This is a genomic window from Arthrobacter zhangbolii (genome assembly GCF_022869865.1).
Taxonomy (GTDB): Bacteria; Actinomycetota; Actinomycetes; order Actinomycetales; family Micrococcaceae; genus Arthrobacter_B; species Arthrobacter_B zhangbolii.
On record NZ_CP094984.1, the window covers coordinates 2,811,901 to 2,867,625 of the forward strand.

The window sequence follows — 55,725 nt, forward strand, 5'->3', positions numbered from 1 at the left end:
ATCCCGGCTCCGGCAATCCGATCGGCGGGCAGGCCGTGGCCCTGCATACGCACGGCCGCTATCTGGAGGAAATGGTTCTGCGGGCACCCAGCGGACTGAAATCCGCTCTGGGCGAGAACCCCAAACGCATCTACAGCGAAAAGAAGCAGACACCGTCCACCCGGCTGGGTACTGCTCTGGTGATCCGACAGGCGTTTATGGATGCGCAGAATTATGTTGCCAAGGCGGACCCGGACACCCGGGACCCGCATTTGGAAGCGCTGGCCATGGTGCTCCGACGCGAAATCCCGTGGCGGCAGCACGCCCACCGTGCCGATGACATCGCTACGGCGCTGCGGCTCGCGGACGAGTTCGGTTATGACCTGGTGCTGGACCACGGAACCGAGGCGCATCTGCTCGCTGACGTCCTGGCCGCGCGCGGCATTCCGGTGCTGATCGGTCCGCTGTTCACCACCCGCTCCAAGGTGGAGCTGCGCGGCCGCAGCATGGCCAATCCCGGCAGGCTGGCAGCTGCGGGGGTGGAGATTTCCATCATTACCGACCATCCGGTGGTACCGATCAACTTCCTGATCTATCAGGCAGCCCTGGCAGTGAAGGAAGGCCTGGACCGGGATGAGGCGTTGCGGGCGGTCACCATTAATCCGGCCCGGGTACTCGGCCTCGCGGACCGTCTCGGTTCACTGGAACAGGGCAAGGATGCCGATCTGGTGCTGTGGAGTGGAGATCCCCTCGACGTCATGCAGCGCGCCTTGAAGGTATGGATCGGCGGCCGGGAGGTCTACCGCTATGACGAGGACGCCCGCGAGCAGATGGTGGCGCCCCGCTGATGCGTACAGGCAACACCTCTCCGGCCTCCGGGACCCCCGTGCGCACTCCCCCGCCCCCGATCCTGCGGATCGCTGCCGCTACGTGGCTGGTTGCCGCCGCCCTGCTGGGCACTGCCGGCGTCTCGTTTATCGTGTCCGCCCGTACCCAGCACCAGGACAGTACCGCGCTGATCCTGCTCGGCGCGCTGGTCCTGGTCCTGTCCGCAGTCAGCGTGTACAGCGTTTTGCGGCTGCGGGCGGGTAAGCGGAGTGCACGGGAAACACTGACGTCCATCGCCCTGATCGCGGGGTTCCCGCTGCTGTTCCGCGGACCTACGCTGATTGCCGTGGGAGTGATACTCCTGGCTTCCGCGGCGCTGCTGTGGATGCCGGCGAGCAACCGCTTCTTTCAGCAGCGTGATCCCAGGAAGCGTCCGGCCGGGACGCGCATTCCGCGCCGGGCCCTTCCCCCCGGCGGGGGCAAGCGCTAGAGCTGCCCCAGCGCGGAGTCCAGGTCCGCGATGAGGTCTTCGATGTCCTCAATGCCCACGGAAAGGCGCAGCAGGTTCTCCGGAACGGCCAGGTCCGTGCCCTTGACCGAGGCATGCGTCATTTCCGAGGGGTAGTTCATCAGCGACTCCACGCCGCCCAGGGATTCAGCCAGCAGGAACAGCCGCGTGGACTCTGCCACCTTGCGCGCCGCGGCTTCGCCACCCTTGAAGGACACGGACACCATGCCGCCGAAATCCTTCATCTGTGCCTTGGCCAGTTCGTGTCCCGGGTGATCCTCCAGCCCCGGATACAGCACGTTCTCCACCGCCGGCTGGTCGCGCAGCCAGCGGGCCACGGCCATGGCGTTGGAAGAGTGCCGGTCCATCCGCACCGCAAGGGTCTTCAGCCCGCGTGTGGTCAGCCAGGCCTCCATCGGGGCGGACACCGCGCCGACGGCGAACTGGATGAAGCCGATCTTTTCCGCCATGGCATCGTCGTTCAGGATCACCGCGCCGCCCACGGCATCAGAGTGCCCGCCGATGTATTTGGTGGTGGAGTGCACCACAATGTCCGCGCCGAGCGACAGCGGCTGCTGCAGGTAGGGGGACGCGAAGGTGTTGTCGACGACGAGCAGCGCGCCGGCATCATGCGCCGCCCGGGCAGTGGCGGCAATGTCGGAGATTTTCATCATCGGGTTCGATGGTGTTTCCAGCCAGACCAGCTTGGTGTTCGATGCCGCGATGGCCGAGGCCACGGCCTGCGCATCCGACATGTCCACGGCGGCATTGGTGATCCCCCACGCGCCCAGCACCTTGTTGATCAGGCGGTAGGTACCGCCATAGGCGTCATTGCCCAGCACAATGTGGTCCCCCGGTGCCAGCAGGCCCCGGATCAGGGCGTCCTCCGCAGCGAGCCCGGAGCTGAACGAGAACGCATGCCTGCCGCCCTCCAGGGCAGCGAGCTGCTCCTGCAGGGAGTCACGGGTGGGGTTGGTGCCGCGGCCGTATTCATAGCCGTTGCGCAGTCCGCCGATTCCGTCCTGGGCATAGGTGGTGCTCTGGTAGAGCGGCGGAATCACTGCGCCGGTGGTGGGATCGGGTGCCTGCCCCGCATGGATGGCGCGGGTGCTGAAGCTCGTCATGGTTACTCCTTGGAGCCGGCGGCGCGGCCGGCGGTCGGTGCGTAGGCGCAGCCTTCCGGCACGCCGGAACGTAGCGGCTGTGCCCGGTTAAAGGCTTAGGTACGAAAGTAGGTCGTGCCGGGTGAGCATGCCAACGGCAGCGCCATCGGACGTAACCATCACGGCGTCGTCGTCCTGCAGTTTCGCCCGGGCTGCCTCCACGGAGTCACCGGCGCCTATGAGGGCGGGCCGGGGACCCATATGTTCGGTGATCCGGTCAGTGGGCTTGGCCTCGCCGCGGAAGAGCTTCTCCGTCAGCGAGCGCTCATCCACCGAGCCCAGGACTTCGCCGAGGACGACGGGCGGCTCCTGGGAAAGGACGGGCAGATAGGAGACGCCGTATTCATTAAGGATGGCAATGACATCCCGCACCGTTTCATTGGGGTGGGTGTGCACCAGGTCAGGCAGCGAACCATCCTTGGTGGCCAGGACGTCCCGGACGCAGGCCTGTCCGTCACCGTCCTGCAGGAACCCGTAGGAGCGCATCCAGTCGTCATTGAAGATCTTGCCCATGTAGCCCCGGCCGCTGTCCGGCAGCAGGACCACCACGACGTCGTCCGGCCCCAGGCCGCGGGCCACCTCCAGCGCGGCCACCACAGCCATGCCGGAGGAACCGCCTACCAGGAGACCTTCCTCCCGTGCCAGGCGCCTGGTCATGGTGAAGGAGTCCGCGTCCTTCACGGCAACCACCTGATCGGGGACGGACGGATCATAGTTGTCCGGCCACATGTCCTCGCCGACGCCCTCCACAAAGTAGGGGCGTCCGGTGCCGCCGGAATAGACGGAGCCGTCCGGATCAGCGGCAATCACGCGCACCGGCCCGGAGGCACGGTCCGCAGAGATTTCCTTAAGGTAGCGCCCGGTGCCCGTGACTGTGCCACCGGTACCTGCACCGGCCACAAAGTGCGTGACCCGGCCTTCCGTATCCGCCCAGATCTCGGGCCCGGTGGATTCGTAGTGGCTTGCGGGCGCGGACGGGTTGGAGAACTGGTCCGGTTTATAGGCACCGTCAATCTCCCGTACCAGCCGGTCCGAAACACCGTAGTAGGAATCCGGGCTGTCCGGAGCAACCGCGGTGGGGGTGACCACTACTTCGGCGCCGTAGGCCCGCAGCACGTCACGCTTTTCCACGCCCACCTTGTCCGGGGTGACGAAGATGCATTTGTAGCCCTTCTGCTGGGCCACCAGGGCCAGGCCGACGCCGGTGTTGCCGCTGGTGGGCTCCACTACCGTGCCGCCGGGCTTCAGCTTGCCTTCGCGTTCCGCCGTATCAATCATCTTTACGGCAATGCGGTCCTTCACGGAGCCGCCCGGGTTCAGGTACTCGAGTTTCACCAGGACCGTGGCGCTGATTCCCTCGGTTACGTTGTGCAGCTTCACCAGGGGCGTGTTGCCGATCAGGTCCAGGACGGTGTTCGCATACTTCATGTGCCCCACGTTACTTCTTATCCCGAATCAGGACAGCCGGGGCGGAACGCAGCGTAGCAAATCCCACACCCGGTCCGGCCCTCCGGGAGGCCCGGACCGGGGGCCGCGCGTGCAACCATAGGTGCATGTCCTTCACCGCAGCTGTTCCCGTGGTGCCGGCTGCACTCCGGCCGCTGCCTTCGGGCCCGTCCGGCGCCGCGGCTGCTTATTGGGAGTCACCGGCACCGTACTGCCTGCAGACCTCGCTGCGCATCCTGGTCCGCGGCAAACAGGATCCCACCATCCGGCTCGGTGACGGCGTTGCGTGGCTGGCCTTCCTTACTCCCGAGGGCCCGGCAACTCTGAATCTGCGGGAAGAACCCGTGCCCGCTCCCGGTGCCCGGATACAGGCCCGGGCATGGGGTCCCGGCGCACGCTGCGCGCTCGCGTCGGTGCCTGACCTGCTGGGTGAAAAGGATGACTGGTCCGGCTTCGACGACGAGGATTTCCGTGCCGGCCTGCCGCGCATGGTGCGCGAAACCCGCCGGCGGAACCTCTCGCTCCGCCTGCCCAGCACGGGCCGCATCATGGATTCCCTGATTCCCGTGGTCCTGGAGCAGAAGGTCACGGTGCTGGAGGCGTACTACGCGTGGCGCTATCTGGTGACCCGTTACGGAACGGACGCCCCGGGACCGGCGCCCGCCGGCATGAAGGCGGCACCGGCGCCGCAGACGTGGCGGCGGATCCCGAGCTGGGACTGGCACAAGGCCCGCGTTGACCATTCCCGTTCCACCACCATCCTCCGGGCCTGCTCACTGGCATCCGGTCTGGAGCGCCTGGCGGGTGTCCCGCTTGGGGAGAACCTGACCTCGAAACTCTGCTCGGTCCCCGGCATCGGAGCCTGGAGTGCTGCGGAAATCACCCAGCGCACGCACGGCGCACCGGACTCGGTATCCGTGGGCGATTATCATCTCGCCGCCTACGTGGGAGCCGCCCTGACCGGCCGCCGAACCGATGACGCAGGCATGCTGAAACTGCTTGAACCCTGGCGCGGGCACCGTCAGCGGGTAGTACGGATGATCATGCTCAGCGGGTACCGCAAGCCCGTTTACGGGCCGAAGCTGGCGCCGATGGACCACCGCCGCCGCTAAGTCCGGTTCGTGCACCCACCCCGGCCGGGACACTGCCGGGTGCGACAGGAGAGCCCGCTCGCTAGGGCATTGCCGGCCCGGTGCCGGCCAGCCTGCCGACGGCTTCCTCCCGCATGGCGACCTTCCGGATTTTCCCTGACACCGTCATTGGGAAACTGCCCCGGATCTGCACGTATTTGGGAATCTTGTAGTGCGCCAGCGCTCCGCTGCAGAACTCCGCAATAGAGGCGGTGTCCGGTGCCGGTGCGCCCGGAACGGGGATGATGCAGGCCATGAGTTCCTCGCCGTAGCGCTCATCCGGAATGCCGATGACCTGCACGTCCTGGATGTCCGGATGGGTATAGAGGAACTCCTCGATCTCGCGCGGATAGATGTTTTCTCCACCGCGGATCACCATGTCCTTGATCCGGCCCTCGATGCTGACATAGCCTTCCTCATCCATCCGGGCCAGATCGCCCGTGTGCATCCAGCCGTCGGCGTCAATGGCCTCAGCCGTGGCGTCGGGCTGGTTCCAGTACCCGGTCATCACGCTGTAGCCGCGGGTGCACAGTTCACCGATCGCTCCGAACGGAACCTGTTCCCCGGTCCCCGGGTCCACCACCTGGCTTTCCAGATGCGGCATGGTACGCCCCACTGTCCGGGTGCGGCGGGCCAGTGAATCCCCGCCCCGTGTCATCGTCGAAACCGGGGAGGTTTCAGTCATCCCGTAGCAAATGGCCACTTCGTTCATGTTCATTTCCGCAATGACGCGCTTCATGATCTCCTCCGGGCAGGGCGAGCCCGCCATCACGCCGGTGCGCAGCGTGGAGAGGTCATACCGGTCGAAGTCCGGCAGGCCCAGCTCGGCAATGAACATCGTCGGCACCCCGTACAGGGAGGTGCCTCCGTGCGCCTGGACCGCGGCAAGGGCAGCGCCGGCGTCGAACGTGCGGGAGGGAATCACGGTGGCCGCTCCGTGCGAGAGGGCTGCCAGATTCCCGATCACCATGCCGAAACAGTGATAGAAGGGCACCGGCAGGACCACCCGGTCCGCTTCCGTGTAGTCCAATAGTTCGCCGATGAAGTATCCGTTGTTCAGGATGTTTGCGTGCGTCAGGGTGGCACCTTTGGGGAAGCCAGTGGTCCCGGAGGTGTACTGGATGTTGATGGGGTCCCCGGGCCGGAGCCCGGCCATCCGTTCGGCCACGGCGGCCTCCCCTGCCGCTCCGGCGGCCCTCCCCGCGCGCGCCAGGGCGTTGAAGCTCCCGGCCCCATCACCGGCCAGGTGCACAAGTGCGGTCAGGGACCCGCCGCTTTCAAGCGCGGTCTGCGCCATGGCCGCATAGTCGCTGCGCTTCTCGCTCGGGGCGGTGAGCAGCATACGCATCCCGCTCTGCCGCACCACAAAGTCCAGCTCGCTTTGCCGGTATGCCGGATCCACGTTCACCAGGATTGCCCCGGCCTTGGCGGTGGCGTATTGCGCCACGGTCCATTCGGCACAGTTCGGTGACCAGATGCCCACCCGGTCCCCCGCCCCGATCCCCCGCGCCAGCAGCCCCGCGGCTACTGCATTGACCTCCGCGTTGAATTCGGCATACGTCCACGTCCGGCCGGTGGGGACGTCGATCACGGCAGTGGCCTGCGGAAAGCGCTGCGCGGTGCGTTCCAGGTTGGCACCGATGGTCTCGTCCAACAGCGGGGTATCGGAAGCGGAAGCGGCATATGAGGGCAAGGCAGACTCCTTCGGCTGCGGAACGTAGTGCCGTCACGCTACCAAGAGTTCCGCTTCCTGCGAAGAGACGGCGTGGGGGCAGCCGCACGGCAGCAGGCGGGGTCCTAAGGTAGGGACATGACTGATGCCACCAACCCCATTGAACTCCGTGCCACCCTGGTCCCGAACCCCGGCGAGCGCACCCGGGTCCGGCTTGCCCTGGACATTGCCGTGGAACAGGTGCTCGCCGAGCCCGGCTGCCTGCGCTACGAAGTTGTCGAGGATTCAGAGCAGGAGATAGTCCTTGCCGAACGGTGGGCCTCCAAAGAGGACCTGGACCGCCATGCCCGCGGTCCTGCCTTCCAGGACCTGCAGGAATCGCTGAGCGCCCTGCTCGCCGAACCGTTGAAGGTGGAGCAGGTCCGCTGACTCAGTACGGCGTGATGGCCACGCGGTAGATCGAGTCGGGTTCTGCGCCGAAGCGCTTGAGCACCGCGACGACGGCCTCCTCGTGGTCGTCATCCACGGCTACCTGCACGCGCAGCCAGTCATCGAAGTCCATCCGCCGCTTTTCGCTGCGGAAGGCTTCGGTGCGGATTTTGCCGGTGTATACGGACGCCTCCGCCAGCTCCAGGGAACGCGCTCCTGCCATCAGCAGTGCGTCACGGAGCCCGTCGAGGCGTTCGGTATTAACCACGGCACTGACCAAATGGTTGGGCCGGGGATGCTTCCGCGCCTCGTCGGAGCTACCTCCGCTTGCTGCCCTGCCCGCCGCGGTGGGCCGTGAGGTGATGCCGTTGAGCGAGTAGGCCGAGGCGCCCTGCTGGACGTGGTCCAGGTCCTCCTGCTCCGGCCCCGGCTCGCGCAGCCCCATAGTGCGGGAGATGATGGCCGCGATGATCCAGCTCAGCACGAACGAGAACAGCACAACGCAGACAATGGCAACCACCTGGTGCCACAGCAGCGATCCGCCGCCGCCGGAGAATACGCCGTCAGCGCTGACCGGGTTCACCGTGCTGTCCGCGAAAAACCCCAGAAGGAACGAGCCGAGGACGCCGCCCACAAAGTGCACGGCAATCACGTCCAGGGCGTCGTCGTAACGGAAAACCTGCTTGAGCCGTACGGCCAGCACGCACACACACCCGGCGATCAGCCCGATCAGCAGGGCCGCCCCGGTGCCGACAAAACCGGCGCAGGGGGTGATTGTTGCCAGCCCGGCCACTGCCCCGGAAACAGCGCCCACGAGGGTGCTGTGACCGCTGGTGAGGCGTTCCACCAGCAGCCAGGTCAGCATGGCCGCGGCGCCGGCTATATGGGTGTTGATCAGTGCCTGGGCGGCAATCCCGTCCGCCTGCAGGCCGTCCCCCGCGTTGAATCCGAACCAGCCGAACCACAGAATGCCGCCGCCCACCAGCATCAGCGGGAGGTTGTTCGGCGAGGTTTTCAGGTTGGGCCAGCCCCGGCGGCGGCCCACCACCAGCAGCACCGCAACCGTGGCGGCACCGGCTGAGGCGTGGACCACCATGCCGCCTGCCCAGTCCTGGGCACCGAGTTGGCCCAGCCAGCCCTTCGGATGCCACAGCCAGCGGGCCACCTGGGGATAGACCAAGATGGACCAGGCCGCCAGGAACACCACCCAGCCGGCGAATCGCAGCCGTCCCGCCGTGGCGCCGGTGATCAATGCAGGGGTGATGATGGCGAACATCATCTGGTACGCCACGAAGGCGAGCGCCGGAATGGTCACGCCGGTGGCCACGGTATGGAACTGCGGCGTATCGACGCCGATGAGGGCGAACGCGTCAAACTCGCCGAGCACGGAGTTGCCCTCGTTGCTGAAGGCAAGCGTGTACCCCACCAGGACCCAGGTAACCGAGATGACCCCTAGCGGAATGATGTTCTGCATCATCATGGTCAGCACGTTGCGCACAGGCACCATGCCGCCGTAGAAAAGTGCCAGTCCCGGTGTCATAAAAAGAACGAGTCCGGCACAGACCAGCACCCAGGCGGTATCCGCTCCGTTCATGAGGAGCCTCCCGCCATAATCCGGTTCTTTCCGCTGCTACGGCACATGCTGTCCCCGCTTCCGACTCGTTCATCAGCTGTGAGTATTCAGGTGGCCGGGGCCGCGGAATCCGGCTCCGATGGCCAGATGAGCGTACCGCCGGGCAGATGGGCATCAGAAGAGTGCAGGCGCAGACAACGGCCGGAAGGACCGATTTAGTGTGGTCCCGCCGGCCGTTGCAGGTCGGTCAGCGTCCGCCAGCGGCCGCCCCTCAGCGTCCGTCAGCGGCCGTCCGTCAGTGTCCGGAGAGCATGCCGTTCGGATCAATCACATACTTTCGGGCCACTCCCGAGTCGAACTCGCGGTAGGACTCCGGTGCCTGGTCCAGGCTGATGGGGGTTGCGTTCACTGCCTTGGCTATCTGGACGCGGTCATGCAGGATCGCCATCATCAGTTCCCGGTTGTATTTCATCACCGGACACTGCCCGGTGGTGAAGGACAGGGACTTTGCCCAGCCCGTCCCCAGGTCCAGGCTCAGTGATCCCTTGCGGGCCGCCTCGTCGATTCCGCCCGGATCCCCTGTCACATAGAGGCCCGGAATCCCCAGCGCGCCGCCGGCCGCCGTGACGTCCATCAGCGCATTCAGGACCGTGGCCGGCGCCTCGGTGCTGGAACCGGAACCGTGCCCGCGGGCTTCGAAGCCCACGGCGTCCACTGCGCAATCCACTTCCGGAACGCCCAGGATCGATTCGATCTGGTCCTTCGGGTCCCCCAGTGACACATCCACCGTTTCGCAGCCGAAGCTGCGGGCCTGCTCCAGCCGCTCCTGGTTCAGGTCACCAACGATCACGGCTGCGGCGCCCAGCAGCTGGGCCGAAGCCGCGGCCGCGAGCCCCACCGGGCCGGCGCCGGCAATGTAGACGGTGGAACCGACGCCCACTCCTGCCGTGACCGCTCCGTGGTAACCGGTGGGGAAAATGTCCGAGAGCATGGTCAGGTCCAGGATCTTTTCCATGGCCTGGTCCTTGTCCGGAAAACGCAGCAGATTCCAGTCCGCATAGGGAACCAGGGCGTACTCCGCCTGCCCGCCTACCCAGCCGCCCATATCCACGTATCCGTAGGCGCTGCCGGGCCGGTCCGGGTTCACGTTCAGGCAGATGCCGGTTTTGCGTTCCTTGCAGTTGCGGCACCGGCCGCAGGAAATGTTGAACGGGACCGAAACCAGGTCCCCCACGTTGATGAATTCCACATCCGGTCCGGTTTCCACCACTTCACCGGTGATTTCGTGCCCCAGGATCAGGTTCGGCGGCGCCGTCGTCCGGCCGCGCACCATGTGCTGGTCCGATCCGCAGATGTTGGTGGTGACCACCTTCAGGATCGCTGCGTGGGGAAGCTTCCGTCCGATGTTGGCGGGATTCACTCCCGGCCCGTCCCGTAGTTCGAAGGTGGGGTAGTCGATGTCCTGCACTTCCACTACACCGGGTTCGATGTAGGCAACTCCTCGATTGGAACTCATGGCGGCCTCGCTGTCTCTTGTCGTCGTTGACTGCATGCAGGCGTTCCTCCCCCGGGCAGATCGCCCTTGCGAGTGAGGTTACAACCGGCACGGCGGCGGCGGTAGACAGTAGCGGAAGGCAGCGGCCCTCTCAGCCCGCGGCTACCTGATTAAACGACGGAAGGCAGGCACCCTGTGCGGTGCCTGCCTTCCGGGGAAAACTGCGGGAGCTAGCTCTGGGTGGGCTGTCCGTTGGAGCCTGCGGCACCCTCGCGTTCCTGCGCTGCGATCTGCTCGTGCACGGCCTTCATGTCCAGGCCCTTCACTGCGTCCACCAGTTCACTGAACTGGCTGGCATTGAGGGCGCCGGGCTGGGAGAAGACAAGTACCTTTTCGCGGAACGCCATCAGCGTGGGGATGGAGGTGATGCCTGCGGCGGCTGCGAGCCCCTGCTCGGCCTCGGTGTCCACCTTGGCGAAGGTGATGTCCTCGTGCTGCTGCGAAACGGAGTCGTAGACCGGCGCGAACTGTTTGCAGGGTCCGCACCAATCCGCCCAGAAGTCCACGAAGACGATGTCGTTTTCCTCGATGGTTTCGGGGAAGGTTGCTTCGGTGATGTCGATAGTAGCCATCCTCCAACGCTAACGGGGCTGAAGGGCAATGTCTCTAGCTGTTCGCTGACCGGTGAAGCGGGCCCTGGGCCGGAGGCAGCTCCGTCAGACGGCGGATCACCGGCAATGCAGCCGCCAGCGCGGTCCGGTCCTCCGGACTCAGCTGCCGAAGCAGGTCTGCCATCAGGGCGGTCCGGTTACGGTCTCCTTCTGCCAGCGCCTTGGCGCCTTCGGGGGTCAGGGTGACCCGGACGCCGCGGGAATCAGCGGGATCGGGACTGCGCAGCAGCAGTCCGGCGGCTTCGAGCCGGATGATCTGCTCGGTGGCACTGGGCACCTTCACCCCGAGGTTCCGGGCTATTCCGGTAACCCGCATGCCGTCACCGGCGGCCATTCTCAGGACGCTGATCTGACTGGAGCTCAGGTCTGTATCCGCATCCATGTTGCGGGCAATGTACAGTGCCAGCCGGAGCGATTCGCGAAACCCCTCCGCGAGTTCATCCAGTGCGGGATCGGTCTTCATATTTAGGGACCCTAATGTCTTCGGGGTGGCGGGCGCAAGCACCCGGGATACGGAAAAACCCGCCCTCACCGGTTAGGCGAGGACGGGTTAGCCGGTGGCAGATGAGGGATTCGAACCCCCGTAGGCGTTGCCAGCTGATTTACAGTCAGCCCCCTTTGGCCGCTCGGGTAATCTGCCGAACGTCTTCAAGTGAAGACTTTGTCCGCAGTAACTGCGGGCAAGACAACTTTACCGAAGATTCTCCGAAGTTACGAATCGGGGATTCCACACCGCCTGCAGACCCGCAAAACTGCCTACAGCCCGCGCTCAATCCGGGCCTGGACCTGGGCATAAAAGCGGTCCGCCTGCAGTTGCGTCACGGATCCCCATTCCACCGCGTTCGCCAGATCCGTGCGGACACCTCCGAGCCGTTCGGCAGCGCTCTCGGCGCGTTCGACGTCGGGCTCCGGCAGGGCCGAGGGGCACGGCGCAGGGGCGGACACGGGGCTGCTTTCGGCCGCCCGAGCCGGTGCGGCAGCCGCGGCCCCCAGTCCGGCCGCAGAGGCTGCCGCAAGGAATGACCCGGCGGCGGCTGTGCGGAACCGCAGCGCGGCGGGACGGCGGGGTGAAGGGCGGGGAGTTGGTAACTGCTGGTTTTCCACCCCCTCAGCCTGTCCCATGTCCATGTGACATCACCGGGCGTTTACTGGATACAGGCTGGGAACCGGGCACATCCAGGCGGAGAACCTACTACGCTAAGTACCAGGAAAAGCCACCAACCCGAGGAGTCCAGAGATGGCCAGCGAGTCCACGTTCGACGTAGTCAGCAAGATCGACAAACAGGAAGTAGCCAACGCCCTGAACCAGGCGCAGAAGGAAATTGCCCAGCGGTATGACTTCAAGGGCGTTGGAGCCGAGGTGGACTTCAGCGGCGAGAAGATCCTGATGAAGGCCAACTCCGAGGACCGGGTCAAGGCGGTCCTGGACGTGCTGCAGTCCAAGCTGGTCAAGCGCGGAATCTCGCTGAAGTCCCTGGATGCGGGCGAGCCTTTCGCTTCCGGCAAGGAATACCGGATCGAAGCCTCCATGAAGGAGGGCATCGCGCAGGACCAGGCGAAGAAGATCAACAAGCTGATCCGCGACGAAGGCCCCAAGGGCGTCAAGTCCCAGATCCAGGGCGATGAGCTGCGCGTCAGCTCCAAGTCCCGCGATGATCTGCAGGCCACCATGGCACTGCTGAAGGGTGCAGACCTGGAAGTGGACCTGCAGTTCATCAACTTCCGCTAAAGCGGGTTTTCCGGGGCGTTCCCACTCCCGGGTCAACGACGACGGCGCCGCCTCCGGTTCACTGGAGACGGCGCCGTTCGAGTGTGAAGACCTGTGGTTTTACAGGGCGACGTTGTCCGCCGCCGGGCCGTCCTCACCGAAGTCCTGCAGTGCCTCCCCGCCCACGGGCTCGCCCATCCAGGTAAGCAGCTGCCACGGGCCCAGTCCCCCGCCGGGCAGCTCCGGAGCCTCCATGACAGCCACCCCGGTGTTGCTCAGTGCGTTCTGCACAATAAAGTCCGCCCCCACGTTCTCCGCACGGGCGGTGGCCCAGGCCCGGATGATGGCGCCGTGGCTGAAGATCGCCGGCGTCTTCAGGCCGGCTCCGGCCAGTTCCCGGACCACCGCGTCGAAGCGGGCCAGCGTGGCAGCCCCGTCGGGACCGCCGGGCATCCTCGCGCCGGTATCGCCCTGCACCCACCGGTACACCGTTTTCAGGTAGGTGATGATCGAGTCGCGGTCATTGCGCATTTCCAGCGTCCCGGCCGAGACTTCGCGCAGGCCGTCCCGGATCTGCACCGGCAGGCCCAGGGCAGCCGCCAGGGGCGCGGCGGTCAGCTGCGTGCGGGTCAGGTTGGAGGCGAAGATCCCGTCGATGGGTTCGGCGCCCAGGGCGTCAGGCAGGGCGGCTGCCTGCTCCAGTCCCAGTTCGGTCAGCCCGGGTCCCGGGACACCGGTGTCCAGGAAGTGCCCGATGTTTGACGGGGTCTGGCCGTGCCGGATGAGTAAAAGGCGCATTCCCGAAGCCTACTTCCTCCCCTGCATTCCGGCAGGCCGGCCTAGGAGCCCAGCGCCCGGCCGGCCATCCGCTCCAGCCGCTGGATGCGGTCAGCCATCGGCGGGTGGGTGGCCAGGAGGCCGCGCACGCCGGAGCGGAACGGGTTGGCAATCATCAGGTGGGCGGCATTGGCAAGCTTCTGGTCAGTGTCCGGCAGCGGTGCACGCTGGGTTCCGCTTTCCAGCTTCCGCAGGGCAGAAGCCAGCGCCAGCGGATCGTCGGTGAGCCTGGCACCGTCTTCATCGGCGTCGTACTCACGCGTGCGGCCGATGGCCATCTGGATCAGCGACGCTGCCAGCGGGGCCAGGAGGGCCATGGCGATAGTGGCCAGCGGGTTGGAGTTCCGCCGGTCACCGCCGCCGAAGAACAGCAGGAACTGGCCCAGCGAGGTGATGACGCCGGCAATAGCAGCAGCCACCGACGAGGTCAGGATGTCACGGTTGTACACGTGCATCAGCTCATGGCCGAGCACGCCGCGCAGTTCCCGCTCATTGAGCAGGGCAAGGATTCCCTGGGTGCAGCACACCGCTGCATGCTGCGGGTTGCGCCCGGTGGCGAAGGCATTGGGAGCCATGGTGGGAGAGACATACAGCCGCGGCATGGGCTGGCCGGCCTTGGCAGAGAGTTCCCGGACAATCCGGTACATTTCCGGAGCCTGCGCTTCCGTGACAGGCACCGCACGCATGGCGCGGATGGCGAGCTTGTCGCTGTTCCAGTAGCTGTACGCCGTGGTGGCCAGGCCGATGAGCAGGAAAATCCAGATATATGCGGGGCTGCCCGTTCCGCTGGAAAGGAGGGCGCCAATACCCAGCAGCACGGCGAAGAGCACACCGAACAGCGCCGCAGTCTTGAGGCCGTTGTAATGGTGATGCACGAGGGTCCTTTCAGGCAGGCCACACTGGGCCTGCATCAGTATGGTGAGTCCATACACTTCAACGTTCAACCCGGCCGGGGTGTTCCTGATGCGCCCGGGCCTCATTCCCTCAAGGTTCGGGACCTCTCAGGGCTCGGGATGCAGTGCGTCGTAGCGGGCGAACCGCGGCTGGGTGCGGGCCAGCACGGCCACAAGTGCCAGGCAGATCAGCCCGCCGAGGATTGCGGCCCATCCCTCGCCCGCGAAGGAGGCATTCACGCCGGCAACCAAGTCTCCCAGCCGCGGTCCCCCTGCAACCACCACCACAAAAACGCCCTGCAGCCTGCCGCGCATGGCGTCCGGCGTAGCCGACTGCAAAATAGTGGAGCGGAACACCCCGCTGATCGAATCGGCAATCCCCGCGCATGCCATCGCCACCGCCGCCGGAACCAGCCAGACCGAGGGGACCTCGCCGTCGTTGTGCCCGGCCAGCACCACAACCACACCGAACGCCGTGACGGAAAGCGCCCAGGCCGCCACGGACCAGAGCACCGCCAGCCCCTGCCGGCGGACCAGGCCAAGGGGGCCGGAAAAGAGGCCCGCGAGGAACGCCCCCACAGCGGTGGCTGCCAGCAGCACCCCTACCGTGGTGGCGCCGCCTCCCAGCATCAACGCACCGATGGCCGGCAGCAGTGCCCGCGGCTGGGAAAACACCATGGCGCACAGGTCCACCACAAACGTCATGCGGATATTCGGCCGGGTGCCCAGGAAGCGGAACCCCTCCAGCACCGAGCCCAGCCCCGCCTTCTGCACCTGGCCCACCGGGGGCATCGGGGGAAGCCGGTACAGCGCCCACATAGCGGCCGTGAACGTGACGACGTCGATCGTGTAGGTCCAGCCGTACCCCACGCGGGCCACCAGCACGCCTGCCAGCAGCGGGCCCGCGGTCATGGCCAGCCCGAAGGTCATCATGTTCAGCGCATTGGCGGCGGGCAGGAGCTCCGGGCGGACCAGCCGCGGAATGATGGCGCTGCGGGCCGGCTGGTTGAGGCCGCCCGCACCGGCATTCACCGCTACCAGCACGTAGAGCAGCCAGACGTTGCCCACGCCCGCCCACGCCTGCGCGGCAATACCAATGGTGCTGGCCCACAGCAGCACGGAGGACAGCAGTGCCACCTTGCGCCGGTCATAGGCATCCACAACGGAACCGCCATAGAGCCCTGCGAGCACCAGCGGCACCAGGCCCACCAGTCCGAGCAGCCCCACATAGAGGCTGGACTGCGTCAGTTCGTAAACCTCCAGGCTCACAGCCACGAGGGTGAGCTGGGTGCCGACTGCAGAGAGTGCCGTTCCCGTCCATAACCGGCGATAGTCCGGGCTTTCGCGCAGCGGCGTGAGGTCGGCGAGCAGTCTTGGCACCCGAGCAGTCTAGGGCCGCGGACTGCCGGATTCGGGGCACCACGCGCGCAACGCAATTGGAAGCATGCTTAGGATGGGATGAACGGCCGGCTCTTCGCTGCCGTCCCGATCCGCACGCCGTTCCGCCTCAAGGAGTGATCACCGTGTTTACCCGCAACGTAGCCGATGGAATCCACCGCATTGAGCACGCCTACGTCAACGTCTATCTGGTGGAGGACGGCGACGGCGTGGCGGTGATCGATGCCGGCCTCCCCGGCATGTGGCCGCATTTGACCGGCGCCCTGGATGAACTGGGGTATGGCCCCGGGGATATCCGGGCGCTTGTGCTCACTCATGCCCACTTTGACCATGTGGGCACTGCTGCCCGGCTGCGCCATGAGTACCGCACGCCCATCCTCGTCCACGATGCGGACCGCTACATTGCCGCGCATCCCTACCGCTACGAGCATGAGAACAACCGCTTCCTGTATCCGCTGCGGTACCCCAAGTCGATTCCGGTCCTGGGCACCATGACCGGGGCCGGGGCCCTGAACGTCCGCGGCGTGACGGACGTCCACAGCCTGACCACTGATTCCGGGGACGCCCTTCCCGGCAGGCCCCGGATCCTGCACACCCCCGGACACACTGCCGGGCATGTGGCCCTGCACTTCCCGGACCGGGGAGTGCTGATCTGCGGCGATTCACTGGTGACACTGAACCCCTACACCGGCACCACCGGGCCCCAGATCGTCTCCGGGGCAGCAACGGCCAACAGCCCCGAGGCGCTCGACTCGCTCTCTCTGTTGGCTGAAACAGCCGCGCCGCTGGTCCTCACCGGGCACGGCGAGCCGTGGCGGGACGGCGCAGCCGCCGCCGTGGAACAGGCACTGGCACGCGGAGCCTCCTGACCAGGCCCTCCCGACAAAAGCCTCCTCTGATGCCGGACAGCTACCCGTCGGCGTCCAGCAGCTCCTGTTCGAGTACCGCCAGCAGCCGGGAGTCGCCGATGGGCCGGAAGTGTCCCATGGTTTCCAACTGGATGTTCCGTGCGCCGGCAAGGTGGCTGCCGGCGGGAATATGCGGATCAAAACTGCTGTAGACCGAGGTGATCCGGGCGTTGACGCCCTCATTGCGCAACAGCTGCTGCAGGAACACATTCCGGGGCGAGAACGCCCGGATGCTGGCCAGCGGAAACAGGTTGGCGTAGACGGAACCGGAAAACGGGGTGTTGACGGCGATCATCCGATCCACCCGGCTGCCGCCATCCGGCAGGGTCATCAGCTGCTTGCCAATCAGCCCTCCCTTGCTGTGCGCCACCACCACTACTCCGTGGAGATCCTTCTCCACCAGGTAGCGCTCCACCAGCACGGCTGCGTCGCCGATGCCGCCGCGGTTGTAGCCCAGCGGGGCCACGGTGTGGACCGGATGCCCGCGTTCAAACAGATAATCGGCCAGCGGGCGCAGGAACTGCCAGTTCTCATAAACACCGGGGATCAGTACCACCGGGGCCCGCTCCGGTTCCCCGGGATGCAGATAGACAGACGGGTCGCGGCGGAGGAAAAAGTTGCGCAGCTGCCAGTAGGCCACGTAGGCATAGTCCGAGGCCCAGGCGCCGGCTTCCCGGGCCCATCGGGACATCCGGCCGCTCCGCCGCGGGCGGACACCGGGCGGCGTTTCACGGACCCGGCTCTCCGGTTTCCGCGTCACCGTGCCGGAACCGCCGAGCGCAGCACGGCGGCGGTTTCCACGGGACGGGTATACATCATGACGTGCGGCTGGCCGGGCAGCTCCACCGTTTGGGTGCCCGGCCGGGCCGCTGCCAGACGGGTTACCCAGTCTGCACGGACCACCGGATCCCTGCCGCCGCGCACCAGCAGCACCGGGGCCTGCACGTCCCGGATTCGCTCCTCGATCGGGTGCCGGATCATGGTCGGAAGGGTGGAGAGATACCAGCGCGGCCCGGCCCGCAGGTAGTCCCTGACCAGCATGGCGTTAACCGCGGCCGGCTCGCCCAGGGAGTCCTGCAGCAGCCGCAAAGCCTGCAGCGGTGCTGAGCGTTCGGCATTGTTGATGGTGGGGGCCAGCAGCACCACGGAGGACACTGCCCCGGGAGCGGCGAGCGCCATTTCCACCACCACCTGGCAGCCCATGGAATGCCCTACCCATTGGGCGCCCTGGATGCCGGCCGACTCCAGGGCGCGCACGGCGATCCGTCCGAAATCCTGCATCTGCAGCTGCCTTGCCGGTTTCGGGGCGCTGCCGAAACCGGGCAGCTCAAGGGTGTGGACTGTGGAAGTGTGCACCAGTTCGCGGATCAGCCGGCCAAAGTACCGCTCCGATGCCCCGATTCCGTGCACCAGAACCACCTCTGATCCCGCATCGGGCCGCTCCGGCGTCCCGGCGTCGTCGTAGGTGCGCAGGTCCACCTGTGTATCCCCCACCGCCACGCGCTGGAATTGAGTTTGTGTAACTGCCGGCACTGCTTCCCTGCCTTCCCTGTGTTGCTTCATCGCTGTGCTGCTTCAACACCGTGCTGCCCTGCTGTCTCCCCGCGGCGGATCTTTCCCGGGACCAACGCCCAGCGTACCGGCACGGCAGGTAAGGCGAGACTTATTATGAGTAACTCAGATTAAGCATGTATGGTGGATGCCATGACCGGGACAACAGCAGCAACTGAGGAAACCACCGCCAGGTGGTCCGCTGAGCTGCGCACGCACGGCCGCCGGGTCACCAAGCAGCGCCTGGCCGTGCTTCGCGCCGTCGATACCGCACCGCACACGGTGGCGGACGACGTCGTGGCGGCCGTCCGGACGGACCTGCCGGACATCACCCTGCAGTCTGTCTACGTCATCCTCGCGGACCTGGTGGAAACCGGATTGGTGCGGAAGATTGAACCGCCCAACTCCCCTGCCCGGTATGAAACCCGCGTGAATGACAATCACCACCACGCGGTGTGCACCGGCTGCGGGCGGATCGAGGACGTGGACTGCGCCGTCGGCCACGCCCCGTGCCTCACCCCGGGCAACACCCACGGCATGACAATCCAGATTGCCGATGTGCTCTACCGCGGGCTCTGCACCGACTGCGCCGAAGCAGCAGCCTCCTAGCCCGCCCGAAGACTTTCCTCCACCCTTTTGTCAGCACCAGAGAAAGAACAAGTATGTCCAACTTCACCACCACGCAGACCGGCACCCCGGTTGCCAGCGACGCACACTCGCTGAGCGCCGGCGCCGACGGCGCCATTGCCCTTCACGACCGTTACCTGGTCGAGAAGCTGGCCCAGTTCAACCGGGAGCGGATTCCGGAGCGCATCGTGCACGCCAAGGGCGGCGGCGCATTCGGTGAGTTCGTAGTCACCGAGGATGTCTCCAAGTACACCCGTGCAGCCGTCTTCCAGCCCGGCGCCGTCACCGAGACCGTCCAGCGGTTCTCCTCCGTGGCCGGTGAAATGGGTTCCCCCGACACCTGGCGCGATGTCCGCGGTTTCGCTCTGCGTTTCTACACCACCGAGGGCAACTACGACATCGTCGGCAACAACACCCCGGTGTTCTTCATCCGCGACGGCATCAAGTTCCCGGACTTCATCCACTCGCAGAAGCGCCTGCCGGGCTCCGGCCTGCGCGATGCGGACATGCAGTGGGACTTCTGGACCAACTCCCCCGAGTCCGCCCACCAGGTCACCTACCTCATGGGCGACCGCGGCATCCCGCGCTCCTGGCGTGAAATGCCCGGCTTCGGCTCGCACACCTACCAGTGGATCAACGCCGCGGGCGAGCGCTTCTGGGTGAAGTACCACTTCACGTCCAACCAGGGCAACCACGAAATCACCGGTGCCGAGGCCGAACGCATTGCCGGTGCGGATGCGGACTACTACCGCCGCGACCTGTACGAGAACATTGCCGAGGGCAACTTCCCGTCCTGGGACCTGCACGTTCAGGTCATGCCGTACGAAGATGCCAAGACCTACCGGTTCAACCCGTTTGACCTGACCAAGGTCTGGCCGCACGCGGACTACCCGCTGATCAAGGTGGGTACCCACACCCTGAACCGCAACCCGGAGAACTTCTTCGCGCAGATCGAGCAGGTTGCCCTCTCCCCCGCGAACCTGGTTCCCGGCATTGATGCCAGCCCGGACAAGATGCTGATGGCCCGTATCTTCTCCTACCCGGACGCCCAGCGTTACCGCGTAGGCGCCAACTACAACCAGCTGCCGGTCAACGCACCGAAGGCTCCGGTGAACAACTACTCCCAGGACGGCGCCATGCGCTTCTCCTACAACTCCCCGGAGACCCCGGTCTACGCTCCGAACACGCTCGGCGGCCCGGTGGCCGACGCCGCGCTGGCCGGCGCAGGCAGCTGGGAGAGCGACGGCGCCCTGGTGCGTTCCGCGCAGACCCTGCACTCCGAGGACAGCGACTTCGTCCAGGCCGGTACCCTGTACCGCGAGGTCTACGACGACGCCGCCAAGGAGCGTTTCCTGGAGACCATCACCGGTGCCATCTCCGGTGTGCAGCGCCCGCACATCCGCGAAGCGGCGATCCAGTACTGGACCAACGTTGACGCGACCCTCGGCGAGAAGCTGCGCCTCTCCCTGGCCCAGGGCGAGACCACGGCCAACGAAAAGGCCGAGTTCGTGGGCGTTGTGGAGTAATTTCTCCGTTTACGCTGACGCCGGTTTCCGGTAGTTCCGTATGAAACAGCAGCGGCCGGCCCCTTCGGGGGTCGGCCGCTGCTGTTTTATTCACGCTGCTGTTTATGCACGCTGGCGTTTATGCTCGCTGCTGTTTATTCTCCCGCGGCCCGCTGCGGCTATCGGTTGGGCCAGTAGGCAATGATCAGCAGCGTCACCAGGAAACCGGTGAGGAAGTTCAGTTTCAGGAAGCGTTTCCAGCCGGCATTCGCAGCTCCCGACCCCGCGTCGGTAATCCGAAGGAACGGTACGAGGTTGAGGATGTAGGGCAGGGCCAGCAGCCCGCCCAGTGTTGCCGGCCACGGGGTCAGCAGCATCAGCAGGCCGCCGGCCAGGTACGCGGCTGCGGCCACCCACACCACCGTCCGGGCGCCGAGCACCGTAGCGATGGACCCGATGCCGCCCTCCCGGTCCGGCACCACGTCCTGCACCGCGCCGAAGGCCTGGCTTGCCATGCCCCACAGGAAGAACGCCCCCAGCACGGCCCACAGGCCCGGGGTGAACTCCGCGCCGGCGAGAACCAGCCCGTAAACGGCGGGACTGACAAAGTGCGTGCTGGACGTCATCGAATCCAGGAACGGACGCTCCTTGAACCGCAGTTTGGGTGCACTGTAGGCAATCACCGCAAAAACGCTCACGGCCAGCACCAGCACGGACAGAGCATTGCCCAGCGCCACTAGGACCACCAGGAAGGGAACGTTTGTCGCCAGCGCTGCCCACAGCGTGGTGCGGTGGAAGCTGCGGTCCAGGACGGCACCTTCCACACCACCCTTGCGCGGGTTGTGCAGGTCCGACTCATAGTCGAAGACGTCGTTGATGCCGTACATCGCCAGGTTGTAGGGAATCAGGAAGAACAGCGTTCCGATGACCCATGCGGCGTCGATCCGGCCGGCGGTCAGCAGGTACGCCGCTGCGAAGGGATAGGCGGTGTTGACCCAGGACAACGGACGGGATGAAACCAGCAGCATCCGCAGGGTGGTGCCGGCCGTACGGGTGGCGGTGCCGCTCACTGGTTCTCCTTGGTATTCGGTGTACTTTGTGCAGCCCGCCTGGCAGCAGCTGGTTCAGGCGCCCGACCGGGCAACAGCACCCAGAGCGCCGGCAGCAGCAGCACGGCGGCGACGGGATAGGCGAAATCCTCCAGCGGAGCCGTTCCGATGAAGGCTCCCGAAATGCGGTCCTCGTTGTACCAGAACAGGCCAACCCGGATCATCAGGTTGTCAAAAACGGCGGTGAGTCCGAGCAGGACCGCCGCGGTGACGGCGGCTGCGGATCGGAAGAACACGGGCGTGCGGCGCCGGGCCAGCAGCGCCGCTCCAAACACCAGCGCGGCCGGGACCAGGAAAAAGGCGTTGAGGGTCCAATAGGTCACTGCTTCACCCTGTCCCTTGCTGCAGCTTTCCCGGCCGCCAGGCGCACTAGCCCGAAGACCACCATCGTCAGATAGCAGAGGAAAGCAAGGAAGAAGATTTCCTCCACGGGCAGGTGCGGAGCCAGGGTCAGGCCGAGCATAAACGGGGTCTCACCTCGGTAGAAGATGTCCGCGCCGATCCCGCCGAGGTCCCAGCCGGTGAAGAACAGCACGCCGATCAGCAACACCAGGGCAGCCCGGCGGGCATCTGCGAAAAAGAACAGCCGAAACCTGTGGTCCAACAGGGCCATGCACCCCAGCGAGAGCAGCAGGAAAAGCAGATACAGCACGCCCATCAGGCGCCGTCCCCGGAGGAAGGCTCTGCGGGCAGGGGCTTCGCATCCCCGCCCGCGGCGCGGCCGGCACTTTCCGGCCGACTGTCCGCCGTGGCGGACCACGGGGCGGGTTCTGGCAGCGCCTCGGTGCCGGTGTCACCGCGCAGCCGCTTGAGTATCAGTTCGGCACTGATCAGGCACATGGGCAGGCCGATGCCAGGCAGCGTGGACCCGCCGGCGTACAGCAGGCCGTCCACCTTGCGGCTGGCGTTCGAGCCGCGGAAGAAGGCGCTCTGCTTCAGGATATGTGCCGGGCCCAGCAGGGTACCGCGCCACGAATTGAGGTCGGTGACAAAATCCTGCGGACCGACAGTGCGGCGGATAATGATGCGCTCGGCCAGATCCGGGATACCGGCCCAGGACGAGATCTGGGCGATCACTGCATCCGCCATCTTCTCGATGCGCGGATCCCCGGCGCCGTCGATCCCGCCTGCGCCCAGGGACGGATCTGAGGGCACGGGAACCAGCACAAAAAGGTTTTCATGGCCCTCCGGTGCAGCGTCCGGGTCCGTGGCGCTGGGCCGGCAGACATACAGCGACGCGGGATCCGGCACCGAAGTGTCCTTGCCGAAAATCTTCTCGAAGTTCGCTTTCCAGTCTTCGGTAAAGAGCAGGGTGTGGTGCTGCAGCTGCGGCAACGTCCCCTGTACGCCCAAGTGGAGCAACAGCCCGCCCGGACCCGGAACCCGTCGCTGCCAGTACTTTTCCGGATAGGTCTGCAGTTCCAGTGGCAGGAGCTCGGTTTCAGTGTGGTGCAGGTCCGCGGCGGAGACCACCAGGTCCGCGTCCAGTGACTCCAGGGTGCCGTCCGGGCTGCGGTACTGCACACCGGTGGCCCGGGTTTTGCGGCCGGAGACCTCCGTACGGATCGAGGTGACTTCCGCGCCGGTAATCACCCGGGCGCCCTCGGCCTGCGCCAGGTCCCCGATCACGGAAACGATCCGATGGAAACCGCCCATGGGGTACAGCACACCGTCGGCGAGGTCCAGCCGGCTCATCAGGTGGTACATGCTGGGCGTAGTGAACGGCGAGGAGCCAAGGAATACCGCCGGATATCCCAGGATCTGCCGGATCCTTGGGTCAGTGAAGCGCTTGGCCACGAAGCTGCTCAGCGGTTCCAGCAGCAGGCGGGCCAGACGGGGTCCGCGCCGCAGCACGTCCGGACGCAGCAGCGGCAGGAAGGACGCGAAGGTCGAGTACAGGAACCGCTTCTTCGCCATGGCGTAGACCTCTTCTGAGGACTCCAGGTACTCCTCCAGGCGTTGCCCGGCACCGGGTTCCAGGGAGTCGAAGAGGGCTATGTTTTCCTCCCGGGTCGCGGCGATGTCCACGGGACCGGTCTGCCCTTCGAACAGCACCCGGTACCCCGGATCGAGTTTGACCAGCTGCAGCTGCTCAGCCGCGGAGGTCCCCAGCAGACGGAAGAAGTGGTCAAATACCTCGGGCATCAGGTACCAGGACGGACCGGTGTCAAAGCGGAACCCGCCGGTTTCCCAGCTGCCGGCGCGGCCGCCTGTTTCCGGCTGCTTCTCCAGCACCGTGACTTCCAGGCCTTCGCGGGCCAGCAGGGCCGCGGTGGCCAGTCCGGTAATCCCGCCCCCGATAACGACGGCGGTACGCGGCTGGGTGCTCATGGATGCGGTCCGTTCGGTTCGGTGTTGATGGGGGCTGCGGCCGGGACGGTGGCCCGCCTCGTCAAGACCGCGCGGGCAGCGATGCGGGCCTTGACTGGATTCGGGACACGGACGCGGGTGGTGCGCAGCCGGGCGGCAGGAGTAGCGCGCAGCCGGCGGGCCAGTTCGGTAAAGAGCTCCTGGGCCAGGACGACGGCGGCACGGCAGCCGGCCGGAAGCTCGGCGGCAGCAGCCCCCGAGACCAGCAGATCCGCGTCAATGCTGTCCAGGATCCTGTTTTTGTCCGTCTCCGTGAAGGCATCGACCGTGACGCCGGGGAAGTAGCTGCGGCCGAGGGTCTCAAAGTCCTGGGCAAGATCGCGCAGGAAATTGACCTTCTGGAACGCTGACCCCAGCCGCTGGGCGCCCTCGCGCAGCCGCTTGGACTGGTCTTCCGGGATGGCGAGATCCTGCAGGAAACACTGCAGGCACATCAGCCCCACCACTTCGGCTGATCCGTAGACGTACTCATTGAAACTGGCTTCGGTGTGTTCGGCCTGTTCCAGGTCCGCGCGCATGGATGCGAAGAAGGGCCGGGTCAGTTCAGGCCCGATGCCGGTGGCCCTGGCGGTCAGCGCAAACGCGTGCACCACGAGGTTCACGCTGTACCCGGTGCGCAGCGCCCGCTCCGTGTCCGCTTCCAGTTCGTCCAGGAGCGCGCCGATGTCCCCGCGCGGTATCTTTGCCGCAAGGGCCACGCCGTCCACGATCTCGTCGGCCAGCCGCACCAGTGCGTAGATGGTTTCGATTTGCCTGCGGGTCCGCGCCGGGAGCAGGCGTGAGGCCAGGCCGAAGGATGTGGAATAGGACCGGATCAGCACCGCTGAGGTCTCTCCGGCCACGGTGTTGTAGAGGGCGAGACCCTGTTCTGCCGCCATGTCTTAGCGTCCCCTGTTCACGGCGTCGTCGACCACCGCGGACAAGGCTGCCCGCAGGCCCGGCGTCACGGCAGGGCAGTCCAGGCGCTGGCGGGCACGGTCAGCATATTCGCGCACCAGTTCCCGGGCGTGGTCCCGCGCTCCGGAGGAAACCAGCAACTCCCGTGCCCGGGCCGCCCCACGGGCGGTGAGCGAGGGGCTGCCGATCAAATCCGAAAGTTCAGCCCACTCGGGTTTGTCCGAGGCATAGGAAATCAGGACGGTGCGCTTGCCTTCGCGCAGGTCCGAGAACGTGGACTTGCCGGTGGCGGTTTCCGATCCGAAAACACCCAGCAGGTCATCAACCACCTGGTAGGCAATGCCGATATCCCGCCCGTAGAGGCCCAGGGTCGACACAACCTCGTCAGGCGCCCCGGCCAGCACGGCGCCTGCCTGCAACGGGGCCTCAAAGGAGTAGACGGCTGTCTTCAGCCGTTCCATGTGCAGTATTTCGTCGATGGGCGGTGCCCCGGGGTGGAACGAGAAATCGACGTCAATCAGTTCCCCGCCGGCGGACGCAAAGACTGCGTCGTCCAGGATTTCGGCAAGTCGCAACCGTGTCTCCGGGGATACGGGAGAGCGGTCAAGCAGGCGGAAAGCACCGGTGAGCGCCAGGTCGCCGGCGATAACGCCTGCTGAGAGTCCGCGGTGCCGGGCGGCACCGGTTTCGGCCCCGGCGGAGGAGGCCAGGTCACGGTATACGCCCGAGACGTTCTCCTGGCCGCGCCGGGTGAAATCCAGGTCGATCACGTCGTCATGGACAATCAGCGCCGTGTGCAGAAGTTCAAACGCGGCGCCGACGCCGGCCGCTGCAGCGGTGTCGGTGCCCCCGAGATTCAAATAGGCGGTCAGCAGGATCCGCGGCCGCACCCTTTTGCCTCCGGCGGTGGAATCCTCGAGGGTCTGCCACAGGGACAGGTAGCTGGGTCCGAGCTTCGCGGCCCGGGCCTTGGCCCGTTCAAAGAACCGGTCGAGGACATCCTCAACCATGCCTTGGCCGGCAGATAGATCGAGCGGGGGGTGCGTCTCCATAGGTAAAGTAAACACGTATGCGACAAAGGGAAGAAATGACAGGCCGCCCGGAGCAGGTTGTTCTGGTTGACATCGATGGCAGCCCGCTGGGTACCCATGACAAAGCCACCGTGCACACCACCGACACGCCGCTGCATCTGGCGTTCTCCACGCACGTGTACAACCCCGACGGCCGCCTGCTGGTGACCCGACGGGCGCTGTCCAAACTGACCTGGCCTGGCGTCTGGACGAATTCCTTCTGCGGGCACCCCGGGCCCGGCGAGGCAACAGAGGACGCCGTCCGCCGCCGCGCACAGCGCGAGCTTGGGTTGGAGATCCGGGATCTGACGCTGCATCTTCCCGATTTCCGCTACCGCGCAGTAGATGCGTCCGGGATTGTCGAACACGAGATCTGCCCGGTCTATACGGCTGTAGCGGACGCCGACCCGGTGCCCGCCGCGGACGAGGTTATGGACTGGGAGTGGGCTGATCCGGCGCAACTGGTCCCCGCTGTGCGGCTGACGCCCTGGGCATTCAGCCCGTGGCTGGTCCTTCAACTGCCGCTGCTCTACCCCTGACCATCACCGACCGGGCGAAACCGCTGCTCCCATCGCCGCCACGGGTACTCCTGCGGCCAATGGCCGGCGAGGGTGTGGAAGGCCCGGCGGAAGCGCAGGCTTAGGCTGGCCCCGGTCTGCACCGCCCTCGGTGCCATTCCCACCACCAGCTCCCGGTCCAGCCGGCAGCGCCGCCGGGGACCGAGGTGAAAGCTTAGGCAAACGTCGTCGTGCATCTGCGCATCATCCCGGTGCACCTCGTTGCTGATGTCCTGCCAGGTGCCTGCCCGCATGGCCATATTCGAGCCGAAAACCGGCCAACGGGCCAGCGCGGAACCCATCGCCAGAAAGTAGGCGCCCAGGTACAGGCCTGCGAGAAGCCTGCCGGCCCATGGCGGCATCCCGTAGAACACTCCCGGACCGCTGAGGACCTCCAGCTGAGGATTCGCCGTGAAGTTTTCAGCTATGCGCGCAATCCAATCCGGCGGCAGGACACAGTCCGCGTCGCATCGGGCAATGATGAGATCCGCTGCGTCCGCGCCAAAGGCAACGGCATCGTAACCCGCGCCGGCCGCGGCGGGGATCCCGGGGACGGGTTCAAACACCACACGGGCACCGTAGCGGCGGGCAACGTCCGCGCTGGCATCGGCGCTGTTGTTGTCCACCACCACGATTTCCGCGGGCGGGACGCTCTGCTGCGCCAGGGACTGCAGGCAGGCCTCAAGCAGGTCGGCGTCGTCGCGGCACGGAATGACTACGGACACCGAAGGAAGCGCTGCGGTACGCGGTGATGGCATGGGCTGAGTTTAGCGTGGGAGGGCCGAAGGAGCCCCCGGGGTTTCCGCCGCCTCTCCTGCCCGCCGCCTTCCCGGGCTACCGTATGAGGATGATCGATGCACTGCTCCGCGCCCCGGAGAGCCGGAAGGAACTGCTCGCAGACGTCGTACGGGTGCTGGGCCTGCTGAGTATCCTGGCGGCGGTGGTACTGCTCGGGCCGGTGGAAACCTCGCTGTTCCTGCTGGTGATGCTGGGCATGCTGGTGGCCCGGGCCCTGACCGTGCTGCCGGGCTTTGACGCCGTCTACGGGCTGGTGCTGCTGCTGGCGGCCTGGAGCAGCGTTGCGGACCTGTACGCCCGTATCTCCTGGTGGGACCTGGTGATCCACTGCGCCGCAACCGGAGTCCTGGCCGTGATGACCTATTTCCTTCTGGTGCAATTCGGTGCGGTCCCCGGGGTCCGGCGCCCGCACCGCTCCTCCCGGTCCCTGCCGCTGGTGGTTCCGGTGTTGGTTCTGGCACTTGGCCTGGGCCTGAGTGTGTTGTGGGAAATGGCTGAATGGTGGGGCCACACCTTCGTGGACGCGACTATCAACGTGGGCTACGAAGACACCATGGCCGATTTGGCTGCGGGGGGACTTGGCGCCCTGGCCGCCGGGATATTCCTGGGCGCCGCGGTCCGCCGTTCCGGGGCACGCGCGGACGGCCGGCTGGCACAGAAGTCTGATCCGCGGCAGAACACTGACCACTGATCCCGCGGCCGCTGACGGACCCGCGGACGGACCCGCGGACAGCGGAGGAAAAAGCAAAGAGGCATCCCGGGCAGCTGCCCGGGATGCCTCTGTTTTAGGTACGTATCTTTAGGTACGTGAGTGCAGGTACCTGCCCTTAGCGGGAGAGGTAACGCTCGTGCTCGCTATGTGCGCGGGCCACGGTCTCACGGATCTCTTCGATGTCCTTGACCTTGTCGCGGTACTTGATGTCCATCTTCATGATGTCCTGCTCCTCGTCGCACAGAGCCTTGTAGACGCGCTCGCGCTCACCCGGGTCGGCTGTGTAGGACAGGTCCAGGTAGGCGTCGGCGTGGCGGCGTGCGTTGTTGACGGCGGCCATGGCCTTGCCTGCGGGGCTGACCAGGGAAGCAATCACGGTGACCGCAAGGACGCCCACAATGACGGAGAGGGAAAGGCCGGTGCTGATTTCAAAGACCGGAACATGCTCACCGCCGTTGATGAACGGCAGGGTGTTTTCATGCAGGGCGTGCAGGACAAGCTTGACGCCGATGAAGGCCAGGATGGTGGCGAGGCCGTAGCTGAGGTAGATGAGGCGGTCCAGCAGCCCGTCGATCAGGAAGTAGAGCTGGCGCAGGCCCATCAGGGAGAAGGCCGTGGCCGTAAAGACGATGAAGACGTTCTGCGTCAGCCCGAAGATGGCGGGAATGGAGTCGAGGGCGAAGAGGATGTCGGTACCGCCAATGGCCACCATGACCAGCAGCATCGGGGTGAGAACGCGCTTGCCGTTCTCGATGGTGAACATCTTGTCGCCGTCGTACTTATCCGACGTGTGGAAGATCTTGCGTGCCAGGCGAATGACGAAGTTGTTCGCTTCGTCGTCGCCTTCGGTGCTCTCGGGCTTGAGCAGATTGCCGGCCGTGATCAGCAGGATCAGGCCGAAGAGGTAGAAGACCCAGGAGAAGGAGTTGATCAGCGCGGCGCCAAGAAGGATGAACCCGGTGCGGGCAATCAAGGCGAAGACAATGCCGAAAAGCAGTACCTTCTGCTGGTCCTCACGCGGTACCCGGAAGCTGGCCATGATGATCAGGAAGACAAACAGGTTGTCTACCGACAGGGCCTTCTCGGTGATGTAGCCGGCGAAGTATTCGGTGCCCATCTGGGTGCCGCCCAGAACCCAGACAACAACGCCGAACAGGATGGCCAGGCCCACGTAAATGGCGGACCAGATGGCCGCTTCCTTCAGGGTGGGGATGTGGGCCTTGCGGATATGGAAGAAGTAGTCGAAGGCCAGAAGGCCCAGAATGACAACAATGGTCACTCCCCAGACTAGGGGGGAAACAGTCATGAAGGTCTGCTTTCGTAGGGTACGCCAAAGGAGCATAGGTCTCTCCCGCCAGCAAAATGATGCTGGCCGCTGAACCCGGCGGAGCGTCGGTGCTCCACGTGTTGACGGATATCGGCGTTTCGGGATACTCCCCTACGAAGTTTTCAGTCTAACAGGACCAAATCCGCTTTTGTGTCCACGTCACGTCCGTCGGCGAGGTCGGAGCAGTCGGTCACGTCCACAAGCTCGGGGTGGGACGCCAGAAATGCCCGCGCGCCGGTGTCCTGCCCGCCCGTCACGCCGGATTCCAGGCTTCGGACGGCAATCGATCTATCAAAGAGCACCGGGTGGCCCCGCCGCAGCCTGCCATCACCGTCCCGGTATCCGGCGGCGGCAATCCGTCCGGGCTGCCAGGATGAGCGGAGCCGGGAAACCGCCGCCGCGGTCAGCCCGGGCTGGTCCACCAGTGCCACGAGCACCGCCGAGGGCCGCAGCTGAACGGCGGCAGCCATACCCTGCCGGTAGCTGGTGCCCATGCCGTGCGGCCAGTCCGGGTTCAGCACCGGACTGGCACCCGCCAGATCGGCTTCCGCCAGGATCCGGGTGCTGCCGGCCCCCAGCACCACCAGTACGTCCCTGCATCCCCCGGCCAGCAGGACCCTGATTTGGTGTTCAACCAAAGGCCGGCCATGGAAGGGCAGCAACGCCTTCGGCCCGCGGCCCAGGCGGGTGCCGGCCCCAGCAGCCAGCAGTACCGCCGTCGTCGCCGGCTCACCCATCGGCTTCCCTTTCCGTAGCCAACCTCAGCGGCCGGACGGACCCGGGATTCCTACGCTTAAAACGCTGCAGCCGCCACGCAGGCTGGAGCGGGGCGGCTGCACGGTGCAGCAAGGCTGATCAGCCCTCGCAATCCTTGCAGTAAGCGACGCCGTCTTTTTCCACGGCCAGCTGGGAGCGGTGGCGGACGAGGAAGCAGGAGTTGCAGGTGAACTCGTCTTCCTGGGGCGGCACCACGCGTACGAGCAGTTCTTCGCCGGAGAGGTCGGCGCCAGGAAGTTCAAATCCTTCGGCTGCTTCGGCTTCATCGACGTCAACTACGGCAGACTGCTTGTCGCTGCGCCGGGCCTGGAGTTCCTCGATGGAGGCGGTGCCGGCTTCTTCCTCAGTCTTGCGCGGTGCGTCGTAATCTGTAGCCATGTTCTCGGCTCACACTCCAAATCCGTAGTTGTGTTCTTTCCGGGCACTCGATACTAGCCGAACATAACTGCTGTTCCGCTGCATGGTATTCCCATCAGCTGCTCCGGCAGTCATTTTTCGTCAGGTTCCGCACGCAGGCCCCCAAAAATACCTCCGCCTTCCCAACGTGCCTGTACCCGTACAGGTTCCGTTGTTCACAGTTCCTTTTTCGCGCCTCATGCAGAAGGAGCGGACGGGCCTGGCCCGTCCGCTCCTTCTGCATGAATTTTTGCTGCGCAGTGCCGTGCGGTTATGACTCCGGCTGCGGCTCAGCGGGAGACATCTTGTGGTCTCCCCCGGAGGTGTAGCCGCCGGAGGCACCGGCGGAGCTTCCTGCAGCAGACGAGCCGGAGCCCGCCGTCGCCGAAGCTGAATCGGATCCTGAGGATGACCCGGTGACCTTGGAGGCAGCGTCCTTGGCTGCGCCGGTGACCTTGTCCTGCAGGCCCGGAGCCTTCTCCTTGGCCCAATCAGTGCCCTGGGACACCGTGTCCTGGACCTTCGGGTCCTTCCAGAGCTGCATCAGTTTTTCGCGGCCGCCCTTGGAGCCCACCAGGTAGCCCACGCCCATGCCGGCCAGAAATACAAACTTCTTTACCATGGTCTTCCTCTTCTCCTGCCCTCACAGGGCCTCGATAAGTTCCGTCCACTTGCACCCTACCGCCGGAACGGCAGGTTCAACAGCCAGCTTACTATTTCAGGACGGATCCGCATCTTGGCCAAACAGGCGGGAACGGATCAGGAAGCGTTTGCCCTCGGGTGCCTCGACGGAAAACCCGCTTCCCCGTCCGGCTACAACATCCACGGTGAGATGGGTGTGTTTCCAGTAGGCAAACTGTTCCCGGGACATCCAGAATTCCAGGTCCTCGCCGTCCAGGTTGAAGACGCCCAGCAGGACATCCGCGTCCCCGGTAAGGAACTCGCCTTTCGGATAGCACATGGGCGAGGAACCGTCGCAGCAGCCGCCGGACTGATGGAACATCAGCGGGCCGTGTTGCCTGACCAGGCTCCGCAGCAGTTCCTGCGCAGCGGGGCTGAGCGCCACCCGGGAGAAATCCTCCCCGGGCAGCGCCGCACCGGCGTCGAGCGTTGAAACAGGAGCAGTATCCATCAGTACCCGATCACCACCCGGCCGTCGACGTGGCCGCCGCGCAACTCATCCATCACCGTATTGATCTCCTCCAGGCTGCGGATGCTCACATTGGGATGGATCAGGCCCCTATCGTAGAAATCGATAGCCTCGGCCAGATCCTGGCGGGTGCCCACAATGGAACCGCGGATGGTCAGGCCCTTGAGCACGATGTCAAAAATCGGGGCAGGGAAATCCCCCGGCGGCAGCCCGACAAAAACGATGGTTCCGCCGCGGCGGGCCATACCGATTGCCTGCCCGAAAGCGGCCGGATGCACCGCGGTGACCAACACCGCGTGTGCGCCGCCCACCTTTTCCTGGATTGCTTCCGCCGGATCCTCGGTGCTGGCGTTGACCGTCACCTCGGCTCCGTATTTCTTCGCAAGCTCCAGCTTGTCATCGCTGATATCGACGGCGGCCACGCGCAGGCCCATGGCTTTGGCATACTGCACTGCGACGTGGCCGAGGCCGCCGATCCCCGAAATGACCGCCCATTGTCCGGGGCGCGCCTCGCTGACTTTTAATCCCTTGTAGACCGTGACACCGGCGCAGAGGACGGGTGCTATTTCCTGCGGGTCCGCCCCCTCCGGAATGCGCGCGGCGAACCGGGCATCCACCAGCATGTACTGGCCAAAGGACCCGTCCACCGAATAGCCGCTGTTCGTCTGGTCCTCGCAGAGCGTCTCCCAGCCCGTCCTGCAGTATTCGCAGACTCCGCAGGCGGAGGCCAGCCACGCGTTGCCGACCATGTCGCCGGGTTTCAGATCCGTGACCCCTTCGCCCACCTTCACCACTTCCCCCACGCCCTCATGCCCGGGAATGAACGGTGGTGTCGGTTTAACAGGCCAGTCTCCGTCCGCTGCGTGCAGATCGGTGTGGCACACACCGGTCGCAACGAGCTTGACCAGTGCCTGTCCCGGTCCGGGTTCAAGGACCGCCACATCCTCAACGGAAAGCCCTTTGCCCAACTCGTTCACAACTGCTGCTTTCATGCTGGCCATTCGATCCTCAATTCGATCGGTGGTACGTGGTAGTCCAGCGTAGGCGCGTCCCTTGCTGCTTAGAAGAAGCCCTGTTTGTTTTCGGCGTAGCTGACCAGGAGGTTCTTGGTCTGCTGGTAGTGGTCCAGCATCATGGCGTGGTTCTCCCGCCCGATGCCGGAGGACTTGTACCCGCCGAACGCGGCGTGGGCCGGGTAGGCGTGGTAGTTATTCACCCAGACCCGGCCGGCCTGGATGTCACGGCCTGCCCGGTAGGCGGTGTTGCCGTCACGGGACCAGACACCGGCGCCCAAGCCGTACAGCGAGTCATTGGCGATGGCCAGGGCCTCGCCGTAGTCCGAGAATCGGGTCACGGAGACGACGGGTCCGAAGATTTCCTCCTGGAAGATGCGCATGTTGTTGCTGCCTTCGAAGACGGTCGGCTGCACGTAGAAGCCCTCCGACAGGTCGCCGTCGAGATGTGCGCGCTCACCGCCGGTGAGAACCTTGGCTCCCTCCTGCCGGCCGATGTCCAGGTAGGAGAGGATCTTCTCCAACTGGTCGTTGGAGGCCTGGGCACCGACCATGGTGTTGGTGTCCAGCGGGTTCCCCTGCACCATCTGTGCGGTGCGGGCCAGGGCATCGGACATAAAGGAGTCGTACATGGAGTCCTGTACCAGTGCCCGGGAGGGGCAGGTGCAGACTTCGCCCTGGTTCAGGGCGAACATATTAAAGCCTTCCAGCGCCTTGTCGTAGAACGCATCGTTTTCCCGGGCAACGTCAGCGAAGAAGATATTCGGGCTCTTGCCGCCCAGTTCCAGCGTGACCGGAATGAGGTTCTGGCTGGCGTACTGCATGATCAGCCGGCCGGTTGTGGTCTCTCCGGTAAATGCGATTTTGCGGATCCGGTTCGAGGATGCCAGAGGCTTACCTGCCTCCACGCCGAAGCCGTTGACCACGTTCAGGACGCCTGCCGGCAGCAGGTCCGCGATGAGTTCCATCAGCACCAGGATGGAGGCCGGGGTCTGTTCGGCGGGCTTGAGCACAATGGCGTTGCCGGCAGCCAGTGCGGGTGCCAGCTTCCAGGTGGCCATAAGGATGGGGAAGTTCCAGGGGATGATCTGCCCCACCACACCGAGCGGCTCGTGGAAATGGTAGGCCGTGGTGTTGTCGTCAATCTGGGAGAGGGATCCTTCCTGTGCGCGGATGGCTCCGGCGAAGTAGCGGAAGTGGTCCACCGCCAGGGGAAGGTCCGCTGCGAGGGTTTCGCGGATCGGCTTGCCGTTGTCCCAGGTTTCGGCGACGGCGAGCATCTCGAGGTTCTCCTCAATCCGGTCCGCGATGCGGTTGAGGATCAGTGCACGCTCGGCCACAGCTGTTTTACCCCAGGCGCCTGCAGCCTTATGCGCCGCGTCCAGTGCCAGGTCAATATCCTCGGAGGTTCCCCGGGCCACCTCGCAGAACACGCGGCCGGTGACGGGAGTGACGTTCTCGAAATACTGGCCCTTGACGGGGGCTACCCATTCGCCGCCAATCCAGTTCTCATAGCGTGGCTTGAAACTGACCTTGGATCCCTCGGTACCGGGCTGCGCGTAAACACTCATTTCCGCTCCTTCTGTGATCGACATCGGTGTCGGTGCTGATAGTGAGAGAGTAGGCAGCGCAACGTTGCATGTACGTTGCATCACACAGGCCCTACTATGGCCACGCGGGACAGTCGGATCCGGACGGCCCGCCCTCAGCCGCAGGCCGTGCGGCCCGGTGGAAGGACGTCCGTGGGCACACCCGAGCAGAGCCGCTATGTCAGGTATCGATGGTGGGGGCTGCTGGCGATCAGCCTTGGGGTAGCGACCATCATCATGGACGCCACGATTGTGTCCGTGGCCATTCCCTCCGTGGTGGGCGACCTGGGCATTTCCAGCACGCAGATTCAGTGGGTGCAGGAAATCTACACGCTCCTTTTTGCAGCCCTGTTGCTGACCTGGGGGCGGATTGCGGACCGGGTGGGACGGCGGCGCATCATGCTCCTCGGCGTCGTCATTTTCGTGGGCGCGAGCCTGATGTGTGCGCTCGCCGGTTCCGGCGGGCTGCTGATCCTGGGCCGTGCCCTGCAGGGCCTGGGCGGTTCCATGATCCTGCCCACCACGCTGGCGCTGCTGAATGCCAACTTCCAGGGGCGTGAACGCGGCATCGCGTTCGCCGTATGGGGCTCCACCATCGGGGGCATGGCCGCGGTGGGACCGCTGCTGGGCGGCTGGCTGATTGAAAATGCCAGCTGGCGGTGGGCCTTCGGCATCAATCTGCCGGTCGGGGCACTGGTCATCGCGGGACTGCTGCTTTTTGTGGCTGAATCCTCGGAATCCACGGTCGGCCGTGACCAGCGGCTCGACGTCGGCGGGGCACTGCTTTCGATTCTGGGTTTCGGTGCCTTGGTGTTCGGCCTGATCGAAGGCCGCAGCTACGGCTGGTGGTCCCCCACCGAAGACGCGCCCTTCACGGTCGCCTCCCTCTCCCCTGTTCCGTGGGTGTTCCTGATCGCAGCACTCTCCCTTACCGCCTTTGTGCTCGCGCAGCGGCGGCGGACACTTGCCGGACAGGGAGTCATCCTTGACCTGTCCCTGTTCCGCATCCGGTCCTTTGCCAACGGAAACCTCACCGCGCTGATCGTCAGCTTCGGCGAGTTCGGGCTGATCCTCTCCCTGCCGCTGTGGTTCCAGAACGTCCTGGGCTATACCGCGTTCCAGGCCGGGCTGGCCCTCCTTCCCCTGGCGGCGGGCTCCTTCCTGGCCTCCGGTGCGGTTGCGGGACTCTCCCGGCGGTACAGCCCGATTATTGTGGTGCGCATCGGGCTAAGCCTGGAAGTACTGGGCATTGCCGTGCTGGCGCTGCTGATCCGTCCCGACAGCACGGCATGGCTTACCTCACCGCTGCTCTTTGTGTACGGTCTTGGCGTGGGTCTTGCCACGGCCCAGCTGACTTCGGTGATCCTCGCCGAAGTGCCGGTCGAACGCAGCGGGCAGGGCTCAGCGACCCAAAGCACCGCCCGGCAGACCGGCTCCGCCCTGGGCATCGCCGTCCTTGGCACCGCGTTTTTCACCACCCTGCGCGACGGCACCCGGGACGGCACCGCCGACGCAGTGGCGGCCTCACCGGCTCTGGCCCCGGCAGTGGACTCCGTTGATGCCTCCTCCGGCGGCACCATCAGCGCGCTCGCAGAGAACCCGGCCACGGCATTCATTGCCGACGCCGCCCGCGACGCCATGACCAACGGAGCCTCGCTGGCCGGTTGGATTGCCGCCGGGGCGCTGGTTATCGGGCTGCTCACCAGCCTGAGGATCCACCCGGTTCCGGCCGAAGACGAGGGCGTTGGGAAGGACGATTCCGGGCACCCTGAGGCCCCGCCTGCCGCCGGTGGAACCGCTGCGGAGCCGGGCCGGAAACCGTAAACCACGCGTCGGCCGATTCAGCCGCAACCGGGCAGGGATCGTTAGGCGAGGTCCCGCTCGATCCGTTCCAGAGCAGTGACGACGGCGGAGCGGCGGGGCGAGCGCGGGGGCAGCAGACGCAGCGCAAGCTGCCAGGCCCCGACGTCATTCGCGGCCTCGGGCAGCTGCAGATACTGCAACAGGGTATCCGCACCGGCGTCCGAGAGCATCGCTTCGCGCAGCACCGCCGAGACCTCGGTGCGGAGTCCGACGGCGGCCGGGGATTCCGACCGGGGAAGCACCGGGCCCCGGTACATCCGCAGGGCAACCCGGTACGCTCCCCGCTCCAGGAAGCGCAGAACCTGCGCAGCGTCCACCACCAGTGGGCGGGACAGCCGGTACGGACGCGAGAGCGGAACCAGCACGTCAGCGGCGGGCGTCGGTGCCAGGGACTCCATAAGATTGCGCAGGCGCAGTATTTCGGCACGGACTGTCCCCGCCGGACACCCTTCGGGGTACGCCAGCACCGCTAGGTCCCCGGCCGTCAACCCCTCGGGGTGCAGGGCCAGCACCGTCAGCAGCTCGCCGTGGCGGGAGCTGAGTTCCACGGAGCGGCCGCCGGTATGCAGGATGGCGTGATCCCGGCCCAGTACTTCCAAGGTGTCCGTAAAAAGGTGGTCCGCTCCGGTTCCCGCCGGCGGGCCGGATGCGGTGCGGCGTGAAGCGGTGCGATTGGGACCGTTTCGGCTTGGGGCGGTGCGGCTTGGGGCGGTGCGGTTGGGATCGGTTCCGTTCGGGGCGGTACCCGGTACGGGGGCCGTCCGGAGCGGGCCCTGCCGTAACTGCAGCCGCTGGATCTGAAGCTGCGCCTCAGCTGCGGCCACAGCTGCCCGCACCAGGGCCAGCGTCTGCGGCGCCACCGCGTCCGGCCCGCCCGTGATGTCCACGACGCCCAGCACCACTCCGGTGTCCGGGTCCCGGACAGGCACGGCGGTGCAGTTCCATGAGTGGGCCAGGCGGCTGAAGTGCTCCGGCCCGGCTATCTGCACGTCTGCGGCCGTGGCCAATGCCGTGCCAGGTGCGGAGGTACCCACTGTCCTTTCGGACCAGTCCGCTCCGGCGACGAACAGCATCCCCTCCGCCCGGCGGCGCAGGCCGGCGTCGCCGTCCACCCACATCAGCCGGCCCAGCTCATCGCCTACGGCCACCAAAAGCCCGGCATCCTGCCCCGGCTCCACCAGCAGGCGGCGGATCACCGGCATCACGGCAGCGAGCGGGTGGGCGGCACGGTAGCCACGGAGGGCGTCGTCGTCGAACACCAATTCCGCACCGGAAACGTCGGGGTCCGGAATGTGCAGCAGGGACCGCTGCCAGGACTCACGGACCGAGGGCCTCAGCCGCTCCAGCCAGCCGGTTCCCGATCCGAGCGATTCATGGGCCCTGATGGCGTTGTGGCGCAGGGCATCCGCGGGCGCTGTCGGCAGGACACCGGAGTGCCTGGTGTCCTGCCTGCCCGGTTTCTCGTCTTGCGCTGCAATGCGCACGGCCCCCGCCTATCCACGCTGATAAACAGACACCGTCCATGACGGACGCTGTCAGGGAACACAACTCTTGGATGTCATGCTCCCATGCGCGGAGGGGCGGGGGCCAGAGTAGCCGCGCCTTTACTCTCCCCGGGAAATCCGGGTCATTTCCTCACGGTCTACCACCTTCACGCGCTCACGTACGAGTTCACCGGTAGTCGGGTCCGGGTGGATGTAGGAGGCGCCGAGGCTGCGCTCGTAGGCGTCCAGCTTCAGCCAGCCTTCCCAGGTGGTGTAGGGAACGCCGCGTTCCTCCAGCAGTTCGATGATGGAGGAGGGATCCGGGTGCGAGGCCGCGGGCAGGTTCAACCGGTCCTCCAGCAGGAACCCGATGGTCTCCAGGGCATCACCCTTGGTGTGCCCGATCAGGCCCACGGGGCCGCGCTTGATCCAGCCCGTGGTGTAGATGCCCGGTACCGGGGTGCCGTCTTCGTTGATCACGCGGCCGCCCTCGTTCGGGATCACGCCGCGGCGCTCGTCGTAGCCCACCTCGGGAAGTTCGGACCCGAAGTAGCCGATGGCCCGGTACACGGCCTGGACGGGGTAATCCACGATTTCGCCGGTGCCGCGGACGTTGCCGGTTCCGTCGAGTTCGGTGCGCTCAAACTTCATGCCCGCGACCTTGCCCGGGTGTTCGGCGTCGTCGTAAATCTCCACCGGGCTGTGCAGGAAGTGAAGGTGCAGGCGGCGGGAGGCACCGGTGTCCTGTTCTTCCACCAACCAGTTGGTCAGCGTGTTGACCATGGTCTTGGTCTGGTTGTTGGTGCGGATCGCTTCGTCGGAGCCTTCATCGAACTCGAAGTCCTCCGGGTAAAGCACAATGTCGACGTCGCGCGAATGCGAGAGCTCGCGCAGTTCCAGCGGAGTGAACTTCACCTGCGCCGGGCCGCGGCGGCCGAAGATGTGCACGTCCGTGACCGGAGACTTCTTCAGGCCTTCGTAGACGTTGGCGGGGATTTCGGTGGTGAGCAGATCGTCTGCGTGCTTGGAGAGGATGCGGGCGACGTCGAGGGCCACGTTGCCGTTGCCGATCACCGCTACTTCCTTGGCGTCCAGCGGCCATTCGCGGGGGACGTCCGGGTGTCCGTCATACCAGGAGACGAAGTCCGCGCCGCCGAAGGAACCCTCCAGCTCCACGCCGGGTACGTTCAGCGGAGCGTCCTTGATGGCACCGGTGGCGAAGATGATGGCGTCGTAGAAGTGCCGGAAGTCCGTCAGCGTCAGGTCGCGGCCGTAATTGACGTTGCCGAGGAAGCGGATGTCACCGCGGTCCAGGACCTTGTGCAGGGCATTGACGATGCCCTTGATCCGCGGATGGTCGGGCGCGACACCGTACCGGATCAGGCCGTAGGGCGCCGGGTACTGGTCGAAGAGGTCGATGCTGACCTCGAAGTCCCGCTCGGCCTTGGTAAGGATGTCGGCGGCGTAAACACCGGCGGGGCCTGCACCGATAATGGCGACCCTCAAGGGACGCTGGGCGCTCTCCGCGGCTGGGTTAGTCACTGATAGTCCTTCTTCTCTTCGAAAGGTCCGTAGGTGCGCAATTAACACACAGTTATTTATTCTAAATGCCCGCTTCCCCGCCGTCTAAACGGTCCCGCGAACGGACGCGGGAATAGGGTCCGGGGATTGTGTGTTAACGAGCACGTGCCATTCTCAAAGCCTGTCCCCGCCCTCCGCGGCGTGCGTAATGCCGAGCCCGACGCCGCTGCCGCCCGCATGGGCGGCTCTGCCGGGTCCGGGGGTTCTGCCGGGCCCGGGGGTTCTGCCGGGCCCGGCGGGGGGACCGCCGGCTCCGCGGGTGCCGGGTCTGCAACTGCCCCGGCGACCGGCCGCGAGAACCTTCCCGGCATTCTGTTTGGTGTCGGCGCCTACGGCCTGTGGGGCATGATGCCCCTGTACTTCATGGTTCTGGAACCGGCCGGACCGGTGGAGATCGTGGCCAACCGGGTGGTGTGGTCCCTGGCGTTCTGCGCCATTCTCCTGACAGTCATGCGTGCTTGGAAGCCAATGCTCGCTGCCGGCCGCAATCCCCGCACAGTAGGTACCCTGACCGGGGCAGCCGTGCTGATTGCCCTGAACTGGCTCACCTATTCCTGGGCCGTCCTGAACGGGCACGCGGTGGAAGCGGCCCTTGGCTACTTCATCAATCCGCTCGTTTCCGTGCTGCTGGGTGTCCTTGTGCTCAAGGAGAAGCTGCGCCCTCTCCAGTGGGCCGCGATGGGCGTGGGATTCACAGCTGTTCTCGTCCTTGCCCTAGCCTACGGCAACATGCCCTGGATTGCCCTGGCGCTGGCGTTCAGCTTCGGCTTCTACGGACTGGTGAAGAAGGGTATCGGCTCCCGAGTCGACGCCGTGTCCAGCCTGACCATTGAAACCGCTGTACTGACTCCCATTGCCGCCGGTGTGATGATCTGGCTGTCGGTGACCGGCGCGGCCACGCTTACCTCCAACGGGCCCGGACACTTTTGGCTGCTCGCTGCCTCCGGTGTCATCACCGCCGTCCCGCTCATTTTCTTCGGTGCTGCGGCCCGCCGTCTTCCGCTCTCGACGGTGGGGTTGCTGCAGTACCTGGCACCCACGCTGCAGTTCATCATCGCCCTCGCCGTATTCAAGGAAGCCATGCCTCCCGAGCGCTGGGCCGGTTTCGGGCTGGTCTGGCTGGCACTGGTGCTCCTGACCGTCGACATGATCGGCGGACCACGGCGCAACCGCCGGCTGCGTGCCGCTGCTGCCGCTGCTTAGGTACAGACCGTTTTTCGGGGGCTCGACTGTCCAGGGACGAGGGATCCCGCCTCACTCTGCCTCCACAGCGGATAAATCTTCGCAGCGGCTCGCGGGTTATGCCCAGACTGGGTACATTCTCCTTCCGGCCTGAGCGGCTGCTGGGCAGACTGCTCCCATGACGGCAGACCTATTGGCCCAGGTGGAGCAGGTGAACCCCTGCGCGGCTCCAGCCGGAGCTGACGCGGTTGGCGATGTGGCCGCTCTGCTCGCTGCGGCACGGGGGCTTGCTGAGTCCATGTCCGGGGAATGGCGCCTTCTGAATCTTGCTGAGGCGGCCGAAGCAGCTTCCCTGGTCGAAGACCTGTCCCGTATCACCGGGTACCTGCAACTGCTTCTGGCGGGCGCTATTGAACGGCATCGCCCCGCAGAGACTCTGGGCACAACGCCCGCTCCGCCGGGCACCGCAGCCTCGGAACTCCGGGCCACGGATACGGATAGTCATTCCGGTGCCTCGGCTGCCGTAGGCGCAGCAGGCACCGCGTCGCAAGGCCGGTCCCGTGAGTTTCGGGAGTTTCGGAGCACGGCAGATTTTCTGCGGGCCCGCCTGCGGATATCCCGGGGCGAAGCAAAACGGCGTCTTGGCCTCGCCGCTGCCATCCTGCCGGGGAGCAGCATCACCGGCCATCCTCTGCCGCCGCCCTTTCCCCTGCTGGCGGATACGTGTGCCCGCGGTCTGCTGTCCATATCGGGGGCCGAGCTCATCGTCCAGTCCTTGGAGCAGGCAGAGCCGCGCCTGGAGGCTGATGCCCTGGAATCCATGGAGGAGCAGCTGGCTGCGGTGGGGGCCAGGCAGGACCATGATTTCCTGTTCCGTACCGCGCAGCACTGGCTCGCCCTTTTGGACCAGGAAACCCCTCCCGACGAAAAGGAGCTCACCCGATTCCAAGGGATTTTCCCCGGCCGCCGCAGGAACGGACTGAACCACCTGCATATTTATTGCACCGGCGAACAGCATGAGGCGCTCACAACGGCCATGAATAGCGGAGCAAATCCGCGTGCTGAGGCAGCCCGTATGATCCCCTCCAACGAGGACGCCGCCGACTGCAGCAGAGGAAATCTCGCCACCTCTGATACCGGCCCGGCCGCGCCTGGACCAGCGGAACCGCAGGGAGCACCGGATCCGCAGGGAGCATCGGAAAACAACTCCAATCCAGCCGGGACTGTCCTGGGTTCCGCTTCAGCGCCGGTGTCGGGGCCAACCCGGCCGCAGCAACTGCTGAACGGCCTTCTCGGGGCAGTTCGTGCCGGTCTCGCTTCGGGCGGGGTACCCGCCGCGGGCGGTCTGCGCCCGCAGGTGATGGTGAATATCAGTCACGAGGCTCTACTCGCAGGATTACCAACCAGGGTAGAGCCTCTGTAGAAGACACACCCGTCGCCGGCAACCGGGAGGGAAGCGGCGGGAAGTTGGAGGAAGGCTGCGGGGTCCGGGCCGGGGACGGCGAGGTGGGTTTCCCCGGGGTCCCAGAGGCACGGCCGGAGAGGCACTCTCAACGTCCGGGAACAGCCGCCTTCTCGGGACCTTTACCGGTTGAGGACATACGCAGACTGGCCTGCGATGCCGATCTGATTCCGGCAGTGCTGGGAACATCGGGACAGGTGTTGGAGATGGGAAGGTCTGCGCGGTTGTTTCCGCCGCATATTCGTAAGGCACTGTTCGCACGCGACCATGGCTGCACCTTTCCGGGCTGCACTATTCCGGGGCCATGGACGGAAGCGCACCACGTCACCTTCTGGGAACACGGAGGCGGAACCGGGATAGCGAATGGAGCACTGCTGCGCTCGTTCCACCATCATCTGGTGCATCAGGGGAACTGGCAGGTGACCATGCAGTCCGGCATTCCGTGGTTCCGGCCTCCGGATTATGTCGATCCTGACCGGCGGCTCCTGCGGAACACCTACTTCCAACCGGGCTAGGAGTCTGGAAGGTCCATATTTCGCGGCAGCCTAATGCGCATTCCACGGCTGAGACACGAAATGCCCCACCCCACCGAAGAAAACCGGAGGGTGGGGCATTCCAGGAGCCTACGTTATTTAGGCCGGGCCTATGGCCTATGCCTGAACGGTCCGCCTGCGGACGGCCACGACGGCGGCGGTACCTGCCACGACGAGCAGCGCACCAAGCAGAGCCGTCATCAGCTGCCAGGAATTCAGGCCGGTGGCGGCCAGCTGGCCTTCTGCGGCGCCCGCGCCCGCGGCGGCAGCCGTGCCGTGCGGCTGACCCTGTGTATCCGCGGTGGCAGCCGTGGCGGCTGAACCCAGGACAGTAACAGGAGCTTCAACGGAGAATGCCTGCCAGCCGGCGAACTCACCGTTGCTGGACAGGGCCACCCGGTGGTTACCGGCGGGGAGCTCGGCAGGAATCTCCAACGCAATCATGCCCTGGGAGTCCGCGGTCATCAGGCCCAGGTCCACGGGGGTGGAGTGTAGGACAACACGGTAGGAAGCGTTCGGGGTCAGGCCCTTGAGCGTCAACAGGCTTCCATGTGCCGCGGCGGCAAAGCTGCCGCGGGCAGAGTCGCTAAGCACTGCCGGGTCCATGGGATCGGCGGCCGGCGCTGCTTCCACAACCGGCTCCTTGCCGCTTTGCTCGACTTCGGGCTGCGTGGCAGCCGCGGGTTCATTATTGGCCGGAGACTCCGACGGTGCTGCAGGCGTTGTCGCAGGTACAGGCGAAGTAGCCTGCCGTTCCTTCTCTGCGGTGGCCTGCTCCGCGGCGACGCGGTCAGCCTCGGCTTTGGCCGCTGCTTTGTCTGCTGCGGCCTTCTCGGCGGCAACTCGCTCGGCCTTGTCCGCCGTGGCCTTCTCGGCGGCAATCCGCTCAGCCGCAGCCTTCTCGGCGGCAGCCTTCTCGGCGGCAGCCTTCTCTGCTGCTGCCTTGTCTACCTCAGAATTCTGTGCAGCTTTGCCGGCCGCAGCTTTGTCTGCCGCAGCCTTCTCCGCCGCTGCCTTGTCCGCAGCAGCCTTGGCAACTCGGTCAGCCTCAGCCTTGTCGGCCGCAGCCTTCTCCGCTGCTGCCTTGTCCGCAGCAGCCTTGGCAACTCGGTCAGCCTCCGCCTTGTCGGCCGCAGCCTTCTCTGCCGCAGCCTTGGCAACTCGGTCAGCCTCAGCCTTGTCAGCCGCAGCCTTGTCCGCTGCAGCTTTCGCAGCCTTCTCAGCAGCAGCCTTCTCGGCGGCAATCCGCTCAGCTTCTGCCTTTTCGGCATCGCTGACTATCGGCAGCCCGCCGCCGGAACCGGCCGGGTACGCTCCGAAGTCGGCGGTGATCAGGTAGGAACCGCTGTTAGGGCCGGCCGTCAGACGGACAGCGCCGATGCCAACGTCTGTAAAGGAAGGATTCAGCATGTTGGCGTTGTGCGCCGGGGAACCAACCCACCAGGAAAATGCCTGGTCCACGTTATTGTTCCAGACGATGTTCTCTGACCAGCCCTGCGTACCCGCAGGATAGCCAGCAGGCAGCCTGCCATTGTGGTCGAAGGTGTACGCGCCGGCCAGCTCCGCAGTGACCGCGGATCCCGCAGTCCAGTCCTGCGCCACAGCGCTGATCTGCGGATTCCAGGCCAGCGGTGCCAGTCCCGAATCGGCACGGTGGCTGTTGATCAAGCTGTATATCCGGTTGGCCGCTTGTGTTTCCGTGGTCGCTGCCGATGCCGAGGGAAGCGCCACCAGGGCGCTCACTACGGCGATCAGGGCAACTGCCAGGGCACTGACAGATTTCCTTACACGCACTACGAGTCCTCTGAGTCCGGACCCGCAGGGTCCTGGTTATGTACGCGGGGCCCTAACGGACGACCCGCGGAACACCCCTTCCGTTCCAAGGGGTGCCCAGCGAATCTACACCACTCAGGCCTCACCAACAACACCAGAAACTTCTGTAACAGAAGCAGCCGAACGGATCCCGCAGTTCTCAGGCGACGGTACGCACCGCTCCCGCCAACACGTCCAGTGCGTCCAACAGCAGGTCCTCCCCAATAGTCAAAGGCGGCAGCAGCCGGATGACATTGCCGTAGGTGCCGCAAGTCAGCACAATGACGCCAGCATGCAGACAGGCCGCCGCTATTGCTTTCGCTGCACCGGCGTCGGGCTCCTTGGAACCGGGCACCACAAGCTCCAAGGCGAGCATCGCACCGCGCCCGCGGATATCCCCGATGATCCCGGTCTCTTCCGCCAAGCCGGCCAGTCGCGGAAGGACAAGGTCCTGGATCCGCCGTGCCCTGCCGGCAAGATCCTGGGACGCCATGGTGTCCATCGCGGCCAGGGCAGCGGCACATGCCACAGGGTTGCCGCCGTAGGTACCGCCAAGCCCTCCGGGATGCACGGCATCGAGCAGTTCGGCCCGCCCGGTGACCGCCGAAAGAGGAAGCCCGCCGGCAATCCCCTTGGCCATGGTGATCAGGTCCGGGACCACCCCTTCATGCTGCACGGCGAACCATTCGCCCGTGCGGCAGAAGCCGGACTGCACTTCATCGGCAATAAACACCACGCCGTTGGCCCGAGCCCACTCTGCCAGCCGCGGCAGGAACCCTTCGGCAGGGACAATGAAGCCGCCTTCACCCTGGATAGGTTCAATCAGCAGTGCCGCCAGCCGGTCGGCTCCGATCTGCTTCTCGATGGCGAGGATGGCACGGTCGGCAGCCTCTGTCCCGGTGATCTCCGGGTTTTCCTCGCGGTACGGATAACTCATGGGCATCCGGTAGATTTCCGGCGCAAACGGACCAAAACCGGTTTTGTAGGGCATGGCCTTGGCCGTCAGCCCCATGGTGAGGTTGGTCCGCCCGTGGTAGGCGTGGTCGAAAGCCACCACGGCGTCGCGGCCGGTGGCCGAACGGGCAATCTTTACCGCGTTCTCCACCGCTTCCGCGCCGGAGTTGAACAGCACGGTCCGCTTGTCAAAGTCCCCCGGCGTCAGCGCCGCCAGACGCTCCGCGACAGCCACGTAACCCTCGTACGGAGTCACCATAAAGCAGGTGTGGGTGAAGTGCGCCGCCTGCTCCTGCACGGCGGAGACGACGGCGGGGTCCGAGGCGCCCACGCTGGTCACGGCAATGCCGGACCCCAGATCGATAAAGGCATTGCCGTCAACGTCGACAACAATCCCGCCGTCAGCGTCGGCAGCATAGACGGGAACGGTGGAAGCGACTCCCCGGGCCACGACGGCCGCACGGCGCGCCTCGAGCGCGGCGGATTTCGGACCCGGAAAGGAACCGCTGATCCGGCGCTTCTGCTCGATGCGGTAAGTCGGGGTGATGATGGGCGTGGTCATGGCGCGGCCTCTCAGGAAAGTGCTGTGAACATCAAAAGGGTGTGGGACTCAGGCATCCAGGGCGGTCATCACGTGCTTGATCCGGGTGTAGTCCTCCACGCCGTACATCGAGAGATCCTTGCCGTAGCCGGAATTCTTGAAACCTCCATGCGGCATCTCGGCGGTCAGGAGGATGTGCGTGTTGATCCAGACCGCTCCAAAGTCCAGGTCGCGGGACAGACGCATGGCCCTGCCGTGGTTAGTGGTCCAGACGCTGGAGGCCAGAGCGTATTCCACCCCGTTGGCCATCTCCACGGCTTCTTCCTCACTGCCGAACCTCTGCACGGTGATGACCGGCCCGAAGGTTTCCTTCTGCACAATGTCATCCTCCTGACGGGCACCGGTGATGACGGTTGGTTCGAAGAAGAAACCCTTGGAACCGGCCCGCTTGCCGCCGGTTTCCACCGTGCAGTGCGCCGGGAGTGCTTCAATAACCGCATTGACGGCATTGAAGTGGTTGATGTTGTTCAACGGGCCGAAATAGTTGTCTTCGTCGTTGTCGCTTCCGGTCTTCAGCTCCCGCGCAGCAGCAACGAGCTTTTCCACGAGAGCATCGTGGGCAGCGTCTTCCACCAGCACCCGGGTGATGGCGGTGCAGTCCTGGCCGGCGTTGAAGAACGCGAACTCGGCCACAGCCTGTGCGGTGCGGTCCAGGTCAGCATCGGCAAAGACCACGGCCGGAGCCTTGCCGCCCAGTTCCAGATGGGCGCGCTTGAGGCCCTTAGCGGCACCGGAGGCAACCGCGATGCCGGCCCGCACCGACCCGGTGATGGAGACCAGCCCGGGCACGGGGTGCTCCACCATCAGCGCACCGGTCTCCCCGGTCCCCAGCACCACGTTAAGCACGCCGGCGGGGAAGATGTCCCCGGCCAGACGGGCAAGCACCAGCGTGGATTCGGGCGTTGTATCCGAAGGTTTGAGCACCACGGTGTTGCCCGCGGCGAGCGCCGGACCGATCTTCCAGACGGCCATCAGCAGCGGATAGTTCCACGGTGCAACCTGGGCGACGACGCCGATTGGCTCGCGACGGACAAAGGAGGTGTGCCCTTCAAGGTATTCGCCGGCGGACTTGCCCTCCAGCAGCCGGGCGGCACCGGCGAAGAACCGCAGCTGATCGGCACCAACGGCAACCTCCTCGGCAGCGATCACCGAACGGACCTGGCCCGTATTGCGATGCTGGGCCTCCACCAGCTCCTCCGAGTTGGCTTCCAAGGCGTCGGCCAGACGGAGCAGCATCAGCTGGCGCTCGCTGGGCGTTGTCCGCTTCCAGGCCGTGAACGCATCAGCGGCGGCGCTCATGGCGGCATCGACGTCGGCCTGGACGGACACCGGGGACACGGCCACAACTTCTCCGTTGGTCGGGTTGACGATGTCCACCACGTCCGTGCCCCGGGAGGGGACGAACTCGCCATTGATGAAGTTCTGCAGAGTCTGTGCCATGCCGGAGGTCCTTTCACACGCGGTCCGGGCGTGCCCCGGAGTATCCCCAACCTACTGTGCGGCTCAGGTCACATCCAGAGACATCCGCACAGGGGCATGGCGGCCATTCGGTGCAGTTGCCCAAAACTTCACTCTTATAGTTGGGTTATGTCCATCACACTCCCGGATCTGCTGACTGCCGGCGGATTGCACCTGGTCCGCCACGGCTCGGCCCCGCTTCCCCGGGAGCCCATCCAATGGGTAGCAGTGACGGAGCTGGAGGATCCTTCTCCCTTCCTGAGTGGCGGTGAGGTGGTGCTGACTACGGGAGTTCGGCACACCAGCGGGAACGTCCAGCGCAGTTTCGTGCAGAACGTGGCGAAAGCAGGCGCGCTGGGCATTGGATTCGGCACCGGACTGGGCCACAGTGCGGTACCCGCCGGCCTGCTCCGGGAAGCGGACCGGCTGGGCATCCCCGTTTTCGAAGTCCCCTACAACACCCCGTTTATGGCACTGGGGAAGCTTGTCGCGGATTCCCTTTCCTCGGACCATGTGTCCCAGCTGCACCGGCTGCTTTCCGGGCACCAGGTCCTGGCCGGTGCATTGCTCAGCGGCAAGGGACTGTCCCGCCTGCTCGAGGAACTCGCGCTGCTGGTCTCCGCTGATGTGGCACTCTTCCAATACGGAGCGTGCGTTTTTGCCACCGCTGAGCCGGACGCCAGCTGGCGGCGTTTCCCCGTGGCCACCGGACGGCGGGACCGCTGCACCCTGGCAATAGCCGAGCCCTTTGTGCAGCCGGACATCGTGGAGTATGCCCGGAGCCTGGTCGGCGTGGAGCTGAATAACCGGGCGGTCCACCGCGCCAGCGAACGGGAAGTCACCGGCCGGCTTCTGAACGATGTAGTGGACGGCCGACTGTCCGGACCTGACGCAGCGGCACGGCTGCGTCCGGCCGGCATTGATACCGACCGGCGGCACGCCGTGCTGCTGGTAGCCGTTGCATCGGGGCAGGTGCGCGAGCTTCCCGCCCTGCCGCTGCCTGCCGGTTTCGAGGCCACCCCATCCGCCATTCATGACCAGCAGCTGGCCGTGGTGGTGCCGGCCGGGGAAACAGTGTCCCTGGCAGAGGCGCTGAGCACCTATCTTTTCGCCGCGGGACTGACGGCCACAGTGGGGATAGGCGGGGCCTATACGGGACCCGCCGGACTGCGCTGGAGTTACTACGAGGCCCGTGAGGCGCTCCAGCGCGGGGCCGCCGTCAACGAACCCGAACGCCTGAGCCTGACGTCCCTGCTGATGTCCAGCCGTGATGTTCCGCTGGCGGACCTGGCTGCCGAAGCCCTGGACCCGTTGGAAGCGTTTGACAGCACACACGGTGCACAGCTGATTCCCACTTTGGAGGCGTACCTGCTGCATAACGGCTCAGTGGCTGCCGTGGCAGCGGATCTGGGACTGCACCGCAACACGGTCCGGTACCGGCTGTCACAGGTTGCCGAACTCACCGGGCATGACCCGGCGGTTACTGCGGACCGGGTCCATCTGTACCTTGCGCTGAACGTTCGCCGCCTTGGCAGTTGAGACTTGCCGTTAGCCTAAAGGAATGACGAGCACCGCACTGGCCAGGACCATCCGCTGGCAGGGACAGGATGATCCGGACCGAACGGACACTGCTGTCCTGTCTTTCCGCGACCGGGAGCTCGCCGCCGCGGGGACGTCCGTCAGCGCGGAGTACACAGCATCCTGGACGCTGTCCACCATTCCGGGCTGGGTCACCAGCCAGCTTTCCGTATCCGTCACCGGAGACGGCTGGTCCCGCACCCTGCGCCTCGAACGCAGCATTGAGGGACGCTGGTCAGCGGAGACAACACAGAACGGCACCGTCGATCTGCCGGCACCGGGCATCAGCGATCCACGCAGCCTCGATGAGGCGCAGGACTGCGACGTTGCACTGTGCCCCGCCACAAACACCATGCCCATCCTGCGGCTGGACCTGCTCAATGAGTCCGCTCCCCCGGACGAGACGCAGCTGACCATGGCGTGGGTGGAAATGCCCAGCCTGCGGGTGGTGCCGAGCCGCCAGGTCTACTCCCAGGTCCGGGCATATTCCCCCGAGGCCGGACACGCCGTCGTGCTCTACAGCTCGGAAAGCCACGGATTTACCGCCGAGCTGAAAGTCGACTCCGACGGCACCGTCATCGACTACCCGGGGATGGCGACCCGCCTGCCCTAGGCATCACCTCCGTGGCAGTGCAGTTTCGGCTCAGCTTGTCCCCCGGCACGGCTAGGATTGGAATACACCCACTCACCGCACGCTTGGAGACCACATGAGTGAAATTTTCCTGGATCGATTCCGCGCCTTGGTCCCCAAGTACCTTGAGGACAACTGGCGCGAGGAAGACGGCATCCCCGAGCCGGAGCTCGATGCGATGCTGGCTGAGCACGATTTCCGTATCCCGCTGGTCCTGCGTGAGTTCTACCTGGCGCTGGGCGGTTGCGAAGACCTGATGGAGGCCTTCCACTTCTTCTGGGATCCGGATGAGCTCGAAATTGAAGACGGCTACCTGCTTTTCCTCGAGGACGAGGATGAGAAGTTTGTCTGGGGTATCCGCGAGGACCAGCTGGATGTGCCGGATCCGATTGTGTGGCGCCGCAACAATGCCCGCGGCGACTGGCAAAGCGAGGAAGGCACGCTCAGCGAGTACGTGCTGGACATGTTCGAGTGGATTTTCGAAGAGGATGAGGACGAGGACTGAGCATTCGATGAGGGAAGCGAGTGAAACCGTCTGGAAGAGCCACGCTCCGCAGGGCTATGAATGCCCGTTCTGCGATCTCGCGTCCGGAGAGTTTCGCTTCGCCGGGAACCTCTGCGAGCCCGGAGACCTGATCTATTCGGATGACCTGGTGCTCGCCTTCATTGCATCCCACGGCTTCGATCCGGAGCCGGGCCACGTGCTGGTCACGCCGCGGGCCCACTATGAACTGCTCTACGAACTGCCCGACGACGTCGCCGCCCGGATCATGGTGGTGACGCGGGATATGGCAGTGGCGATCAAGAAGGCGTGGTCCCCCGATGGCGTAACCACCCGCCAGCACAACGAGCCGGCGGGCAGCCAGCATGTCTGGCACTACCACCAGCACATCCTGCCGCGCTGGACCGATGACGGGCTCTACTTCACGCCAAAACGGCCCATCGTGCCGCCGGCGGTGCGTGCCCGCAAGGCCGCTGAACTGCGCGCCGTCCTCTAACCGCGGGGCAGCCCGGGCTCCAGCTCCTTGCTCCAGGCATGTGCGTGGAGGCCGAGTACTGCTTCCTCCGTGGGGGAAATACCAAAGCGGTTGAACAGCTGCCGGCTCTGGTACACGGCCAGGAACTGCGCACTGCGGCTGATCCGTGCCCTGTCCGCCCGGTACAAATAGGTATCGATGGCACGGGCCCACCGCTTGCGCCAGGCGTCCACGGACGGCTCCGAGGCGATCGCGGCCATCTGCCGGTGTGCCGGGACAATCCGGGGAACCGTCCGGGCCTTCAGAGCAATCCGTGCACGTTCCGCCAGGGGACCAAAGGACACGGTGCAGCTGTTCAGGTGGGTGGTCCAGTAGTAGCCCCAGCTCGGAGCCCGGCGGTCCGGCCAGAGGGAGGACCGCGGTCCGTGCATCATGGCGTGCGCGGTGTCGAAAAGCAGCAGCGCGGCGAACGGTGAACGGGAATCGACAGTGGTAAAGCGGCCGAGCGCCCACGCACCAAGGTCGGAGGAAAGCTCCTCCACATCACAGGTCAGGGCGATGCCTTCCGGGCCGCCGAACAGTGCCAGCGCCTCTTCGACGGCAGGCGACGCCGGTTCGGCCCGGCGGGGCGGATACGCACCGGCATTCTGCTCCGAGATCCGCACCTCGCCCAGCTCCGGTGCGCACTGCGCGGCAAGCGCCTGGGCGAAGGGCTTCAGCCGGCCGGCAACGCCGTTACGGACCAGGAAATGCACCTGGACGTGCGGGGAGACATTGTCGAGGCACCGGTAGAAGCAGCGTTCCGCCCCCCACACCCGGGCCTGGCCGATCAGCGGCGTGACGATCTGCCGCACCACGGCATCGCAGATCTCCGGACGAACCGGCTGCACCGTGAGCACCCACCACAGGGTATGTTCCGTACCGGTTGGCACGGCCGCGCCGCCCGTATGTCCGTTCGATGCTTTCCGGTGCGTCGACATAATCTGGGACATTTTGTTCCCCCTCCGGATTTCAGCCACGCCTCCCATAGGTGCCGAGAATCGCACGGAACGCGGAAAACCAGCCATTGCGGCGGAAAAATACCCCCTAATCGGGGATAACGGTTGCCAGAAACTGCGGGAGGGACTAAGCGGCAGACGCCGGGAAGCTACACCTCGCGGTTAACCACGGCCCGTGCGAAGGATGCCAGGGCTTCCTTCACCACGGAGTCAGGCAGCGGGGCGAGAGCCTGCACGGCTTCCTCAGACCAGCCCCGGGCAACGGCCCAGGCTTCGTCCGTGACCGGGCTGGCCCGCAGCGCAGCAACGGCTTCGGCCAGCGCCTCATCCGAGGACAGGTCCCGTTCCACCAGTTCCAGCACGGCGGCGGCGTCCGCGTCCCCGCCGGCAGCCGCGCGGCGCAGCAGCAGGACCGGCAACGTCGGTACCCCTTCGCGCAGGTCGGTACCGGGCGTCTTGCCGGACTTTTCCTGCAGCCCGGTCACGTCAATAACGTCGTCCGCGAGCTGGAAGGCAATACCTACCTTCTCGCCGTATTCGACCATGATGTCGATGACGTCCTGGCCGGCTCCGGAGAACAGGGCACCAAACTGGCCCGAGGCGGCAATCAGCGAACCGGTTTTGTCTGCGATGACGGAGAGGTAGTGCTCCAACGGGTCCTGGCCCTCGGCCGGACCCACGGTTTCATGCAGCTGGCCCAGGCACAGCCGCTCGAAGGTGCGTGCCTGGATGGCCAGTGCCGGACCGCCAAGAGCCGAGACCAGGCTCGAAGCCCGGGCGAAGATCAGGTCTCCGGTCAGCACGGCCACTGAGTTGCCCCAGATCTCATGCGCCGTCGGTGCACCGCGGCGGTAGGGCGCCTCATCCATCACATCGTCGTGGTACAGCGTGGCCAGGTGCGTCAGTTCCACGACAACAGCGGACTGAATGACCTTCTCCCCGGCTTCCTCCGGGCCAAGATGGGAGGCCAGCAGCGTCAGGAGCGGGCGGATACGTTTACCGCCGGCCTCCACCAGATGCCGCGACGTGGTGTCGGCAAAGGGATCGGAGTTGGCAACGGCCTCGCGCAGCTGCACCTCAACCTGCTCCAGGGACGAGACCATGGACGGGCCAAGCCTGGGGTCCTCTGCCAGCACGGCGAACCCCGGAGGCAGTACGAAAGTGCTTGACCCGGCGTCCGGGCTGGTGTTGGTGGATTCAGTCACTGTTCAAGACTAACTATTTGTCGGAACGGGTGGGCAAACGGCATCGTCGTCATGCGTGCGGCGGGGATTTCCGGGAGCTTACCGGTGTCCCCTGGTTGCTTGCCGCCGGGACCAGCATTTCCAGTAAGGCAATCACTCTATCCTCAATACCCTTGGAGTTCCGGTCCGTCAGGTTGGCCAGCATGCGCACAACAAACCGCATCAGCACGGGAATGGGCATTCCGGTGCGCAGTGCCAGCTTCATTACGGCCGGGCGTCCGATCATGGCGGCGAAAATGCGGCCCAGGGTGAAGTGGCTGCCCCACTCCCCGCGCACCTGCTCCGCGTAGGCCTGCAGCTCGACGTCGAACGCTGCCTGCGCGGAGAGCAGCCCCGGCCTGAGCGCGGCGCCGGCACCTTCAATGATGTGTTCGGCGGCGAACCGTGCCGATTCCATGGCGTAGGAGATTCCCTCGCCATTGAAGGGGCTGACCATGCCTCCGGCATCACCAAGCAGCAGCAGGCCGGGTGAATAGTGCGGGGTGCGGTTGAAGCCCATCGGCAGCGCTGCACCGCGGATTTCGCCTACCTGGTTTTCGGGAGTGAAGCCCCATTCGGCGGGCATGCCCGCGGTCCAGTCGCGCAGCACCTTCCGGTAGTCCAGCTTGCCGAATTCCTTGGAGGAGTTCAGGATGCCCAGGCCCACGTTGGAGGTGCCGTCCCCCACGCCGAAGACCCAGCCGTAACCGGGCAGCGGGTTTCCGGACGCGTCGGGAAGCTCGAGCCAGCCTTCCATCCACTCATCGTTGGTGCGGGGGCTTTCGAAATACGTGCGGACGGCCACGCCCATGGGGCGGTCGTCGCGCTTTTCAATGCCGAGGCTCAGAGCGGTGCGGGTGGAGTTGCCGTCCGCAGCGAGCACGACGTCGGCCAGGAACGTCCGCTGGTCACCGGTCCGGCGCCCGTTTTCGTCCAGGATGTTGGCGACGACGCCTTCCACCCGGCCGTCGGCAGCCCGGAGTGCGGAGACCACGGTGTGGCGCTCGAGGATCTTTGCTCCGGCGGCCTGGGCATGGCGGGCCAGCGCTTCATCGAAGCCCAGCCGGGTGCGGATCAAGCCGTAGTCGGGGAAGTCCGAAAGCACGGGCCAGGGCAGTTCCAGTGTCCGGCCGCCGGCAATCAGGCGCAGCCCCTTGTTCCGGCGCCAGCCCTCGGATTCATCGTGCGGCAGGCCCAGCAGCTGGACCTCACGCACGGCCCGGGGTGTGAGCCCGTCGCCGCAGACCTTTTCGCGGGGGAAAGCGGTTTTCTCCAGGACGGTGACATCCACGCCCGCCGAGGCGAGGTAGTAGGCGGCAGTGGAACCCGCGGGACCGGCTCCGACAATGAGGACCTTCACGCTGCCGGTTACCTCCCGGGCTTTACGGCGCGGTGAACGGCAACAATGCCGCCGGTCAGGTTCCGGTAGGCCACATCGGACCATCCGGTCTCGGCAATCCAGGCTGCGAGGCTGTCCTGGTTCGGCCAGGCACGGATGGATTCGGCCAGGTAGACATATGCGTCAGGGTTGGACGCCACCTTGCGGGCGATGGGGGGAAGGGCGCGCATCAGGTACTCGGTGTACATGGTTCGCCACACCGGAATCACCGGCGAGGAGAACTCGGCAATGACCAGCCGTCCGCCGGGCTTGGTCACCCGGAGCATCTCGGCCAGCGCCTTCTTCGGCTCGTTGACGTTGCGCAGGCCAAAGGAAATGGTGGAGGCATCGAAGGAGTTGTCGGCGAACGGCAGGTTCGTGGCGTCACCGGCAACAAAATCGATGTCCGGCCGGCGGCGTTTGCCCACCTTAAGCATTCCGAGGGAGAAGTCGCACGCCACGACGTCGATGCCCGCGTCGGCATAGGGCTCACTGGAGGTACCCGTACCGGCGGCCAGGTCCAGGACCCGCTGTCCGGGAACGGCCCCTACGGCGTCCACCACGATGCGGCGCCAACGGCGTGTCTGCCCCAGGGACAGCACGTCATTAACGACGTCGTATTTAGGTGCCACGTCATCAAACATGGCAGCAACTTCATCCGGGCGTTTTTCCAACGATGCGCGGTTCACCCAGTCATTGTCTCAAACAATGCAGTTGCGGCCGAACCGGCCCCCGTCCTGTCGTGTTGCTCTCAGGTTGAGGCGTGTGGTGGCGGGCCCGTGCCGGGGGCGGAGTAGTGTGGAATCACTATGACCACCCTGCGTTCTGTAACAGTGCCGGTCGGTGAGCGATCCGCCACCATCGGCCTCTTGGAGTATCTGGTTCTTGATGAACAACTGTGCTGGATCCGGCGGCAGGAGGGATTGGTGGGCTTCGGCGAAGCAGCCCGCTTCACCTCCAGCGGTCCGGAGCGTTTCGCCCTCGCACAGCAGTGGTGGCGTGCCGCCCTGGCCGGAGCCGACGTCGAGAATCCCCTCACCCAGCCCGGCACCGGACTGGTTGCCTTCGGTTCCTTTGCCTTCTCCAAGCGGTCGCCCTTTGAATCCCGCCTGGTGATTCCGGAGATTGTGGTGGGCCTGCGCGACGGCGAGGCATGGGTGACCTATACAACCTCCGATCCCGAGGCAGAGGTCACGGCCGAAACAGCCGTGGACACCCTCGCCCGCTATCTGGATGATCTGCCGCTGTACCGCCAGAGCGACCCCGCGGACCGGATCCTGCCCGGGATGCTCAGCGAATCGGAATGGAAGAATGCGGTGGCACGCTCGGTGGCCCACATTGCCGCCGGGGACCTGAGCAAGATTGTGCTGGCCCGGGACATCGCCGTGGAACTCGGCAGTCCGCTGGTCGCTTCCCAGGTGCTGCGCGAGCTGGCCGTCCGGTACCGCGACTGCTGGACCTACTCCGTTGACGGCCTGATTGGTTCCACACCCGAGATGCTGATCCGGGTGGAAAGCGGCACGGCCGAAGCGCGCGTCCTGGCCGGCACCCTGGACCGCGCCACGGCACCGGACGACGAGCCCGACTACGCCAAGCGGGTGCTCGCCGGGTCCGCGAAACAGCAGCATGAGCACCAGATCGCCATCGATTCGCTGACCCGTGCCCTGGAACCGTTCACCTCCTCCATGACCTCGCATTCGGAGCCCTTTGTCCTGGAACTGCCCAACGTCTGGCATCTGGCCTCCGATGTCAGAGCTGAGCTTGCGGCGGATGAAACCGGAGCGGTCCCCACGCCGCTGACCCTCATCGAGGCGCTTCATCCCACTGCCGCTGTCTGCGGCTTCCCGACCAGCGTGGCAGGCGAACTTATCAGTGAGCTTGAACACATGGACCGCGGCCCTTATGCCGGTCCGGTGGGCTGGAT

The 55,725-nt window shown here is 65.6% G+C and carries 55 protein-coding genes and 1 tRNA gene (2 of these 56 cut by a window edge); 19 read left to right on the forward strand and 37 right to left on the reverse strand.

Translation table 11 applies throughout. The features are described from left to right. Positions 1-827, forward strand: the 3' portion of a protein-coding gene (locus MUK71_RS13050) for an amidohydrolase (RefSeq protein ID WP_227928733.1). Its footprint begins 352 nt before the window's first position; only the last 827 of its 1,179 coding nucleotides appear in the window; the start codon falls outside the window, past its left edge; its stop codon occupies positions 825-827. Further along, positions 827-1,297, forward strand: coding sequence for a hypothetical protein (locus MUK71_RS13055; protein WP_227928732.1), 471 nt, complete (start codon positions 827-829; stop codon positions 1,295-1,297). The genes MUK71_RS13050 and MUK71_RS13055 overlap by 1 nt, the downstream gene beginning before the upstream one ends. Here MUK71_RS13055 and MUK71_RS13060 read toward each other — a convergent pair. Together MUK71_RS13060 and MUK71_RS13065 are read right to left on the reverse strand one after the other, a co-directional pair. Further along, positions 1,294-2,439, reverse strand: coding sequence for a cystathionine gamma-synthase (locus tag MUK71_RS13060; protein WP_227902357.1), 1,146 nt, complete (start codon positions 2,437-2,439; stop codon positions 1,294-1,296). The genes MUK71_RS13055 and MUK71_RS13060 overlap by 4 nt on opposite strands. An 87-nt stretch (positions 2,440-2,526) precedes the next feature. Continuing rightward, positions 2,527-3,906: a cystathionine beta-synthase gene (locus MUK71_RS13065; protein WP_227902358.1), complete on the reverse strand. Its 1,380-nt coding sequence runs from the start codon at positions 3,904-3,906 to the stop codon at positions 2,527-2,529. 125 nt (positions 3,907-4,031) lie between these two features. Between MUK71_RS13065 and MUK71_RS13070 the strand changes: the two genes are divergently transcribed. Continuing rightward, on the forward strand, positions 4,032-5,036 hold the full coding sequence (locus tag MUK71_RS13070; protein ID WP_227902359.1) for a DNA-3-methyladenine glycosylase family protein: 1,005 nt from the start codon (positions 4,032-4,034) through the stop codon (positions 5,034-5,036). 61 nt (positions 5,037-5,097) lie between these two features. Here the strand turns inward: MUK71_RS13070 and MUK71_RS13075 are convergent, their stop codons facing one another. Next, on the reverse strand, positions 5,098-6,747 hold the full coding sequence (locus tag MUK71_RS13075; protein WP_227928730.1) for an AMP-binding protein: 1,650 nt from the start codon (positions 6,745-6,747) through the stop codon (positions 5,098-5,100). 117 nt (positions 6,748-6,864) lie between these two features. On the opposite strand from MUK71_RS13075, the gene MUK71_RS13080 reads away from it, so the two are divergent. After that, complete coding sequence (locus MUK71_RS13080; RefSeq protein ID WP_227902361.1) at positions 6,865-7,155, forward strand: putative quinol monooxygenase; 291 nt, start codon at positions 6,865-6,867, stop codon at positions 7,153-7,155. A 1-nt stretch (position 7,156) separates the two neighbouring features. On the opposite strand, the gene amt is transcribed toward MUK71_RS13080, so the two are convergent. The 6 genes from amt to MUK71_RS13110 all read right to left on the reverse strand — a co-directional run bounded on the left by amt (position 7,157) and on the right by MUK71_RS13110 (position 12,022). Further along, positions 7,157-8,749 carry an ammonium transporter gene (gene amt / locus MUK71_RS13085; RefSeq protein WP_227928728.1) on the reverse strand — a complete coding sequence of 531 codons (1,593 nt, stop codon included), beginning with the start codon at positions 8,747-8,749 and terminating at the stop codon, positions 7,157-7,159. Between the two features lie 274 nt (positions 8,750-9,023). Beyond that, complete coding sequence (gene fdhA / locus MUK71_RS13090) at positions 9,024-10,244, reverse strand: formaldehyde dehydrogenase, glutathione-independent (RefSeq protein WP_227902363.1); 1,221 nt, start codon at positions 10,242-10,244, stop codon at positions 9,024-9,026. 209 nt (positions 10,245-10,453) lie between these two features. After that, the gene (gene trxA / locus MUK71_RS13095) at positions 10,454-10,855 is read right to left on the reverse strand and encodes a thioredoxin (RefSeq protein WP_227902364.1); all 402 of its coding nucleotides are present in this window, start codon (positions 10,853-10,855) and stop codon (positions 10,454-10,456) included. 34 nt (positions 10,856-10,889) lie between these two features. Beyond that, complete coding sequence (locus tag MUK71_RS13100; RefSeq protein WP_227902365.1) at positions 10,890-11,357, reverse strand: MarR family winged helix-turn-helix transcriptional regulator; 468 nt, start codon at positions 11,355-11,357, stop codon at positions 10,890-10,892. A 95-nt stretch (positions 11,358-11,452) separates the two neighbouring features. Then, positions 11,453-11,534, reverse strand: a tRNA-Tyr gene (locus tag MUK71_RS13105). Positions 11,535-11,650: 116 nt separating this feature from the next. Then, entirely contained in the window at positions 11,651-12,022 is a 372-nt protein-coding gene (locus MUK71_RS13110) for a hypothetical protein (RefSeq protein ID WP_244802780.1), read from the reverse strand. 109 nt (positions 12,023-12,131) lie between these two features. Between MUK71_RS13110 and MUK71_RS13115 the strand changes: the two genes are divergently transcribed. Further along, positions 12,132-12,623 carry a YajQ family cyclic di-GMP-binding protein gene (locus tag MUK71_RS13115; protein ID WP_227902367.1) on the forward strand — a complete coding sequence of 164 codons (492 nt, stop codon included), beginning with the start codon at positions 12,132-12,134 and terminating at the stop codon, positions 12,621-12,623. 99 nt (positions 12,624-12,722) lie between these two features. Here MUK71_RS13115 and MUK71_RS13120 read toward each other — a convergent pair whose 3' ends face one another. The 3 genes from MUK71_RS13120 to MUK71_RS13130 all read right to left on the reverse strand — a co-directional run bounded on the left by MUK71_RS13120 (position 12,723) and on the right by MUK71_RS13130 (position 15,712). Further along, complete coding sequence (locus MUK71_RS13120; RefSeq protein ID WP_227928724.1) at positions 12,723-13,400, reverse strand: histidine phosphatase family protein; 678 nt, start codon at positions 13,398-13,400, stop codon at positions 12,723-12,725. Positions 13,401-13,441: 41 nt separating this feature from the next. Then, positions 13,442-14,314: a zinc metalloprotease HtpX gene (gene htpX, locus MUK71_RS13125; protein ID WP_227902369.1), complete on the reverse strand. Its 873-nt coding sequence runs from the start codon at positions 14,312-14,314 to the stop codon at positions 13,442-13,444. Positions 14,315-14,440: 126 nt separating this feature from the next. Further along, positions 14,441-15,712: an MFS transporter gene (locus MUK71_RS13130; protein ID WP_227928722.1), complete on the reverse strand. Its 1,272-nt coding sequence runs from the start codon at positions 15,710-15,712 to the stop codon at positions 14,441-14,443. Positions 15,713-15,855: 143 nt separating this feature from the next. On the opposite strand from MUK71_RS13130, the gene MUK71_RS13135 reads away from it, so the two are divergent. Further along, positions 15,856-16,599, forward strand: a complete 744-nt coding sequence (locus MUK71_RS13135) for an MBL fold metallo-hydrolase (protein ID WP_227928843.1) — start codon at positions 15,856-15,858, stop codon at positions 16,597-16,599. Positions 16,600-16,639: 40 nt separating this feature from the next. Here the strand turns inward: MUK71_RS13135 and MUK71_RS13140 are convergent, their stop codons facing one another. After that, positions 16,640-17,329, reverse strand: coding sequence for an esterase/lipase family protein (locus MUK71_RS13140; protein WP_227928721.1), 690 nt, complete (start codon positions 17,327-17,329; stop codon positions 16,640-16,642). Between the two features lie 65 nt (positions 17,330-17,394). Beyond that, on the reverse strand, positions 17,395-18,117 hold the full coding sequence (locus tag MUK71_RS13145) for an alpha/beta fold hydrolase (protein WP_244802781.1): 723 nt from the start codon (positions 18,115-18,117) through the stop codon (positions 17,395-17,397). A 225-nt stretch (positions 18,118-18,342) separates the two neighbouring features. On the opposite strand from MUK71_RS13145, the gene MUK71_RS13150 reads away from it, so the two are divergent. Both MUK71_RS13150 and MUK71_RS13155 read left to right on the forward strand, forming a co-directional pair. Further along, the gene (locus tag MUK71_RS13150) at positions 18,343-18,798 is read left to right on the forward strand and encodes a Fur family transcriptional regulator (protein ID WP_227902374.1); all 456 of its coding nucleotides are present in this window, start codon (positions 18,343-18,345) and stop codon (positions 18,796-18,798) included. A gap of 53 nt (positions 18,799-18,851) precedes the next feature. After that, a complete protein-coding gene (locus tag MUK71_RS13155) occupies positions 18,852-20,342 on the forward strand; it encodes a catalase (RefSeq protein ID WP_227928717.1) in 1,491 nt (496 codons plus the stop codon). Between the two features lie 158 nt (positions 20,343-20,500). Here the strand turns inward: MUK71_RS13155 and MUK71_RS13160 are convergent, their stop codons facing one another. From MUK71_RS13160 to MUK71_RS13185, 6 genes are read right to left on the reverse strand one after another with little or no spacing between them, the layout of a single operon-like run. Further along, positions 20,501-21,349, reverse strand: coding sequence for a prenyltransferase (locus MUK71_RS13160; RefSeq protein ID WP_231709953.1), 849 nt, complete (start codon positions 21,347-21,349; stop codon positions 20,501-20,503). Positions 21,350-21,387: 38 nt separating this feature from the next. Next, entirely contained in the window at positions 21,388-21,753 is a 366-nt protein-coding gene (locus tag MUK71_RS13165) for a lycopene cyclase domain-containing protein (RefSeq protein ID WP_227928712.1), read from the reverse strand. After that, entirely contained in the window at positions 21,750-22,088 is a 339-nt protein-coding gene (locus MUK71_RS13170; RefSeq protein ID WP_227902378.1) for a lycopene cyclase domain-containing protein, read from the reverse strand. Before MUK71_RS13170 ends, MUK71_RS13165 begins: the two co-directional genes overlap by 4 nt. Then, positions 22,088-23,761, reverse strand: coding sequence for a phytoene desaturase family protein (crtI, locus tag MUK71_RS13175; protein WP_227928711.1), 1,674 nt, complete (start codon positions 23,759-23,761; stop codon positions 22,088-22,090). Before crtI ends, MUK71_RS13170 begins: the two co-directional genes overlap by 1 nt. Continuing rightward, positions 23,758-24,678: a phytoene/squalene synthase family protein gene (locus MUK71_RS13180; protein WP_227928708.1), complete on the reverse strand. Its 921-nt coding sequence runs from the start codon at positions 24,676-24,678 to the stop codon at positions 23,758-23,760. The genes crtI and MUK71_RS13180 overlap by 4 nt, the downstream gene beginning before the upstream one ends. A 3-nt stretch (positions 24,679-24,681) precedes the next feature. Continuing rightward, on the reverse strand, positions 24,682-25,749 hold the full coding sequence (locus tag MUK71_RS13185) for a polyprenyl synthetase family protein (protein WP_227902381.1): 1,068 nt from the start codon (positions 25,747-25,749) through the stop codon (positions 24,682-24,684). Between the two features lie 35 nt (positions 25,750-25,784). On the opposite strand from MUK71_RS13185, the gene idi reads away from it, so the two are divergent. Next, positions 25,785-26,306 carry an isopentenyl-diphosphate Delta-isomerase gene (gene idi, locus MUK71_RS13190; protein WP_227902382.1) on the forward strand — a complete coding sequence of 174 codons (522 nt, stop codon included), beginning with the start codon at positions 25,785-25,787 and terminating at the stop codon, positions 26,304-26,306. On the opposite strand, the gene MUK71_RS13195 is transcribed toward idi, so the two are convergent. After that, on the reverse strand, positions 26,297-27,082 hold the full coding sequence (locus tag MUK71_RS13195) for a glycosyltransferase family 2 protein (protein WP_227928706.1): 786 nt from the start codon (positions 27,080-27,082) through the stop codon (positions 26,297-26,299). The genes idi and MUK71_RS13195 overlap by 10 nt on opposite strands. Before the next feature lie 89 nt (positions 27,083-27,171). Between MUK71_RS13195 and MUK71_RS13200 the strand changes: the two genes are divergently transcribed. Continuing rightward, entirely contained in the window at positions 27,172-27,813 is a 642-nt protein-coding gene (locus MUK71_RS13200; protein ID WP_227928705.1) for a DUF2238 domain-containing protein, read from the forward strand. Positions 27,814-27,949: 136 nt separating this feature from the next. On the opposite strand, the gene MUK71_RS13205 is transcribed toward MUK71_RS13200, so the two are convergent. The 7 genes from MUK71_RS13205 to adh all read right to left on the reverse strand — a co-directional run bounded on the left by MUK71_RS13205 (position 27,950) and on the right by adh (position 34,068). Beyond that, the gene (locus tag MUK71_RS13205; RefSeq protein ID WP_227902385.1) at positions 27,950-29,140 is read right to left on the reverse strand and encodes a TerC family protein; all 1,191 of its coding nucleotides are present in this window, start codon (positions 29,138-29,140) and stop codon (positions 27,950-27,952) included. 143 nt (positions 29,141-29,283) lie between these two features. After that, positions 29,284-29,898, reverse strand: a complete 615-nt coding sequence (locus MUK71_RS13210) for a nucleotidyltransferase family protein (protein ID WP_227928703.1) — start codon at positions 29,896-29,898, stop codon at positions 29,284-29,286. Positions 29,899-30,016: 118 nt separating this feature from the next. Next, the gene (locus MUK71_RS13215; RefSeq protein WP_227902387.1) at positions 30,017-30,316 is read right to left on the reverse strand and encodes a DUF4193 domain-containing protein; all 300 of its coding nucleotides are present in this window, start codon (positions 30,314-30,316) and stop codon (positions 30,017-30,019) included. Positions 30,317-30,605: 289 nt separating this feature from the next. Continuing rightward, complete coding sequence (locus MUK71_RS13220) at positions 30,606-30,956, reverse strand: hypothetical protein (protein WP_227902388.1); 351 nt, start codon at positions 30,954-30,956, stop codon at positions 30,606-30,608. A 96-nt stretch (positions 30,957-31,052) separates the two neighbouring features. Continuing rightward, positions 31,053-31,466 (reverse strand): DUF779 domain-containing protein, encoded by a 414-nt coding sequence (locus MUK71_RS13225; RefSeq protein WP_227902389.1) that lies wholly within the window; start codon positions 31,464-31,466, stop codon positions 31,053-31,055. Then, complete coding sequence (gene adhP / locus MUK71_RS13230; RefSeq protein WP_227902390.1) at positions 31,466-32,476, reverse strand: alcohol dehydrogenase AdhP; 1,011 nt, start codon at positions 32,474-32,476, stop codon at positions 31,466-31,468. Before adhP ends, MUK71_RS13225 begins: the two co-directional genes overlap by 1 nt. A 68-nt stretch (positions 32,477-32,544) precedes the next feature. Next, entirely contained in the window at positions 32,545-34,068 is a 1,524-nt protein-coding gene (gene adh, locus MUK71_RS13235) for an aldehyde dehydrogenase (protein ID WP_227902391.1), read from the reverse strand. Positions 34,069-34,239: 171 nt separating this feature from the next. On the opposite strand from adh, the gene MUK71_RS13240 reads away from it, so the two are divergent. Further along, positions 34,240-35,910 (forward strand): DHA2 family efflux MFS transporter permease subunit, encoded by a 1,671-nt coding sequence (locus tag MUK71_RS13240; RefSeq protein ID WP_227902392.1) that lies wholly within the window; start codon positions 34,240-34,242, stop codon positions 35,908-35,910. Between the two features lie 41 nt (positions 35,911-35,951). Here MUK71_RS13240 and MUK71_RS13245 read toward each other — a convergent pair whose 3' ends face one another. Beyond that, positions 35,952-37,349, reverse strand: coding sequence for a GAF domain-containing protein (locus MUK71_RS13245; RefSeq protein ID WP_432418050.1), 1,398 nt, complete (start codon positions 37,347-37,349; stop codon positions 35,952-35,954). 204 nt (positions 37,350-37,553) lie between these two features. Next, positions 37,554-38,975 carry an FAD-dependent oxidoreductase gene (locus MUK71_RS13250; RefSeq protein WP_227902393.1) on the reverse strand — a complete coding sequence of 474 codons (1,422 nt, stop codon included), beginning with the start codon at positions 38,973-38,975 and terminating at the stop codon, positions 37,554-37,556. 216 nt (positions 38,976-39,191) lie between these two features. Here MUK71_RS13250 and rarD point away from each other — a divergent pair, with 216 nt between their 5' ends. The 3 genes from rarD to MUK71_RS16340 all read left to right on the forward strand — a co-directional run bounded on the left by rarD (position 39,192) and on the right by MUK71_RS16340 (position 42,173). Then, positions 39,192-40,217, forward strand: coding sequence for an EamA family transporter RarD (rarD, locus tag MUK71_RS13255; protein ID WP_423724611.1), 1,026 nt, complete (start codon positions 39,192-39,194; stop codon positions 40,215-40,217). Positions 40,218-40,374: 157 nt separating this feature from the next. Further along, on the forward strand, positions 40,375-41,619 hold the full coding sequence (locus MUK71_RS13260; RefSeq protein ID WP_227928698.1) for a DUF222 domain-containing protein: 1,245 nt from the start codon (positions 40,375-40,377) through the stop codon (positions 41,617-41,619). Positions 41,620-41,702: 83 nt separating this feature from the next. Continuing rightward, on the forward strand, positions 41,703-42,173 hold the full coding sequence (locus tag MUK71_RS16340) for an HNH endonuclease signature motif containing protein (protein WP_227928696.1): 471 nt from the start codon (positions 41,703-41,705) through the stop codon (positions 42,171-42,173). A 135-nt stretch (positions 42,174-42,308) separates the two neighbouring features. On the opposite strand, the gene MUK71_RS13265 is transcribed toward MUK71_RS16340, so the two are convergent. The 3 genes from MUK71_RS13265 to MUK71_RS13275 all read right to left on the reverse strand — a co-directional run bounded on the left by MUK71_RS13265 (position 42,309) and on the right by MUK71_RS13275 (position 46,998). After that, positions 42,309-43,985 carry a CAP domain-containing protein gene (locus MUK71_RS13265; protein WP_227928694.1) on the reverse strand — a complete coding sequence of 559 codons (1,677 nt, stop codon included), beginning with the start codon at positions 43,983-43,985 and terminating at the stop codon, positions 42,309-42,311. 178 nt (positions 43,986-44,163) lie between these two features. After that, entirely contained in the window at positions 44,164-45,519 is a 1,356-nt protein-coding gene (gene gabT, locus MUK71_RS13270) for a 4-aminobutyrate--2-oxoglutarate transaminase (protein WP_227928692.1), read from the reverse strand. Between the two features lie 48 nt (positions 45,520-45,567). Next, positions 45,568-46,998 (reverse strand): gamma-aminobutyraldehyde dehydrogenase, encoded by a 1,431-nt coding sequence (locus tag MUK71_RS13275; protein ID WP_227928690.1) that lies wholly within the window; start codon positions 46,996-46,998, stop codon positions 45,568-45,570. 147 nt (positions 46,999-47,145) lie between these two features. Between MUK71_RS13275 and MUK71_RS13280 the strand changes: the two genes are divergently transcribed. The 4 genes from MUK71_RS13280 to MUK71_RS13295 all read left to right on the forward strand — a co-directional run bounded on the left by MUK71_RS13280 (position 47,146) and on the right by MUK71_RS13295 (position 50,223). After that, complete coding sequence (locus MUK71_RS13280) at positions 47,146-48,555, forward strand: PucR family transcriptional regulator (protein ID WP_227928688.1); 1,410 nt, start codon at positions 47,146-47,148, stop codon at positions 48,553-48,555. A 22-nt stretch (positions 48,556-48,577) separates the two neighbouring features. Further along, positions 48,578-49,207 carry a putative glycolipid-binding domain-containing protein gene (locus MUK71_RS13285; RefSeq protein WP_227928687.1) on the forward strand — a complete coding sequence of 210 codons (630 nt, stop codon included), beginning with the start codon at positions 48,578-48,580 and terminating at the stop codon, positions 49,205-49,207. 94 nt (positions 49,208-49,301) lie between these two features. Further along, positions 49,302-49,730: a hypothetical protein gene (locus MUK71_RS13290; protein WP_227902401.1), complete on the forward strand. Its 429-nt coding sequence runs from the start codon at positions 49,302-49,304 to the stop codon at positions 49,728-49,730. Positions 49,731-49,737: 7 nt separating this feature from the next. Further along, entirely contained in the window at positions 49,738-50,223 is a 486-nt protein-coding gene (locus MUK71_RS13295) for an HIT family protein (RefSeq protein ID WP_227902402.1), read from the forward strand. Here MUK71_RS13295 and MUK71_RS13300 read toward each other — a convergent pair. The 4 genes from MUK71_RS13300 to MUK71_RS13315 all read right to left on the reverse strand — a co-directional run bounded on the left by MUK71_RS13300 (position 50,220) and on the right by MUK71_RS13315 (position 54,490). After that, positions 50,220-51,194 (reverse strand): hypothetical protein, encoded by a 975-nt coding sequence (locus MUK71_RS13300; RefSeq protein WP_227928685.1) that lies wholly within the window; start codon positions 51,192-51,194, stop codon positions 50,220-50,222. The two genes, MUK71_RS13295 and MUK71_RS13300, sit on opposite strands and share 4 nt — an antisense overlap. A gap of 155 nt (positions 51,195-51,349) precedes the next feature. Continuing rightward, positions 51,350-52,405 (reverse strand): polyprenyl synthetase family protein, encoded by a 1,056-nt coding sequence (locus tag MUK71_RS13305; RefSeq protein WP_227902404.1) that lies wholly within the window; start codon positions 52,403-52,405, stop codon positions 51,350-51,352. A gap of 49 nt (positions 52,406-52,454) precedes the next feature. After that, positions 52,455-53,783 (reverse strand): geranylgeranyl reductase family protein, encoded by a 1,329-nt coding sequence (locus MUK71_RS13310; protein WP_227928683.1) that lies wholly within the window; start codon positions 53,781-53,783, stop codon positions 52,455-52,457. A gap of 8 nt (positions 53,784-53,791) precedes the next feature. After that, a complete protein-coding gene (locus tag MUK71_RS13315) occupies positions 53,792-54,490 on the reverse strand; it encodes a demethylmenaquinone methyltransferase (protein WP_227902406.1) in 699 nt (232 codons plus the stop codon). Between the two features lie 120 nt (positions 54,491-54,610). Between MUK71_RS13315 and MUK71_RS13320 the strand changes: the two genes are divergently transcribed. Next, a protein-coding gene (locus tag MUK71_RS13320; protein ID WP_227902407.1) for an isochorismate synthase crosses the window boundary here: on the forward strand, positions 54,611-55,725 show its 5' portion. 235 nt of this gene lie beyond the right edge of the window; 1,115 of the gene's 1,350 nt are visible here — the first part of the coding sequence; its start codon is at positions 54,611-54,613; its stop codon lies off the right edge, out of view.

Excerpts from the sequence above, each read along its gene's own strand:
- MUK71_RS13055 (WP_227928732.1), top strand. The coding sequence starts at position 827 with ATGCGTACAGGCAACACCTCTCCGGCCTCCGGGACCCCCGTGCGCACT.
- MUK71_RS13060 (WP_227902357.1), bottom strand. The coding sequence starts at position 2,439 with ATGACGAGCTTCAGCACCCGCGCCATCCATGCGGGGCAGGCACCCGAT.
- MUK71_RS13065 (WP_227902358.1), bottom strand. The coding sequence starts at position 3,906 with ATGAAGTATGCGAACACCGTCCTGGACCTGATCGGCAACACGCCCCTG.
- MUK71_RS13070 (WP_227902359.1), top strand. The coding sequence starts at position 4,032 with ATGTCCTTCACCGCAGCTGTTCCCGTGGTGCCGGCTGCACTCCGGCCG.
- MUK71_RS13080 (WP_227902361.1), top strand. The coding sequence starts at position 6,865 with ATGACTGATGCCACCAACCCCATTGAACTCCGTGCCACCCTGGTCCCG.
- amt (WP_227928728.1), bottom strand. The coding sequence starts at position 8,749 with ATGAACGGAGCGGATACCGCCTGGGTGCTGGTCTGTGCCGGACTCGTT.
- fdhA (WP_227902363.1), bottom strand. The coding sequence starts at position 10,244 with ATGAGTTCCAATCGAGGAGTTGCCTACATCGAACCCGGTGTAGTGGAA.
- trxA (WP_227902364.1), bottom strand. The coding sequence starts at position 10,855 with ATGGCTACTATCGACATCACCGAAGCAACCTTCCCCGAAACCATCGAG.
- MUK71_RS13100 (WP_227902365.1), bottom strand. The coding sequence starts at position 11,357 with ATGAAGACCGATCCCGCACTGGATGAACTCGCGGAGGGGTTTCGCGAA.
- MUK71_RS13110 (WP_244802780.1), bottom strand. The coding sequence starts at position 12,022 with ATGGACATGGGACAGGCTGAGGGGGTGGAAAACCAGCAGTTACCAACT.
- MUK71_RS13115 (WP_227902367.1), top strand. The coding sequence starts at position 12,132 with ATGGCCAGCGAGTCCACGTTCGACGTAGTCAGCAAGATCGACAAACAG.
- MUK71_RS13120 (WP_227928724.1), bottom strand. The coding sequence starts at position 13,400 with ATGCGCCTTTTACTCATCCGGCACGGCCAGACCCCGTCAAACATCGGG.
- MUK71_RS13140 (WP_227928721.1), bottom strand. The coding sequence starts at position 17,329 with ATGTCCCGATGGGCCCGGGAAGCCGGCGCCTGGGCCTCGGACTATGCC.
- MUK71_RS13150 (WP_227902374.1), top strand. The coding sequence starts at position 18,343 with ATGACCGGGACAACAGCAGCAACTGAGGAAACCACCGCCAGGTGGTCC.
- MUK71_RS13155 (WP_227928717.1), top strand. The coding sequence starts at position 18,852 with ATGTCCAACTTCACCACCACGCAGACCGGCACCCCGGTTGCCAGCGAC.
- MUK71_RS13160 (WP_231709953.1), bottom strand. The coding sequence starts at position 21,349 with ATGCTGCTGGTTTCATCCCGTCCGTTGTCCTGGGTCAACACCGCCTAT.
- MUK71_RS13170 (WP_227902378.1), bottom strand. The coding sequence starts at position 22,088 with ATGGGCGTGCTGTATCTGCTTTTCCTGCTGCTCTCGCTGGGGTGCATG.
- crtI (WP_227928711.1), bottom strand. The coding sequence starts at position 23,761 with ATGAGCACCCAGCCGCGTACCGCCGTCGTTATCGGGGGCGGGATTACC.
- MUK71_RS13180 (WP_227928708.1), bottom strand. The coding sequence starts at position 24,678 with ATGGCGGCAGAACAGGGTCTCGCCCTCTACAACACCGTGGCCGGAGAG.
- MUK71_RS13185 (WP_227902381.1), bottom strand. The coding sequence starts at position 25,749 with ATGGAGACGCACCCCCCGCTCGATCTATCTGCCGGCCAAGGCATGGTT.
- idi (WP_227902382.1), top strand. The coding sequence starts at position 25,785 with ATGACAGGCCGCCCGGAGCAGGTTGTTCTGGTTGACATCGATGGCAGC.
- MUK71_RS13195 (WP_227928706.1), bottom strand. The coding sequence starts at position 27,082 with ATGCCATCACCGCGTACCGCAGCGCTTCCTTCGGTGTCCGTAGTCATT.
- MUK71_RS13200 (WP_227928705.1), top strand. The coding sequence starts at position 27,172 with ATGATCGATGCACTGCTCCGCGCCCCGGAGAGCCGGAAGGAACTGCTC.
- MUK71_RS13205 (WP_227902385.1), bottom strand. The coding sequence starts at position 29,140 with ATGACTGTTTCCCCCCTAGTCTGGGGAGTGACCATTGTTGTCATTCTG.
- MUK71_RS13210 (WP_227928703.1), bottom strand. The coding sequence starts at position 29,898 with ATGGGTGAGCCGGCGACGACGGCGGTACTGCTGGCTGCTGGGGCCGGC.
- MUK71_RS13215 (WP_227902387.1), bottom strand. The coding sequence starts at position 30,316 with ATGGCTACAGATTACGACGCACCGCGCAAGACTGAGGAAGAAGCCGGC.
- MUK71_RS13220 (WP_227902388.1), bottom strand. The coding sequence starts at position 30,956 with ATGGTAAAGAAGTTTGTATTTCTGGCCGGCATGGGCGTGGGCTACCTG.
- MUK71_RS13225 (WP_227902389.1), bottom strand. The coding sequence starts at position 31,466 with ATGGATACTGCTCCTGTTTCAACGCTCGACGCCGGTGCGGCGCTGCCC.
- adhP (WP_227902390.1), bottom strand. The coding sequence starts at position 32,476 with ATGAAAGCAGCAGTTGTGAACGAGTTGGGCAAAGGGCTTTCCGTTGAG.
- adh (WP_227902391.1), bottom strand. The coding sequence starts at position 34,068 with ATGAGTGTTTACGCGCAGCCCGGTACCGAGGGATCCAAGGTCAGTTTC.
- rarD (WP_423724611.1), top strand. The coding sequence starts at position 39,192 with ATGGGCGGCTCTGCCGGGTCCGGGGGTTCTGCCGGGCCCGGGGGTTCT.
- MUK71_RS13260 (WP_227928698.1), top strand. The coding sequence starts at position 40,375 with ATGACGGCAGACCTATTGGCCCAGGTGGAGCAGGTGAACCCCTGCGCG.
- gabT (WP_227928692.1), bottom strand. The coding sequence starts at position 45,519 with ATGACCACGCCCATCATCACCCCGACTTACCGCATCGAGCAGAAGCGC.
- MUK71_RS13275 (WP_227928690.1), bottom strand. The coding sequence starts at position 46,998 with ATGGCACAGACTCTGCAGAACTTCATCAATGGCGAGTTCGTCCCCTCC.
- MUK71_RS13280 (WP_227928688.1), top strand. The coding sequence starts at position 47,146 with ATGTCCATCACACTCCCGGATCTGCTGACTGCCGGCGGATTGCACCTG.
- MUK71_RS13285 (WP_227928687.1), top strand. The coding sequence starts at position 48,578 with ATGACGAGCACCGCACTGGCCAGGACCATCCGCTGGCAGGGACAGGAT.
- MUK71_RS13290 (WP_227902401.1), top strand. The coding sequence starts at position 49,302 with ATGAGTGAAATTTTCCTGGATCGATTCCGCGCCTTGGTCCCCAAGTAC.
- MUK71_RS13295 (WP_227902402.1), top strand. The coding sequence starts at position 49,738 with ATGAGGGAAGCGAGTGAAACCGTCTGGAAGAGCCACGCTCCGCAGGGC.
- MUK71_RS13300 (WP_227928685.1), bottom strand. The coding sequence starts at position 51,194 with ATGTCCCAGATTATGTCGACGCACCGGAAAGCATCGAACGGACATACG.